General features: G+C 34.7%; 31 protein-coding genes (1 of these 31 running past the window's edge). 10 read left to right on the top strand and 21 right to left on the bottom strand.

Going from position 1 to position 41287, the window contains the following annotated elements; genetic code table 11:
* The 4 genes from H510_RS18510 to H510_RS0108280 form a co-directional block, all read right to left on the bottom strand.
* A protein-coding gene (locus H510_RS18510) for an FG-GAP-like repeat-containing protein (protein ID WP_036692329.1) crosses the window boundary here: on the bottom strand, nucleotides 1–769 show its beginning. It extends 7301 nt beyond the left edge of the window; only the first 769 of its 8070 coding nucleotides appear in the window; its start codon is at nucleotides 767–769; the stop codon falls past the left edge of the window.
* Nucleotides 770–861: 92 nt separating this feature from the next.
* Complete coding sequence (locus H510_RS19570) at nucleotides 862–4314, bottom strand: FG-GAP-like repeat-containing protein (protein WP_026903893.1); 3453 nt, start codon at nucleotides 4312–4314, stop codon at nucleotides 862–864.
* A 99-nt stretch (nucleotides 4315–4413) separates the two neighbouring features.
* A complete protein-coding gene (locus H510_RS20395) occupies nucleotides 4414–7794 on the bottom strand; it encodes a T9SS type A sorting domain-containing protein (protein WP_026903894.1) in 3381 nt (1126 codons plus the stop codon).
* 396 nt (nucleotides 7795–8190) lie between these two features.
* The gene (locus H510_RS0108280; protein WP_026903895.1) at nucleotides 8191–9249 is read right to left on the bottom strand and encodes a helix-turn-helix domain-containing protein; all 1059 of its coding nucleotides are present in this window, start codon (nucleotides 9247–9249) and stop codon (nucleotides 8191–8193) included.
* A gap of 300 nt (nucleotides 9250–9549) precedes the next feature.
* On the opposite strand from H510_RS0108280, the gene H510_RS0108285 reads away from it, so the two are divergent.
* The 3 genes from H510_RS0108285 (at nucleotide 9550) to H510_RS0108295 (ending at nucleotide 11132) form a co-directional block, all read left to right on the top strand.
* On the top strand, nucleotides 9550–9900 hold the full coding sequence (locus H510_RS0108285; RefSeq protein ID WP_026903896.1) for a helix-turn-helix domain-containing protein: 351 nt from the start codon (nucleotides 9550–9552) through the stop codon (nucleotides 9898–9900).
* Nucleotides 9884–10618, top strand: coding sequence for an ImmA/IrrE family metallo-endopeptidase (locus H510_RS18520; RefSeq protein ID WP_036692330.1), 735 nt, complete (start codon nucleotides 9884–9886; stop codon nucleotides 10616–10618). Before H510_RS0108285 ends, H510_RS18520 begins: the two co-directional genes overlap by 17 nt.
* Nucleotides 10619–10706: 88 nt before the next feature.
* Nucleotides 10707–11132 carry a hypothetical protein gene (locus H510_RS0108295; RefSeq protein ID WP_211226555.1) on the top strand — a complete coding sequence of 142 codons (426 nt, stop codon included), beginning with the start codon at nucleotides 10707–10709 and terminating at the stop codon, nucleotides 11130–11132.
* A gap of 11 nt (nucleotides 11133–11143) precedes the next feature.
* On the opposite strand, the gene H510_RS0108300 is transcribed toward H510_RS0108295, so the two are convergent.
* The 5 genes from H510_RS0108300 to H510_RS0108320 form a co-directional block, all read right to left on the bottom strand.
* The gene (locus H510_RS0108300) at nucleotides 11144–14590 is read right to left on the bottom strand and encodes a hypothetical protein (RefSeq protein ID WP_026903898.1); all 3447 of its coding nucleotides are present in this window, start codon (nucleotides 14588–14590) and stop codon (nucleotides 11144–11146) included.
* Nucleotides 14587–18288 carry a sensor histidine kinase gene (locus H510_RS0108305; protein ID WP_026903899.1) on the bottom strand — a complete coding sequence of 1234 codons (3702 nt, stop codon included), beginning with the start codon at nucleotides 18286–18288 and terminating at the stop codon, nucleotides 14587–14589. The genes H510_RS0108300 and H510_RS0108305 overlap by 4 nt, the downstream gene beginning before the upstream one ends.
* A 113-nt stretch (nucleotides 18289–18401) precedes the next feature.
* Nucleotides 18402–19283: an ACP S-malonyltransferase gene (gene fabD, locus H510_RS0108310; protein WP_026903900.1), complete on the bottom strand. Its 882-nt coding sequence runs from the start codon at nucleotides 19281–19283 to the stop codon at nucleotides 18402–18404.
* Nucleotides 19284–19377: 94 nt separating this feature from the next.
* Nucleotides 19378–20013: a GTP cyclohydrolase I FolE gene (gene folE, locus H510_RS0108315; RefSeq protein ID WP_026903901.1), complete on the bottom strand. Its 636-nt coding sequence runs from the start codon at nucleotides 20011–20013 to the stop codon at nucleotides 19378–19380.
* A gap of 9 nt (nucleotides 20014–20022) precedes the next feature.
* Nucleotides 20023–20436, bottom strand: coding sequence for a 6-pyruvoyl trahydropterin synthase family protein (locus H510_RS0108320; protein ID WP_026903902.1), 414 nt, complete (start codon nucleotides 20434–20436; stop codon nucleotides 20023–20025).
* Nucleotides 20437–20520: 84 nt separating this feature from the next.
* Here H510_RS0108320 and mqnB point away from each other — a divergent pair, with 84 nt between their 5' ends.
* The 3 genes from mqnB (at nucleotide 20521) to H510_RS20115 (ending at nucleotide 22269) form a co-directional block, all read left to right on the top strand.
* The gene (mqnB, locus tag H510_RS0108325; RefSeq protein WP_026903903.1) at nucleotides 20521–21162 is read left to right on the top strand and encodes a futalosine hydrolase; all 642 of its coding nucleotides are present in this window, start codon (nucleotides 20521–20523) and stop codon (nucleotides 21160–21162) included.
* Nucleotides 21163–21201: 39 nt separating this feature from the next.
* Nucleotides 21202–22044, top strand: coding sequence for a menaquinone biosynthesis family protein (locus H510_RS0108330; protein ID WP_026903904.1), 843 nt, complete (start codon nucleotides 21202–21204; stop codon nucleotides 22042–22044).
* 87 nt (nucleotides 22045–22131) lie between these two features.
* On the top strand, nucleotides 22132–22269 hold the full coding sequence (locus H510_RS20115; RefSeq protein ID WP_155977898.1) for a hypothetical protein: 138 nt from the start codon (nucleotides 22132–22134) through the stop codon (nucleotides 22267–22269).
* A 196-nt stretch (nucleotides 22270–22465) separates the two neighbouring features.
* On the opposite strand, the gene H510_RS0108340 is transcribed toward H510_RS20115, so the two are convergent.
* From H510_RS0108340 to H510_RS0108365, 6 genes are all read right to left on the bottom strand, one after another.
* Nucleotides 22466–23692: an FtsX-like permease family protein gene (locus tag H510_RS0108340; RefSeq protein ID WP_026903905.1), complete on the bottom strand. Its 1227-nt coding sequence runs from the start codon at nucleotides 23690–23692 to the stop codon at nucleotides 22466–22468.
* Nucleotides 23689–24330: an MBL fold metallo-hydrolase gene (locus H510_RS0108345; RefSeq protein ID WP_026903906.1), complete on the bottom strand. Its 642-nt coding sequence runs from the start codon at nucleotides 24328–24330 to the stop codon at nucleotides 23689–23691. Before H510_RS0108345 ends, H510_RS0108340 begins: the two co-directional genes overlap by 4 nt.
* Before the next feature lies 1 nt (nucleotide 24331).
* Nucleotides 24332–25642 carry an alpha/beta hydrolase gene (locus H510_RS0108350; RefSeq protein WP_026903907.1) on the bottom strand — a complete coding sequence of 437 codons (1311 nt, stop codon included), beginning with the start codon at nucleotides 25640–25642 and terminating at the stop codon, nucleotides 24332–24334.
* Nucleotides 25643–25666: 24 nt separating this feature from the next.
* Nucleotides 25667–27169, bottom strand: coding sequence for a rhomboid family intramembrane serine protease (locus H510_RS0108355; protein ID WP_026903908.1), 1503 nt, complete (start codon nucleotides 27167–27169; stop codon nucleotides 25667–25669).
* 138 nt (nucleotides 27170–27307) lie between these two features.
* Nucleotides 27308–29389, bottom strand: a complete 2082-nt coding sequence (locus tag H510_RS0108360) for a prolyl oligopeptidase family serine peptidase (RefSeq protein ID WP_245584808.1) — start codon at nucleotides 29387–29389, stop codon at nucleotides 27308–27310.
* Between the two features lie 190 nt (nucleotides 29390–29579).
* On the bottom strand, nucleotides 29580–30965 hold the full coding sequence (locus H510_RS0108365) for a DNA recombination protein RmuC (protein WP_026903910.1): 1386 nt from the start codon (nucleotides 30963–30965) through the stop codon (nucleotides 29580–29582).
* 178 nt (nucleotides 30966–31143) lie between these two features.
* Between H510_RS0108365 and H510_RS0108375 the strand changes: the two genes are divergently transcribed.
* Nucleotides 31144–31695 (top strand): DUF1003 domain-containing protein, encoded by a 552-nt coding sequence (locus tag H510_RS0108375; protein WP_026903911.1) that lies wholly within the window; start codon nucleotides 31144–31146, stop codon nucleotides 31693–31695.
* Nucleotides 31696–31764: 69 nt separating this feature from the next.
* Here H510_RS0108375 and H510_RS0108380 read toward each other — a convergent pair whose 3' ends face one another.
* The 5 genes from H510_RS0108380 to pafA form a co-directional block, all read right to left on the bottom strand.
* Complete coding sequence (locus H510_RS0108380) at nucleotides 31765–32451, bottom strand: zinc metallopeptidase (protein ID WP_026903912.1); 687 nt, start codon at nucleotides 32449–32451, stop codon at nucleotides 31765–31767.
* 155 nt (nucleotides 32452–32606) lie between these two features.
* Nucleotides 32607–33101, bottom strand: coding sequence for a GNAT family N-acetyltransferase (locus tag H510_RS0108385; protein ID WP_036692336.1), 495 nt, complete (start codon nucleotides 33099–33101; stop codon nucleotides 32607–32609).
* Nucleotides 33101–33673: a hypothetical protein gene (locus H510_RS0108390; protein WP_026903914.1), complete on the bottom strand. Its 573-nt coding sequence runs from the start codon at nucleotides 33671–33673 to the stop codon at nucleotides 33101–33103. The genes H510_RS0108385 and H510_RS0108390 overlap by 1 nt, the downstream gene beginning before the upstream one ends.
* 3 nt (nucleotides 33674–33676) lie before the next feature.
* Nucleotides 33677–34309 (bottom strand): thiamine phosphate synthase, encoded by a 633-nt coding sequence (locus H510_RS0108395; protein ID WP_026903915.1) that lies wholly within the window; start codon nucleotides 34307–34309, stop codon nucleotides 33677–33679.
* Between the two features lies 1 nt (nucleotide 34310).
* The gene (gene pafA, locus H510_RS0108400; protein ID WP_026903916.1) at nucleotides 34311–35957 is read right to left on the bottom strand and encodes an alkaline phosphatase PafA; all 1647 of its coding nucleotides are present in this window, start codon (nucleotides 35955–35957) and stop codon (nucleotides 34311–34313) included.
* Between the two features lie 350 nt (nucleotides 35958–36307).
* Between pafA and H510_RS19575 the strand changes: the two genes are divergently transcribed.
* From H510_RS19575 to H510_RS0108415, 3 genes are read left to right on the top strand one after another with little or no spacing between them, the layout of a single operon-like run.
* Nucleotides 36308–37771, top strand: coding sequence for a hypothetical protein (locus tag H510_RS19575; RefSeq protein ID WP_051291118.1), 1464 nt, complete (start codon nucleotides 36308–36310; stop codon nucleotides 37769–37771).
* A 20-nt stretch (nucleotides 37772–37791) separates the two neighbouring features.
* Complete coding sequence (locus H510_RS0108410; protein ID WP_026903918.1) at nucleotides 37792–39543, top strand: hypothetical protein; 1752 nt, start codon at nucleotides 37792–37794, stop codon at nucleotides 39541–39543.
* A gap of 3 nt (nucleotides 39544–39546) precedes the next feature.
* Complete coding sequence (locus tag H510_RS0108415) at nucleotides 39547–40590, top strand: T9SS type A sorting domain-containing protein (RefSeq protein ID WP_081659235.1); 1044 nt, start codon at nucleotides 39547–39549, stop codon at nucleotides 40588–40590.
* A gap of 313 nt (nucleotides 40591–40903) precedes the next feature.
* Here H510_RS0108415 and H510_RS0108420 read toward each other — a convergent pair whose 3' ends face one another.
* Nucleotides 40904–41275 carry a transposase gene (locus H510_RS0108420; protein WP_281168244.1) on the bottom strand — a complete coding sequence of 124 codons (372 nt, stop codon included), beginning with the start codon at nucleotides 41273–41275 and terminating at the stop codon, nucleotides 40904–40906.
* Between the last annotated feature and the right edge of the window lie 12 nt (nucleotides 41276–41287).

Genomic DNA, 41287 nt, shown 5'->3' on the forward strand with positions numbered 1-41287 from the left:
CCGAAATAGCATTTACAGTAACATCAACAGAACTTCCTGTAGTGGCACTTACACTACTGATATTCCCACTAGCAGTACCTGTTGAAGTAAGTATAAAGTCATCAACACTGATATTATTAGCGTTCTCATCAAAAGTTACACGATAAATTACAGAGCTAGCACTTTCTTGCGGTGAAGCTGGTAACGAAATACTTGTTACTTCGGGTGCCAATATGTCAATAGCAGGACCTACTGTAAAACCATTAAAAAGGGCTCTCATTCCGGGAGATGTAATCACCACCTTATCTACATTAGAAAAGATAGCATCGGGTAATTCATTTGGTCCATAAAGAATGGTTCCTAATGGAGTAAGGCCTAAGTTAACAAACCCAGTTAACCTTGAATTTCTAAAGGCTCGAACTGTAATTGATGCCCCAAAAGTAAACCCAACTTCAGCCACTCTAAAACCATTAAAATCAAAATTACCTGATGATGATGAAATGACTAAACCATCAAATCCAGTTTGATAATTACTGGGTCCCAATCCCTCAAAAACCCCAAAACTATTGAAAGAATAATAAAATATATCTCCACCTGTAGGAACGCCCAAACTATTACTGGCGAAAATGTTAAATGTAAATCCAGAAATATCAGTAGAACCTCCTTCGCCGTCTACAGCCTCTGTTCCAAGATTGGTACCACTTGCGACTGAGAAATTTAAAGTTCCAGTTTGCGCATATAGGCAATTGCTTGTGAGTATAATAAAAATGAAGAGTAGCAATTTTTTCATAAAATTATATTGAGGGTAAATTATTTAATTCTTATATCTTGTTTCTTTATGATTGCAAAGACTATCCTTTTGATAAAATTTGCTTTCAACTTTTACTGTTTAATAATTTGCTTAGTTGTTATTTTTCCTGTTCCAGTTAATCTGATATGGTAAAATCCTGTGCTAAGTTTATTGATATCTAAACTGATGCTGTTTTCTTGCTTTTGAATAGTTTGACTGATTAATATCTTACCAGTTAGGTCTATCACCTCTAATTTCTGGTAAACATCAGCCTCAAAACTTAAATTAATTAAACTGCTTGCTGGGTTAGGGTAAACTGTTAACTCTTTTGAACCAAGCGTTACATTTACAGCTCTTACACCTAAATCTGTTTGTTTACCATTATCATCATATTGTATTAATTGATAATAATTTGAACCACTGGAAGGTCTAGTGTCTGTATAATCATACTGTGTTTGTTGTGTTGAGTTTCCTGAACCGTTTACTTTAGCTATGGAACTAAAATTTTTACCATCTGTTGATTTTAAAATTTCAAAATGGCTGTTATTCGTTTCTGATGCTGTTAGCCAATGAAGTTGTACTGTACCGTTTGTGTTTAATTTGGCTGTGTAATTGATTAAAGTTACAGGAAGAACTATATCGGTATTTCTCAGTATGGAGATATTATTTACCGAATTATTAGCTACTGCTAAATCAGGTTTACCATCTCCATCTAGGTCACCGATAGCAACAGACTGTGGTCCTCCTCCTGTTATGAAGTCTATTTTAGGTGAAAAAGAACCTGAAGTTATACTACCTGTAGAACTAACATTGCGATATAATGAAACCGTATTTTGCCCTCCATTTACTACTGCCAAATCGGGTTTACCATCTCCATTTAAATCGCCAATGGCAATTGAACTTGATGTAGAGCCGGTGGTAAAATCTACTTTTGCAGCAAAAGAACCAGAGGTAATACTTCCAGTAGTACTAGTATTATGGAATACAGAAAAATCGTTAGAGTTGAAGTTGGTTACTACTAAATCAGATTTACCATCACCATCTAAATCACCTACGTTTAAAAACGCTGGTAAATCGCTTGTTATAAAATCTACTTTACTTGCAAACGAACTAGAGTTAATACTTCCAGTAGTACTGGTATTGCGTAAAACAGAGATATTGTTTGAACCAAAATTTGCTGTAGCTAAATCTAGTTTTCCATCTCCGTCTAAATCAGCAGCAACTATAGTATATGGGTTAAATCCTACAAAAAAATCTACTTTTGGAGCAAATGATGCAGAAGTTATATTTCCAGCTGTACTTGTATTACGTAATACGGATATGTTGTTTTGAGAGCCCGAAACATTAGATGTCGCAATATCAACTTTTCCATCTCCATCTAAATCTCCGATGGCAACAGATAAAGGAGTACTTGATCCCAAAGTAAAATCTACTCTTGCAGCAAAAGAACTAGAGCTAATACTTCCAGTAGTACTAGTATTTCTAAAGATGGAAATACTACTCGAATTTGAATTAGGCACTATTATATCAGGCTTACCATCTCCATCAATATCACTAATAGAAATAAAAAATGGATTAGATCCTGTTGCAAAATCTACTTTTGAAGTATACGACGCTGAATTAATACTTCCATTACTACTTGTATTGTGGTAAATAGAAATTGTATTCTCATTGTTGTTTGATACTATTAAATCTGGTTTCCCATCTCCGTCTAAATCTGCATGAACTACAGAAATTGGATTTGTGCCCGCTGTAAAGTCTTGCTTTGGCGAAAAGTCTGTTAAAGTAATATTGGTTTTAGCAGGTGCAAAAATTGGATTAAACTTTTTTAAGCTTTGTGTTGCTAAGCTAATTTCAGAATTTAAAAGAGTTATAAAATCGTAGGTGGCGCCAAGTGGTACAGTTACTGTTAAACTAGTAGCGCTAGCCGCTGTAACAGTTGCTTTGGTTGCTCCAAAAAACACCACATTGTTTGTTGCAGTGGTGTTAAAGTTTGTGCCTATTATGGTTACTGCATCTCCTGGTTTGGCGTTTAATGGGGAGAAACTGGTAATTGTAGGAGGGAGTACATCTGTATTACGAAATACAGAAACGTTATTTGAGCCCAAATTAGCCACTGCTAAATCTGGTTTACTATCTCCATCTAAATCTCCTATGGCTACTGAAAGTGGTGAGTCGCCTGTGGCAAAGTCTACTTTTGCAGCAAAAGAGCTTGTTGTTATAGAACCACTGGTGCTGGAATTACGAAATATAGAAATACTATTTGAGTTGAAATTTGCAACTGCCAAATCGGCTTTATTATCTCCGTCCAAATCGCCAATAGCAACAGAATATGGAAAATTTGAGGTTGCAAAATCTACTTTTTCAGCAAAAGAACTTGATGTAATAGCACCAATGTTACTAGTATTGTATAAAATTGAAACATTGTTTGATGCTCTATTTGCAACTGCCAAATCAGGCTTGCCATCTCCATCTAAATCCCCAATAGCAATAGATGTAGGGTTAGTTCCCGTGGTAAAATTTACTTTAGCAGCAAATGAGCTTGAAGTAATAGTACCACTAGTGCTAGTGTTGCGGAACAAAGAAACGTTGTTTGAGTTTTGGTTAGTTACCACAAAATCAGTTTTATCGTCTCCGTCTAAATCGCCTAAAGCAACTGAACTTGGATTAGCTTCTGTAGGAAAATCTACTTTACCAGCAAAAGATTGTATTGTTATACTTCCATTAGTACTAGTATTACGAAAGACAGAAACAATGTTTGAATTTTGACTAGTTACTAATAAATCAGGTTTACCATCTCCATCTAAATCGCCAATAGCTAAAGATGTAGGGCTTGCTTCGGTATTAAAATCTACTTTTGCGGCAAAAGAACTAGAGGTGATACTTCCACTTGTACTTGTATTACGCAGAATGGAAATACTATTTGAGCCTTGATTAACAACACTTAAATCGGGCTTGCCATCTCCGTCTAAATCGCCAATGGCAACAAAAACTGGAGAGAATCCTATTGCAAAATCTACTTTTGCTGCAAATGATGAAGAGTTTATAGCTCCACTACTACTAGTATTGTGAAATATAGATACATTGTTTGAGTTCAGATTTATTACTGCTAAATCTGACTTGCCATCGCCATCTAAATCGCCAATGGCAACAGAAAAAGGATTAGTTCCGGCTGTAAAAGATTGTACAGAAGAAAAGTCTGAGTTTGTAATATTTGCTTTTGCAGGGCTAAATATTGGGTTAAAATTACTTAAGCTTTGTGCGACTAAACTATTTGCAGTGTTTAATAAAGTTATGGGGGCATAAGTAGCACCACTAGGTACAGTTACCGTTAAACTTGTAGCATTAGCCGCTGTTACTGTTGCCTTAGTAGCCCCAAAGAATACCACATTGTTTGTAGTGGTGGTATTAAAGTTTGTTCCTGTTATCGTGACCGCATCACCCGGCTTGCCGTTTACTGGGCTAAAGGAAGTAATGGTGGGCATTTGTGCTAAGAGCGTTCTACTAAAAAATATTAACGTAAAAAAAAGTAGTGCTTTTTTCATATTTTAAAATATATATGGTGCTTGTTTATCGCTTTAATTTTTAAACATTCAAAAAAGCCTGTTAATAAAATAGTTTACTAACAGGCTTTTGAATTATTGCTATTGTTTAATCATTTGCTTAGTTATGAGCTTACCTTCTCCAAATAATCTGATATTGTAAATACCGCTTCCAAGATTGCTAATATCTAAACTGATGCTGTTTTCTTGCTTTTGAATAGTTTGACTCATTAATATCTTACCAGTTAGGTCTATAACCTCTAATTTTTGGTAAACATCAGCCTCAAAACTTAAATTAATTAAACTGCTTGCTGGGTTAGGATAAACTGTTAACTCTTTTGAACTAAATGTTACATTTACAGCTCTTACACCTAAATCTGTTTGTTTACCATTATCATCATATTGTATTAATTGATAATAATTTGAACCACTAGCAGGTCTAGTGTCTGTATAATCATACTGTGCTTGTTGTGTTGAGTTTCCTGAACCGTTTACTTTAGCTATGGAACTAAAATTTTTACCATCTGTTGATTTTAAAATTTCAAAATAGCTGTTATTCGTTTCTGATGCTGTTAGCCAATTTAACTGCACTGTTCCATTAGTTTGAAGTTTGGCTTGGTAACTTATTAATGATACTGGTAAAGGAACTATATCTGCATTCCTAATAACTGAAACATTATCAGAGAATTCATTTGCAACTATTAAGTCGGGTTTGGTGTCTCCATCTATATCACCTACAATGACGTTTCTAGTTACGAGACCCGCCGTAATTTGAACTACAGAACCGAAGTTAATGCTACCAATGCTAGAAGTGTTTGGAAAAACATTCACAAAGCTATTATTAGCAGTCAACAAATCTGGTTTTCCATCGCTATCTATATCGCCTAAAGCAAAAGAATCATGAGAACCTAATAAAAAATCAACCTTTGCGGCAAAGTTGATGTTTCCGGGTGTAGAGGTATTGAGAAAACATGAAAATCTTGAATCAAAACCATAAGTTACCGCCACATCAAGTTTTGTATCTCCATCCAAATCACCAATTACCATAGAAACATCATATTCTCTGGTACGAATAAAAACTCCATTTTCAAAACTTATCACCCCATTTATAGATGTATTACGATACACGGTAAATCCCGTATCTCCTCCTAATACCAAGTCTAATAGGTTATCTCCGTCTATATCTGCCGCGGTAATATTATAGGTGTAAAGCTGCCCAACAATAGTTATAGCGCTACTAAAACTTATGCTTCCGCTTGAGGATGAGTTAGGATATACCAAAATCTCCCCGTCTTTGGCAACTGCAATATCAGGTCTACCATCGCTATTAAAATCCCCAATGGTAAACCAAGAATAAAAGCTAGCGTTAACAACCAAAAATTCTTTTGCAGCAAAGCTAATGTTGCCGCTGGTTGATGTATTTCTAAATATTGAAATATTGGCACTAGCTGAATTAGATACAATTACATCGGGCTTCCCATCTCCATCTATATCGCTAATAATTACATTTATAGGAAGAACAGTGCTAAGATCAATTTTGTCAGCAAAACTGCTTGATGAAATACTTCCATTAGTTGCAGTGTTTCTTAGAACTGATATTGTATTGCCAACATAATTTGCAACCACCAAATCGGCTTTGCCGTCTCCATCTAAATCACCACTTGCCGTAAATATAGGGCTATCGCCAGCTGCAAAGTCTACTTTATCATCGGTAGTGAATACACCTGCTTTGCTAGGACTAAAAAGTGGATGGAATTTTTTTAAACTTTGGGCAGCTAAAGTTGTACTTGCATTTAAAACATTAAGATAATCGTAAGTTGCTCCCACTGGCACAGTAACCGTTAAACTAGTTGCTGTTGCCGCTGTAACAGTTGCTCTGGTAGCTCCAAAAAACACCACATTATTTGTAGTTGTGGTATTAAAGTTAGTGCCTGTTATGGTTACTGCATCTCCTGGTTTGGCGTTTAACGGGGAGAAACTGGTAATAGTTGGAGGTAGGTCCGTATTTCTCAATATAGAAATTGTATTACTCAGATAATGAGATGTAACCAAATCAGGTTTATGATCACCATCTAAATCTGCGATGACTACAGAATGAGGATTATTTCCAAGGCTCAAGCTTACCGAAGAGCTAAAACTTAACATTCCGCTACTACTGGTATTACGTAACAATGAAAATGTATTTGACCCCAAAACAGGCACTACAAAGTCAGGCTTACTGTCCCCGTCTAAATCACCTATAGAGAAATATTCATGAATATTACCAGTTGTAACATCAATTTTAGGATTAAGATTAAAGTTACCGTTACTGCTGGCATTAAGAAAGACAGAAATATTACTCGAGTTACGATTGAGTATTGCTAGATCAGACTTTCCGTCTCCATCAAAGTCATCAATAGCAACCGCAATTGGTCTAGTTCCGGCAGTAAAATCAACTTTTGGATTAAAGCTAACATTACCAATACTACTTGCGTTCAGGAATACAGAAAAATTATTGGAGCCAAAATTAGTAACAGCTAAATCAAGCTTTCCATCAATATTTAAGTCTCCAATAGCAATAAATCTTGGGGAAGATCCGGCAATAACATCTACTTTAGGTGCAAAACTAAGACTATCAGTAGTACTGGTGTTACGTAGTATGGAGATATCGCCAGATGATTCGTTAACAACTGCCAAATCAGGCTTTCCATCTCCATCTAAATCACCAATAGATGATATACGAGGACTACTGCCCGTTGTAAAATCTATTTTGTTATCAAATGAACCTGCATCTAGCAAACCAATTGTACTTATATTACGAAATACCGAAATACTAGATGAACCATAGTTGGTAACTACTAAATCAGGTTTACCATCTCCATCTAAATCTCTTATCGCTACTGCAAATGGTTCATTTTCTGTTGCAAAATCTACCTTAGTTGCAAAACTGACTGATGTGATATTTCCAATATTACTTATATTGTGATATACAGAAACCGTATTTGAATTCTTGTTAGCAACCGCCAAATCAGATTTTCCGTCTCCATCTAAATCGCCTACTGCTATAAGATGAGGGGCATCACCTGCCACTAAAACTTGCTCTGCCGCAAAATCTGTCGTTGTAATATTTGTTTTTTCAGGACTATAAATCGGATTAAAACTACCTAAGCTTTGTGTAGCTAAACTAGTGGCTGTATTTAATAAAGTTATGGGTGCAAAAGTTGCTCCACTGGGTACCGTTACTATTAAGCTCGTAGTAGTTGCCGCTGTTACAGCTGCCTTTGTTGCTCCAAAGAAAACCACGTTATTTGTAGTTGTGGTATTGAAATTTGTCCCAGTAATTGTAACTGCGTCGCCTGGTTTGGCGCTTAATGGATTAAACGAAGTAATACTAGGCACTTGTGCGCTAACATTAATAGAAGCAAATATTAAAGCGAAAAGTGAGATTAAAACTTTATTTACTTTGAATTTAAGTAAAGATTTACAAGTAAAAATTGTAATCATATAATGTTTATAAGTTAAAATAAGAGAGCTTAAAAAGCTTATTATACTTTATAGAAAACATATTAAACTTTTATGAGAGTAAAATTAGGCTTAGAATTTCAATTTATGTAGCCTAAAAAGACGCAGATATAGCCCAAAAGGACATAATTATAAATAATTGTGGAAATCAAGGCCCAGAAACATAACAAGAATTACGTTTTTGGGCAAAAAATGACACAATTTAGCTTTCAGATATTGATTTAAGTTAAGCGGAACTCTTTTTAACCGGAAAAATAGCCGTTTTATGATCTCTTATAAAAAGAAATCATATAAAATAGGTTAATTATCCAAAAAATTAGAGATTTTGATACTTATAACACCTTAAATCTATTAGGATTTGTTTTATATAACTTTATACTATACACTTGAAGGATTAGTATGATGATAGCTTTTAAAAGCTAAAGTAAATTTACTGGCATTGTTATACCCCATGGTAAAGGCTAAATCTTTAACTTTTATCTTATCTTCTTTCAATAATTTCATCGCTAAATCCATTTGTTTAGCCCTAAACCATTTTAAAGTACTTATTCTAAACCACTGCTTAAATAAGGTTTTAACTTTAGTGGGAGATGTATTGGTATAATTTGCCAAAAAATTAATCCCTGGAAAATCTTTCAACAAATTGTTCTCTAAATAATCGATGATTTTAATCATGATTAATTTATCTTCTTTAGAAAAATTAATATCTGTTAAATCTTTGGTTATACCATCAAAAAATTCTCCTAATAGACTTAATGATCTTGACTTAAATAAAAATTTAGCTGATTCTCCTTGACTGATGGACTTAATTCCTAAAAACAATTGTTCAATTTTATATTGGGCATCAACTACCGGATTTTTAATAAATGGGTTGTACTTTAATTCTGAACTAAATAAAACTTTAAGTGGATGGTTATCATGGAGTTTAGATATAGAAAAATTTCTCTCTAACCAATGTTCATCAAAAGAAAAGCAAATAATAAGATTACTAGAATCTTTATAATGATAAGCATTAAGTTGTTCGCCAGGATGATAAAGTGTCCAAATTTTATCCATCATCGTATGACCATTTAAATTTCCCTTTCTATCATTTTTATCACTGTAGCTGATGTATGATAAATTATAGAAGCCCTTGGTTACCACCTGATCTTTGTTGATGAAAGCCAAATTTGTTTTATAATGGCAATCAGAAATAACAACCCACAATCCTTCTTCAAATTCAAAATAATATAAAGCCCCCTTTAGAAAAAGTGTATTGGTTTTTAATACTTGCTCATTGGGGTAATGATGCATAAAAGGTAGAGATTTTACCGACTCTACCATTAATTTAGGGTGAGTAAATTGGTATGGAAACTCGAAAAAGCCATTATTATATTTAAATGCTTTAGCTAAAATTTTCTTTTTCCAATGATTTACAATTTCAAATATATTTTCCAAAATTTATTGAAATGAAATTAATTTCCTAAGATTAAATAAACGAATAAATGATTAAATCACAAAATTTCAAACTTCAAGTTTTTAAACTTTTCTTATTATCGTTTTTTAGAATTAATTTTTTCTTTTAAATCAATTAATAATTTTATATCGTTCATTATCGCATCAGAATTTGGAATTATTTTATTTGTTGCAGCTATTTTTAAAAAGTATAATAAGACGCAACATCAATTATTTGTTACATTATTAGGATAATAACTTATATATTTATAATTTTGTAACACAATTTACCACAACTTATTCATGAACCACGCATCCATTTTAAGCAAAAATATTGTTGCCTTTAGAAAACACATGGGGCTAACTCAAGATGCCTTAGCACAATTCCTTGGCATACATAGAGAGATGATTAGTTATTTTGAAAGTGACAGCAGAGAACCTTCTGCTGAGATATTGTTAAAATTAGCAGATCTTTTTGGTTGTGAGTTAGAAGACCTTCTAGAAGACAATCCAGAAGCTATTAATGCCTGCTTAGCTTTTGCATTTAGAGCAGAAGAATTAGCTGCAGAAGATTTAGCTACAATTGCAGAATTTAAAAAAATTGTAAAAAATTATTTAACTCTAAGCAACTTAAAACTTGGCAGCCATTCCTAATATCATTACAAAAAAAGCAGTTGAATTTAGACAAGAAAACGGTTTAAACAATACAGAACCCATCCTACTTAAAAGTATTTTATTAAGCAATAATGTTCTTACTGTTTACAAACCACTATCCGGAGTATTTTCTGGCATGGCCATTAAAGCAGCTGATAAAAAATTTATATTAATTAATTCTAATCATAGTTTAGGAAAGCAACACTTTACAATTGCTCACGAGCTTTATCACCTATTTAAGCAATCTGATTTTAAATTTCGTTCATGTATTACAGGTAAATTCGATAAATCTGATTTAGAAGAATACAATGCCGATTTATTTGCAGCAGAACTATTACTTCCAGAAGATGGTATTTACAAACAAATACCCGATAATGAATTAAAAAAAGATAAGATTCAGTTACCAACTATCCTTAAACTAGAACAATATTTCTATACTTCAAGAGCGGCCTTACTTTATCGATTAAAAACACTTGGTTTAATATCTATACCTAAATTTAACGAGTATAGTGTTGATATAAAAAGAGGTGCTATTAATCATGGTTTCGATACTCGTTTATATGAAAAAGGAAATGAAGGTCTTGTTATTGGTCAATATGGGCAATTAGCTAAAGAACTTTATGATGCTGATGTTATTTCTGAGAGTTTTTATATGTCTTTAATGATGGATATTGGAAAAGATATTTATGCCGACACCTTTGATGAGCCAGAGTCGTAAATACATTTTAGTTGATGCTGATCTACTCAGTCATTTCATGATATCCGGAAATATACTAATATTTCCTAAAATTTTTTCTAATCAAAAAGTGGTTTTAGAAATAGTTGCTGATGAGATTAGAAGGCATCCTAAGTTAAAAGTATACATCAATCAATTGATTCAGCTTAAGCAAATCACAGAAATTCCTTTACCACAAAAACCAGAAATTTTAAAAGAGTTTGCATTACTTAAAAAAACTAAAGGCCCCGGAGAGAGTGCTTGTATGGCTATGGCTCGTTTTTCTAAGAATATCATAGCCTCTAATAATTGGAAAGATATTAAAGCTTATTGTGAAATTCATCAAATTGAATACCTATCTACTATGGATTTCATTTATGAAGCATACCAAAGTAAAATTTTAAGTTTGGCAGAATGCGACTTGATGATATATAACCTTATCACTGCTAAACAACCAGCTAAGTTACCATGTAAAAATCTGGAAGAATACTGTAAAATGAATGGTTTAACGCTCTAGTTCCCTTAACCCTAAAAATAAGCCCTCACCTGCAAGCCTCCGGTATGAATAGTTCTTACTTCATTAGATTTTCTTCCTTCGTAGGTGAGATTAAGTTGTATGCCATTAGAAATGGTTCTTTGGAAACCTGCCGACCAGGTAAGGTTGCTACCGGGCTGTAAGCCATCTAATAATTCGTAAGCTACGGGTGTATTGTTATTGCCTTCAAACTTGTTGTTGATGAGATTGAGTTGCGCCGTAAAAGTTCCTTTTTTAAGTAGGTTATATCTTACCTCAGAACCCAAACGCAGGTTTAAAGTTTCTTCGCCACCAAAGGCACTACCGTTGCTTTGCTTTCTTAAGCCAGAGTTTATCGTGATTTTAAAATCGGTAGTAAACTGGTAGCCAAACTCCGGTTTAAACTCATAAAAACTAATGGCATAATTACGCTCTGCAAAAAGTTCTGATGTAAAATCTTTAGCTCCGTTTTTTAACTCTATACTAAAATTACTCTTTCTAATAAAGTTCCAACGCAGTCTTAAGCCTTGTTCTTGCTGGTTACGACTATCAAAACCATTGGTTAGCAAAATCTTACTGGCTGTGTTTTGGATATTGATATCGATACCCCAAACAGCATTTAAACGGTTATAAAACAAAGTGTTCCTGATGAAAGAGTTTAAAGAAACCAGGTCTTGCGCATCAATATTGGTTTGGAAAGGATTAAATAAAATATTACCATCGCCAGCTAAAACTTTCTTATCTATCCTTAATGCAGATATAGAAGAAAACTTAGCCATCAGTTTAGAAATACCTTCTTTTTTCTTAAAGATACTTGCAGGGTTAAGTCTTAAAGTTTGGTTGATGCTGGTAAAATTAGACCTGATAAACTCGTTATTAGGCCTAAAAATACGGATATAACGGGCTTGGTCTGGAAAGCGAGAAATCTCAAACTCGTTTAACTCTTTAATACCATTGCTGTTATAATCATTCCAAGCGTAAATACCCTGCCCGGGCTGCACTTCTAAATAAATAAATTCTCTTCGGGGCTCTTGCCCTGTACCTAGCTCGTAAAAAGTATTCAGGTTTAAAAAGCCTTTAAAAGCATTCAGATTATAATCTACCCTACCTAAAAGCGTTTCCTCGTCTCGGTTTAAGCTATCTAATTTCAGGTAATTAATGGTACGGTAGCTGGTGTTAATAGTTAAGGTTGATTTCCCTTTTTTATTGATTTCTAGCTTACCGGTAAAAGTATTGGCTTTACTAAAAGGCGTAAGTTGGCTACCATCGGGCATATCATCAAAACGGGTAATATAGCCTATTTGGAAGCCTGTTTTGCTATTGGCTAAAGAGCGAATAAAAAAATCGTACTCTCTAAAGTTGAAAGATTGTAAAGTTAATTGCTTACTAATGCTGTTATAGGTTTTGTTAAGCTCTTCTTCATACCGAGTACCTGTTTCAAAAGTTTTAAAAGCTTTGGTTAGGATGAGTTTTTGCTTAAAAAAATCGCCTTCATCTAAACCAACCTCAGACTGTAAAAGGCTGGCATCATAACTAAATTGATACTTTTTAAAAGCAAATCTGGAGTTGATAGCTTGCTGTATAGCGCTATAGTTTGCCCCTCTGGTAAAGCTAGAGATTTGATACTTCAACTGCTTGGCATCGGTTTTAAACAAACCTAAAGAAAGGGTTGTCCAATGCTCATTAGCTTGTTCTAAGTTGATGCCTCTAAAATTAAAATCGCGGTCAAATTCTACTGGGCGATATCTTTCTAAAGGTTTAAATTGCTGGTTCACATACTCGTAACTAATTTGGGTGTTTAACTTTAGTCCTGTAGAATCATTCCCTGCTAAACGGTTTTGCTGATTTAAAACTACTTTGTAAGCCAAACCTTTATTATCTGCATTTTGCAAATCAGAAAATAGGTTTACATCGTTATTACTCATCCCAACTTCGGTAAATAAACGCGTTTTTTTTGCGATTTGATAATCAGCGTTAAGCGTTAACAATTGCTGCTTTTTGGGTGTAATTAATAAGGTAACAGGTTCGTAATCTCCTTGCGGGATATTATTAATAGGTGCTACAAATACATAAACCCTACCGTTGGCAGTACTGGCAGCATCAACCCGATAGTTCCCTCGGTTTGCCCCTACAAAAGAAAAACCTACACGGTACTTTGCCAATTGCGGATTGGTGGAGTAAACATAAACCTGGTTAAAGCCCAATGTATCTACACGGCGGTATAAAATCTCATTCTCATTAAACGTAACCGAATCTATATTAGGAAATAATGCCTGATTGATATTATTACCAATACCACTTAAAAATTGCTGCTGCTCTTGACTTAAATCTTGTAAAAAGGGGCGATTAGGATTGTCTTGTTCTGAGTATAAGTTAAAGCCAATTTTTAATTTTTCTGATTTAAAATCCTGATTAACATAGTATAAACTTCTACCAAAAACCTTATCAGAATACTCAAACTCTACCACAATACGGGTAAAACGGGTAATTAACCTTTTAGTAGTAAAAGTAAGTTCTGAGGTATTATAATCAACAATATAATCATTATCCTGCCCTCTTAACAGCAATTGACCATCTATAAAAACACGCTCTGTACCCGATAGTACTACAATAAACTGCTCGCCATTATTACCGGTTAAACGATATGGCCCCTGGTTACCCTCTATACCATCAAACTGGTTACGGGCCGAGCGACCTTTGGCCACAGCACCAGCTACCTGCGTATTAAAAAGCTGTCCTTTTTTATTTTTATAGCTGTTTGATACATAAGCACCTTGCGTACGTTTAAAATAATTCATAAAATAACTATCTGGTTTACGCAACTCGTAATCTCCGGCAATTAAAGTAGTTTCTTTACGCTTTAGCTGGATAAAAACCCTGTCAAAATCATTAATCTGTTGAGTGTTTCCTTCTGGCTGTATAGGTAAATTATCATCAGAAATGGCGGCAGAAAACTCTATTTCGTTATTGATTTTACCAGCCAACTGCAATACCATATTAGAGTTTACAGATAAATCTTGATTATTACCAAAGCCAATACTTCTAGAAATACTTCCGCTTTTCTCTATTCCCTCAAAATTAAACAGCGTATTATCTTCTTGCTTTGGCCGATAGATAAAGGGATTATTATTGATAACTGCTTCCTCTATTAAACTAGGATTCTTCCGAAAGCTTTTTTGAGTGAGTAAAAGTGGAAAAGTACGATAACTAATAGTAACAGAATCTATAGCTGGTCTCTGCTTCCAAATGAGTAAAGCATTTGGATAATCTACACTATAAGTGCTGCTATCTACCAATTGCTCATGAAAAACCTTTAAGGTATTAGGTAAAATACTTAGCGTATCAATGGAAATAGTATCGGTTACTTCTATTTTTTTAGATTGGAAATTACTCTTGAATTGGGCAAAACTATGCTCAGCAGTTAAAAGCAGTACAAAGCCGATGAGTATTTTCTTGATCATTTATTTACCAGAGGCAAGATAATGAAGAAAGATGTTCCTGCATTAATTTGCGTAGTAAAATAGATATTTCCGCTAATATTCTCTATAGCTTGTTTCACAAATGCTAAACCTAAGCCCGTTCCAGAGCTTTTGGTAGTGAAATTTGGTGTAAAAATTTTGCTCCTTAAATCTTCTGGTATACCCGCACCATTATCTTGTACTTTAATTTCTACCTTTTCGGTATAAATCTGGCAGCTGATGTTGATGATACCTGCTTTATTCTCGGGCATCGCTTCAATAGCATTTTTTAGTAAATTATTGAAAGAGCGCAAAAGCTGGTCTCTATCGGCTTTAATATTTAGATTTTTAAAGTTTTCTTCTTCGTAAATGATATGGATGCCTTCCATTTGTTTATAAATGTGGATGGCTTTGTTTAAAACATCAACCAACTCAAAAACTTCTAGTTTTAAATCGGGCATTTTGGCGAAGTTAGAAAACTCCGATGCAATACTACTTAAACTGTCTATCTGTTCTAAAGACGATTTACTAAATTTCTCGAATTTAGCATCAAACTTCGGATCTTTTTCTTTCCAAGAACGCTCTAACATTTGTATACCCAAACGGAGTGGTGTTAGCGGATTTTTAATTTCATGTGCCACCTGCTTAGCCATCTCACGCCAAGCGGTTTCTCTTTCAGACTGTGCCAGCTTGTTAGCGCTTTCTTCTAGAGCTAAAATCATTTTATTATATTCAGAAATCAGGTTTCCTATCTCATCATTTCTGCGCCAAAATATGGGCTTATTTTTTCTGCCAATAACTGTTTTAGCCATACTTTCCTGTATCAGTGTAAGTGGCGATGTAATCTGATTGGCTACAACAAAAGCAAAGAAACCTATGGCTACAAAAACCAACACATAAATATTTATCAATAAGTTTAAGAAGTTTCCTATTCGTTGGTTAAACTCGTTCTGGTTAGAAAAGTAAGGTAATTGCAAATAGGCTATCACATTATTAATGGCATTTTTTACAGGCATATAGGCAGATTTATAATTTAAATTGCCAATTCGCTCATCTTGCAACAGTTCTGCCTTTTGCAATAAACGTAATTGTATTAAAGCATGTGCATCCATCCTTTTAGCCTGTATCCCTAAATTATAAATACGGGGTTGTGTAGAGTTGATAAGGATACCCTTAACATCATACAAATTTAAATCGGTATTGTACATTTTAGAAAACTCTGTGAAAGACATCATATCTTCCTCAATATTTAAAGTAGTATTTCTGTACTTTACCCTGCTTTCAAAGGCTTCTACGATAATTTTTATACGTTCTTTTATCAAATCATCTTGCTGTTCTTTGTATTGGATAGATATGTAAGAGAAAGTGATTAAACCCACGATAACCAAAGAGCTTACAACAGCCATCACTAAAGCTATCTGTATACGGGTTTTATACAACATTTTACCACTGTTGATAAAGAGCCGAAATTTTAGATTGCGGAAATTAAACCTGTGCGTAGTTACAAAAATCCATATCCATTTATAAGAGATAATGAGTAAGCCAAAAACCAAGAATAAGATAAAGAAGAAAGATAATGAGGCTATTTCTCTCCAAAAAGTATGATACTCCTTGCTAATCACAATATACTTATGTGGCCCAGGCTGATAAATCATGTGGCTATAATTATCTTTCCTGAGGATTACAAAATCTTTAAGCCTTCCACTAAAATCCTTATTTACAAGATCATATATAAAATTACCTGATTGATAAATCAATTTATTATTTGCATAATAAGCATAAGAATAATCAACATAATCTTCAATAGAAATAAGTTTCCCATCCTTAAATAACTGCGGAAAAGTACCAAACTCTCTAATATCTTTGGACCTTAACTCTATCACCATAGAACCTAACAAAGTGTCTTGTTCCTTTACAGGGATGATAGCAAAATAGTTTTGTAAGCCAAAAGTATTGCTGACTCTGTAAAAATTAGCAGAAACCTTAATGGCGCCACTTTCTACCAATGTTTTATAGGTGTTTAGCTCTTCCTCATTTTCTTCTAAAGCACTGCCATCGGGCTTAAAAGCAAAAAGCTTAAAATCATATTCGCCCAAATATCCGGTAAGGTAATAGTTTTGAAATCTGGAGTATAAGCGTTTCCTGTAAGCTTCCGGATTTTTGAAATAGAATGATAAAATATCATCTTTAAATATCTCTTCCTCAATTTCTGTAAACAGGATAAGGGCGTGTGGGTCATCCGCCGATTCTAATTTAGTAGCTAACCTTTTGCGGGTTTCCAGCTCTTTGATATTCTCGTATCGGTTTAATTTGATAGATACTATCGTAGCTAATATGAGCGTGATTAGCACCAAAGCAGGGAAAACTACCTGACCTTTATATTGGTAAACAACCCGGGCAATAACCAAGATTAGCAGAAATATCAGCAATAAAAAAACGGTATTCTCGTCAAAAAAAGATTGATATACGTTAAATCCTATTAAAACCAACACCATCATAGCCGCTTTAATCCTTAATTTGATATTGATAAAAGCAGAAAAAGTGATGAGGATAACAACTACCAAATAATAGGTAAGTAGGGTAACTAACAATAAACTGATACCTAAAATACTCCAACCGTCTAGGTTTACAATATTGGTAACCTTAAAATTAATATTAGAGTTAAATACTAACCCAAAAAATAAATCGGAAAGTAAGTTAGAAATTACCGCTATAAAAAAGGCCGAGTAAATGATAATAGGATAGCCAAACCATGGCTTGTTAATAGGTTTAAATATTTTTTCTTTGTAGCTGTACACAAAAATGGCAAACCATAAAGCCAATAAAATATTCAATCCATAATCTGCCAAAGATGGGAAGTAATAATTAGAAGCATATATTTTGGGGCTAAATAGCTCCAAATTGTATAAAGCATCCGGAAAATGATATTGTAGCCCTACAAAGCGCAATGCTATAAAAGCAAATAATAGCGCCAAAGAGGCTATGATAGGGTTACCCTCATCTGCATAATGCTTACAAATACTATTGATAAGCAGGCATAGGGTTAATAAACCAATGGCCCACATCAAAATTTCTATATTGGTATAGGGAATATTGGTAATACCCGCAGTACGTTTGATAGAAAATAAGTAACGGTCTTCCAGATTTCTAATATCTGCTACGTTCTTGTCATTGATATCTGCAATACCAATAGTAGGGTCTTTTATAATACTGTGACTACTCTTATTATTTAAAAACTGGTTTTTGTAAGGATATTTATCTTTAACAAGGATATAAAAAAGGACACTATAATTTTTATCTTCTTTCTTAACAACTTCGTACCAACCGTTCTGATATTCTACAAATGAGGCCCCTTGTTTAATATTTAAGGCATAGCTGGCGCTTACTTTATTATCAGACCAAAAAACCAGTTGGTTATCTTTAAATACCTGAAAATATATTTGGTTGGAGGTGAAATAATTAATGATATCTAGAGCCTCTGAGGCGTTTTTGTTAATACGTTCTAGATTTTTGAAACGTACAGAATCTGCCACATAATCATAAATAAAGAGCTCTTTCTCGCCTAGCTTATCAGCAATATCATGGGCTACGTCTTCTAGGTTTGAAGAACGTGTTGTTGCCCACCTAGCCGTTAATGAGGTTGCAAATAAACCAATGGTAACAATTAATAAAAGCCAGCGTATTTTAGTATTTGTCTTCAATTGGGTTTAAGCTAATTCATCTAATCTTTTAAAAAATATTACAAACTTAAAAATCAAGCCAAAAAACAACGGGAAAGTGTTTCTTCCCCCTTATTTATTATTTTTCCGCTTTTTTACGCGCTTGCGCTTGATGTACTTACGCTTCTGTCTACTTTTTTTACTAAACCTTGTAAAACATTACCCGGGCCAACTTCTATGAAATCAGTACCGCCGTCTTCCAACATTTTTTGTACCGTTTGCGTCCACTTTACAGAACCTGTAAGCTGTGCAATCAAATTAGCTTTAATAGCCTCTACCTCCGTATAAGGTTTAGCATCAATATTTTGATAAATTGGGCAAATAGGCTCGTTAAAATTTGTGGCTACAATAGCAGCTTCTAACTCTACTCTTGCTGCTTCCATTAATGGCGAGTGGAAAGCACCACCAACATTTAATTTTAAAGCTCTTTTAGCTCCGGCTGCCGTTAATAGCTCGCAAGCTTTATCAATACCTGCAATACTACCAGAAATTACCAATTGACCTGGACAGTTATAATTGGCTGGCACCACAACATCGCTTACACGTTGGCAAATATCTTCAACTGTAAAATCATCTAAACCCAAAATTGCCGCCATGGTAGATGGTTGTAACTCGCAAGCTTTTTGCATAGCATTGGCTCTGGCTGCTACCAGTCTTAAACCATCTTCAAAAGATAATGCTCCGGCTGATACTAAAGCAGAAAACTCGCCCAAAGAATGCCCAGCAACCATATCAGGTTTAAAATCATCACCTAAAACCTTTGCCAATATAACCGAGTGTAAAAAAATAGCAGGTTGTGTAACATTGGTTTGTTTTAAATCTTCATCGGTACCATTAAACATCACATCTGTGATTCTGAAACCTAAAATTTCATTTGCTTTTTCAAACAAGTCCTTCGCTTGCGCTGATGTTTCATAAAGGTCTTTACCCATCCCTACAAACTGCGCACCCTGACCAGGAAAAATATATGCTCTCATTGTGTTATTTGGTTTAAAATATAATTAGCATGTTTTAAAAAGGCTTCTACTCCGCTCAGCCAAACAAAACAGCGTACGTTTAAAATTTTACTACTTAAGATAAATTTGCAGCTATCAGCCTTAAAAACTCAGACCGTGTTTTTTCTATAATAAATTGCCCTGTAAAAGCCGATGTTGTAGTAACAGAATTTTGTTTTTGTATCCCACGCATACTCATACACATGTGTTTACACTCCATCACCACGGCAACACCTGCAGGTTTTAAGGTATCTTGTATACAATCTCTAATCTCGTTGGTTAACCTTTCTTGTACTTGTAACCTTCTGGCAAAAATATCTACCACTCTAGGTATTTTACTTAAACCAACAATATGCCCATTGGGGATGTAAGCAATATGCGCCTTACCAAAGAAAGGTAACATGTGGTGCTCACACATCGAGTATACTTCTATATCTTTTACGATAACCATTTGGCTATAATCTTCCTGAAACATGGCAGAGCGTAAAACTTCTGCTGCATCTAAATCATAACCATGGGTTAAAAACTGTAAAGCTTTAGCTACACGCTCTGGTGTTTTTAGCAAGCCTTCCCTTTCTGGGTTTTCGCCTATTTCAGAAAGTATTTCTGCATAGTTGGCTGCTATTTTATTGATTTTTTTACTGTTATAACGGTCTATCTTAGCATAGCCATTTTCTTCAGGAAAATCATCATGTTGGTTATCAAGACTCATAAGGATTTGTTAATCGCCAAAATACTCAACGTAATTATTGGCCGTTTCATAAAGTTTTATGCTATGCAATTGCGCTCCTCTGGCAGCAATATGAGATTCTAATTGTTTCCAGATTTCTATGGCTAAAACCTCTGTAGATGCCATTTTACCTTTCATAAAATCAACATCTAAATTTAGGTTTCTATGGTCTAGCTTATCAATAACATTTACTAAAATAATATCTTTTAGCTCTTTTAAATCAATCACAAAACCCGTATCAGGATTAATATTACCTTTTATGGTAACATATAAATCATAATTATGGCCATGCCAGTTAGCATTTGCGCATCTACCAAAAAGCTCTTCGTTTTTCTCTTTGCTCCAATCCTCACGGTAAAGTTTATGGGCAGCATTAAAATGCTCTTTTCTTGTAATGTAAATCATTTTTGCCTAAATAATGCCGCAAATATACGTAAAGCATTTACAAGGATAATAAACACTTTAAATCATTGTGTGTAAATTTGTTGAATGAAGATACTCATTGTAGTTGCAACCTATCAAGAAATAGCACCATTATTTAAAAAACTAGGCATCCCCGAAAAGGGTTTAAGCTTTACTTACCAAGCCCATGAGATTGATATTTTGGTTACTGGTGTAGGTATGGTTGCTACCGCTTATGCACTAGGCAAAGCGATAGAAAGCCAAAATTATGACATAGCCATAAATGCAGGTATAGCAGGTAGCTTTAGTAAGCGCTTAGCTATTGGTGAAGTAGTACAAGTTAAAAAAGATATTTTAGCCGAGCTTGGTGCCGAGGATGATGAAGAGTTTTTAAGCTTAGAGGAAATGCATTTGGGAGAGGTTGAGTTTTTAGAACAATTACATGATGTTTTCCAAACCGATTTAAAGAAAGTTACAGCCATTACCGTTAATAAAGTACATGGCAATGAAGATAGTATTGAGGATGTAAAAGAACGTTTATTCCCTCAAACAGAAAGTATGGAGGGCGCAGCTTTCTTTTACGCTTGCGAAGAAGCAGGTGTGGCTGGTATGCAGGTGAGAGCCATTTCTAATTATGTAGAAAAAAGAAATAAAGCAAACTGGAACATCCCTTTAGCTGTTAAGAATTTAAATGAATGGCTAAGTACATACTTAAAAGTGCTTAAATAATGCTTTTGATTTGACTAGCTTTAAAAAAATACCAAACACATGAAACTAAGCTTAGGCTTCTCGCCATGCCCCAATGATACTTTTATATTTGATGCCCTTATCCATAAAAAAATAGATACCGAAGGCTTAGATTTTGAGGTTTCTTATGATGATGTTGAAACATTAAACCAGAAAGCTTTTAACCAGCAGTTGGATATTACCAAGCTAAGCTACCATGCTTTTGCTTACGCTTTAGAAAATTACGTTTTGCTTGATGCTGGCAGTGCCCTAGGTTTTGGTGTAGGCCCTTTATTAATTGCTAACCAAGATTTTGATGAAAGCCTTATCCAACAAAAGCCAGATTTATTGAAAGTTGGTATCCCTGGAAAATATACTACGGCTAATTTTTTATTGGGTGTTGCTTATCCACAACTACAAAACAAACAAGAAATTGTATTCTCGCAAATAGAGCAAAAGCTATTAAATAGAGAAATAGATTTAGGCCTTATTATTCATGAAAACCGCTTTACTTATCATGAAAAAGGTTTAAAAAAAATCATGGATTTAGGCGATTATTGGGAGAAGACCACCCAATCAGCCATTCCTTTAGGTGGTATTGTGATTAAACGTTCTTTACCAGAGGAAGTAAAACTAAAGGTTAACCGTTTGATAAGAAAATCTGTAGAATTTGCTTTTGCAAATCCGAAATCTGGCTTGGATTATATACGCTCTCATGCCCAGGAAATGAGTGAGGAAGTCATGTATAAACACATCTCTTTATATGTAAACCAATTTTCGGTTGATTTAGGTGCAGAAGGTCGTAAAGCTATTCAGCAGCTTTTTCAAACGGCGCAGGATAAAAGAATCATTCCAAATTATAATAAGTCTATTTTTTTAACCTGATATAGATTTTGCTTATATCCTTATCATTATTATCGCTTTTTACTATAAAGTTATTATGACGAAATTTGATATACCAAAAAGGATATCATGCAGCAAGAACATCACATCAGCATAAAACATATTTCTTTAGCAAAAGAAGCCAAGGCTGATGAAATGGTAGAGAAAGAAATACAGGGTATTTGGCCTTTTTCTTTAATCTGGCAAATGCTTCGTGATAACTGGTAAAAAACAGAAAATTACTGTCAATAATTTAAGGGAGAAGTGCTTAAAGGATAGTGTTTATTCAGGTGCCGTGAGATTTGTTGTTGTGAGAATAGAGGTAGTAAAGAGAGAGATCATAAACACGAAAAGAGAATAATTATTGATGGTTATTGATAGGTGTTTACACCGAGAAGGGATGGTTTTAAAATCATCCCTTTTTTTATAAATCTTCTTTTAACTTCTCAAACCTTTTGATACTTAACCTTGAGCTGATAAAAGCTGCAATAAAAGAAATGGTAAACACAGTCATAAATACCAAAAAGAAGTCTGCTATTTTAAGCTTTACTGGATAAGCATCTATCAATAAATTGGCTTGCCCCATGCTAATTAAACCAAACTCCTGCTGTAGCAAACAAAACGCTAAACCTGCTAAAAGACCTAAAATACAACCCAACATGGCTATCATCAAACCTTCATAAAGAAATATTCTACTAATCATGGTTTTTGATGCGCCTAAACTATTTAAAATGGCAATATCTCTTCTTTTATCTATCACCAGCATGGTTAAAGAACCAATAATGTTAAAAATAGCGATAACCAGTATAAAAGTTAGGATGAGATAGATAGCCCATTTTTCTGAGTTTAAGATTTTATAAAGCAAGGCATTTTGTTGTATGCGATTTTTCACAATAAAAGCACTTCCTAAGTTCTTTTCCAGATACTTTTTAAAAGCCTCTACCTGTTCTTCATCTTTTAGAAAAATCTCTATAGCAGATACATTTTTTGCTTCTTGCAATAAAGTACGGGCAGTTTCCAAAGGCACAATTACCATATCGCTTTCTTCTTGTTGCGTTTGAAAAACACCTACGGGCTGTAAATAAGCTGCCACAAACTCATCGGCAGGGGTAAATGCACTTTGTGTGCCTTTTTTAGGCGAATATATTTCTAATCTCTTTAATGGGTTATTGATATTTACTCCTAAAACATATTGTACCGTAGCCCCAATAACCACTAACTGTTGAGAAGAATCTCCTAAAACAAATTCGCCCTGTACCAAAGAAGAATCCAGAAGGTTATTCTTTAAAAAATCTTTACTTACCCCTTTTACTTTGCCTATAAACTGTAAATCATCATACCTCAATAAAGCTTTTTCTTGTAAAACTTGGGTATAAGAAAAAATTTGAGCATTGCTTTCTAGCTGTATAAAAAAAGGTGTTTGCGGGTTGAAACTTTTACCTTTGGCAGCTTCTACTTTGAGGTGTGGCGAGTAGCTATCATACATAGATAAAACCAAGCCTTCAAAACCATTAAATACCGATAAAATGATGATTAAGGCTGCACTACCAATAAATACACCCAGCATAGAAATGCCAGATATCATATTGATAGCATTGGTAGATTTCTTTGAGAATAAATACCGCTTAGCTATGTAGAATGATGCATTCACCTATTAAAAAAAGGATTATACTGTTTCTCATAACCCACTGTAGTTTCAGGACCATGCCCCGGGTAAACTACAATATCATCTGGCAAAGTAAATACCTTATTTTGGATACTATTGATGAGGGTTTGATAATCTCCTCCGGGTAAATCTGTACGACCAATGCTTCCCCTAAACAAAACATCGCCACCTATCATAAATTTATCTGCTCGGCTTAAGAAGCAAAGGTGTGCCGGCGAGTGCCCAGGGGCAAAAACTAACTCTAAACTACTATTACCAAAGTTTATAAAGCCTGTTTCTGGTAAAAATACTTCTGGCTCTGGCGATAGCTCGTACCTAAAACCCTGTTGTGGGGCATAAGCAGGTACTGCCTGTAATACCGGAAGCTCTCCTTTATGAAATTGCGGCTTTAAACCATAATGATCAAAAATGAATTTATTGCCCAAAACATGGTCTATATGGCAATGGGTGTTGAGGAATAAAACTGGCTTTAAACCTTCTTCCTTGATAAAGTTTACCACCTCGTTTTGCTCTGCAGCGGTATACATGCCAGGGTCTAGAATCACACATTCTTTAGTTTCATCATAAAGAATGTAGCTATTTTCCTGATAAGGGTTGTTTACAAAAATCTGTATCTGAATCATATTATTGCTTTATCCAAGCTGCTACATCATTAATTAAAACGGCATCAACATTAGCCACTTGTTGGTATTGGCTGGCGGTACCTTTTTCAGAAACAAAACTAAATAAATGATTAAGCATGGGGTAAAATTTAAAGCTAACGTTTTTCTTATTTTTCAATGCCTTTTGCCATTCGTTATAGTCTGTAGTACTCACCTGAAAATCATTTCCACCTTGTATCACCAATACTTTGGTCTTCAATTTTTTTGCCGTTTCTACTTGATTTAGGTTATTGATATCTAGCCAATAAGAAACAGGTAGACCAAGCATCACCGAATCGGCAGGTAAAACCCCTGCTTTTAAGTTGGCTACTTGCTGTATATCTTTTAAAGCTTTATCTAAACTAGCTCTAGTAGCTTTTGTAGTATCCTTGCTTTGCTCAAACAAGTATTTATTTTGCTCGATAATAATATCGGTAAACTTTCTTGCTGGTGTTGCTGCTAAGATAATACCTTTTACATCTGGGTTTTGGGTAGCCAAACGTGGTGCTACCATACCGCCCAAACTATGCCCAAAAATGTAAAGCTGTGTTTTATCTATTTCTGGAAGAGTTTTAGCAAAGGTTAAAGCTGCCTCAGCATCTTCAATGGTTTCTTCTTTTAAGGTAAAAGATTTTGAAAATTCTTGTGGATATAAAGTGGTGCGTTTTACATACCTGATACTGGCTATCCCTTGTGAAGCCAAACCAAGCGCTAAATCTTTAAAAGGCTTTTGTGCGCCAACGCTTTCATCCATATCTGCCGGACCAGAACCATGCACCAATATCACCACAGGGAAATTTTCTCCTGTTTTTGGTTTTGTTAAGATACCGGGAAGCTCATGTGTGCCAGATTTAATGGTGATAAATTCTTCTTTATAGCTAGCAGTATCAGCGTAAGCGGGTAATTTATATGTTGGGATATTTGGCTTTGCAGCTATAAAAAACCCAATCAGTTTTTGATCTTTATTAAATACAAACTGAAAAGGCTGACTACCTTTTTCAAAAGAACAATTTAAAATTACAGATTGAAAATCATCCTGACTACGGTTTTCTGCGCCATCAATAGAAGTTAAATTACCCATACGGGCTGTAATTTGTTTCCAAACGGCGCTTAAGGTTGCTGGTGGAACTTTCGTTTTCAAACTATCGGCAAAAAAACCTTGAGCTTCTTCAAATTTGCGCTGATTTAGCTTATCAAAAAAATCGCTTGCATTGTTCATGTAGCCAATTAACCCTTGTGCAAAAGCACCTGTGCTACATAACAGCACTATTAATAATAATTTAAATCTTCCCATTGATGTTTTAATGTTTAATTTCTGCTATTCTTCCTCTTGCTTGTAAATTTCATCTGTGAGTTGTTGCATTTTCGTCCTGTATGCAGGATGATCTGTTTTATACTCTTTATACAATAACTCGTAAATTTTAAGCTTATTACCATAGTATTTGAAGAACTGTTTTGCATCTTTTTCTTCTTCTGATGGTAAAGGAGTATTCTTTAATTCCTTCAGCACAATTTCATTCTTTCTTATGACAGGAATCATCTTGGTTTCTAGTAAGACAATCCGCTCGGCTTTTGTGAGCGTATCATAATCAGAAGCGTAAAAGTAAGAAGAAATAAGGTTTAAGTCGACCATCATTTTATCTTTTGATTTTCTGAAGGCTTCCAAATCATATTTAGGCATAAAAAATACCCAAGATGATACTGCCAAAAGTATCAAAATATAACTCACTGTCCTTATAAAATAGCGTTTAGTGCGCTCTGCCTTAGTGTAAGCCCAATACGAGAAAATCCCGAAGATGTAACCAGAAATAAAACCTCCAAAATGGGCTGCATGGTCTATCCCTTCCCCGCTAGGCCATAAAGTAATGATGCTTATCAATACTGTACTTATCAAAAATGCGGTTCTAGCTTTAGTATCAAAAAAGTTGGTACTTAAATAAGCTAAAAAAACACCAAACATACCCATTATGGCTCCAGAAGCGCCTACTCCCATTTCCTCGTACCTAAAACCAATAGAGGTAATGCTTGCGCAGATGCCTGTCATGAGGTATAAGCCTAAAAAGTTCCATTTGCCAACCCTGCCTTCTATAATAGAACCGATGTAGGCCAAGAAAATCATGTTAAAGAAAATATAATTAACAGAGCCATGAGAGAAACAGGCAGTAAATAATCGCCAGTATTCTCCATTCAGAACCAAATTACGCTCTATACCGCCAAATACTATTTTCGAGAAAGCCGCACTTTTCTCTGGAATATCTTCGACTCCTTTTTTATTGAGCGAAAACACATAAGCAGAAAAAATAATACGCTGCAAAATGAAAACTAGGCAGTTAACAGCTATCAATACAGGTGTTACCTGATAATTTTTTCTAGGGATAAATATGGTGCCTAAATGGGTAAACTTATCTTTAGCTCCAAGCGGTGTATAAGACAAATTTATGCCCGGATGCTGGTAAAAACTATCCTTAAACCTTAGAATATTCCCTTCTATATCTGTTTGGATATGGAAAGCACAATACTCAATCTCGGTAATCAGTAAGTCTATATTTTTTTCGTTTTTACCGTAATCATACAAAAAGGCTTGATAACCTACGCATTCGCTTTTGAGATAAGCTACTTCATTTTCTATAACTACGGTAATCTGCTCTGAATAGGATTCCCATGAAATGGGTGTATAAGCTATTAATCCTTTATCATCGGCATAGCTTACCTTCCAATTTAAATTTTCAAAAGCATTAAAAACTATTGCTAAATACTTATCGGTTCCAAAACCATGCAATGGAACTTGTGCTGTTTTTTTAGGTGAAATGCCCCAGGCCATATCCTAAGATAGAAAGCTTCTGAAAATAAAAAAAGTATTGGCTATAATTAGTGTATTTTAATACAAAAAAGGCAATAAAAACAGCGTCTTTAAGAAAAAGACGCTGCTCATAAATATTTAGAAAATCAGCAATAACGCTTATTTAACAACCTGATAACTAAGCCCCATGTTTTGGAACATGAAAGCCCATTTATCTGCTTGTTCTTCTATAATTTTTGAAGTTGGTTTACCAGCGCCATGTCCGGCATTGGTCTCAATCCTAATTAAAACAGGTGCCGTACCCTTATGGTATTCTTGTAAACGAGCAGCAAACTTAAACGAGTGTGCGGGTACTACACGGTCATCATGGTCTGCAGTACTTACCATAGTTGCAGGGTAGGATGTTTCTGATTTTAATGCGCTGTAAGGAGAATATTTATTTAAATAATCAAACATCTCTTTAGAATCGTTTGCTGTACCATAATCATAAGCCCAACCAGCGCCAGCCGTAAATTGATGATAGCGTAACATATCTAAAACACCAACAGCCGGGAAAGCAACTTTAAACAAGTCTGGTCTTTGTGTCATGCAAGCCCCAACCAACAACCCGCCATTAGAGCCCCCAGAAATAGCTAAATAATCAGTTGAGGTGTATTTTTGATCTATCAGGTATTGGGCAGCAGCAATAAAATCATCAAATACATTTTGCTTTTGCATTTTAGTACCTGCAATGTGCCATTTCTCACCGTACTCGCCACCGCCACGTAAATTTGGTACTGCATAAATTCCACCTTGCTCTAATAAAATAATATTTGCGGTACTAAATGCCGGTGTTAGACTCACACTAAATCCGCCGTAACCGTACAAAAGCGTTGGGTTTTTGCCATTTAACTCTACACCTTTTTTGTAAGTGATAATCATAGGTACTTTGGTGCCATCTTTAGAAGTGTAAAAAACTTGTTTAGACTCGTATAAAGAAGGGTCAAATTTCACAGCAGATGCTTTATAAACTTCTGATTTACCACTTTTAATATGGTATTTAAATGTCGTTGGTGGATAGATGTAAGAAGTAAAAGTATAGTATAACTCATCCTCTGTTTCTTTAGCGCCAAAACCAGAAGCAGTACCTACACCAGGTAATTCTATTTCTTTCTCTTTCTTACCATCCATGCTAAATTGTACTACATAAGAAGTTGCGTCTTTAAGATAGTTAGCAAAAATTTTTCCGCCTCCTGTACCAGCACTCAATACATTTTGGGTTTCAGGAATCAAATCTTTCCAGTTTTTAGGACTTGCATTGGCAGCATTAACTGTTATTACTTTATAATTTGGAGCATTTAAATTGGTTTGGATGTATAAAACATCGCCTTTATTGCCAATTACTTGATGCTCATTGTCAAAATTATCAACCACCTTAACAATGGCGCTGTTAGGTTTGCTTAAGTCTTGTATATAAAGCTCGTTACCAGTGGTAGAGTTTGCAGCAGAAATGATTAAGAAGCGTTCATCTTCTGTAAGGTTTGCACCGATATATCTTCTTGGGGTTTGGTTACCGCCAAAAAGTAAAACATCTTCTTTTTGCGAAGTACCAAGTTTATGAAAATACAATTTATGGTATTGGGTTAAACCCGATAATTGACTTCCGGCTACAGGTTTATCATAACTGCTATAGTAGAAACCTTCATTTCCTTTCCATGCCAAGCCCGAGAATTTAACATCTATCAATGTATCACCAACAATCGCCTTATCTTGTGTTTTAAGAACTACAACTTTGCGCCAGTCTGAGCCACCTTCTGATATTTGGTAAGCCGCCAAACTACCATCTTTAGAAAAACTTATTCCTGCTAAAGAGCTAGTACCATCGGCAGAGAATTTATTAGGGTCTAGAAATACTTCAGGTTCTTTTCCATCAGCTTGACGGTATAATACAGCTTGATTTTGTAAGCCATCGTTTTTATAGAAATAAGTATAAACACCTTCTTTAAACGGGGCCGAGAATTTTTCGTAATTCCAAAGCTCTGATAAGCGATTTTTAATTTCTTCTCTGTATGGAATTTGGGCTAAATAGTTCTGTGTAACTTTATTTTGGGCTTGTACCCAGGCTTTAGTCTCGGCCGATACATCATCCTCTAACCAACGGTATGGGTCTTCTACGATGGTTCCAAAATAATCGTCTTTTACACTTTCTTTTTTAGTATCTGGATAAGCTAATTCATTTATTTTTTCTGCCGGGGCTATCATATCATGTTGTTTGGTACTGTTACATGCCGAAAGTACAACGGCTGTAATACTAAAAAATAGATTAATTTTTTTCATTTCTGTACAGTTAGTTAGTGTGTATGATAAATTTAGTACTTGTTCCTATACAGAAAGAAATTGCCATGTAATATGTTTGAGATATTTTTAGATGTTCTTTTACGTCATCTAAAAATTACTCTTCTATCAATTTATCATCCAATAATTTAGAAGTTTTGGCACCCAGTTTCCTCAGCTGTTCTGCCCGGGTAACCAAATTACCATTACCGGTGCTTAATTTTCCTAAAGCATCTTGATAAGCTTTTTGAGATTTATCTAAGCTATCGCCAATTTTCTGAATATCGCTTACAAAGCCTACAAATTTATCGTACAAAGCGCCTGCTTTTGTAGCAATATCTATGGCATTTTTGGTTTGTTGTTCTTGTTTCCAGATAGAAGCTACCGTTTTTAAAGTTGCCAATAGTGTTGATGGCGTTACAATAACCACTTTTTTCTTCCATGCAAAGTCAAACAACTCTTGATCGTACTGTACGGCAATAGCAAAAGAAGACTCTATAGGGATAAATAACAACACAAATTCTGGCGAGTTAATTTGATATAAATCCTGATAGTTTTTATTGCTTAAACCTTGGATATGGTTTTTTATAGCATTTACATGTAATTTGGTTAAAGCTTCACGTTCTGCTTCTTCATCGCAGTTTACCAGTTTTTCATAAGCCACTAAAGAAACTTTAGCATCTATAATGATATGCTTATTTTCTGGCAGATTTAATAAAATATCGGGCAGATAACGATTACCATCTTCGGCAATAAAACCCGCTTGTTTAGTATAATTAATGCCCTCTATTAAACCCGAGCCTTCTAAAAGTTTATCTAAAACCATCTCGCCCCAGTTACCTTGCTTTTTATGATCACCTTTTAAAGCTTTGGTGAGGTTATTGGCATCGTCTTGTATCAGTTTAGTTTGTTTAATGAGCTCATCTATGGTACCTTTCAGCGTGAAACGTTCGGTAGCCTCTACTTTATACGTTTGTTCTACTTTCTGTTCAAAAGCCTTAATATTCTCTTTTAGTGGATTTAATAAGATATCCAGATTGGATTTATTGACCTCTGTAAATTCTTTAGTTTTTTCTTTCAGGATTTGGTTGGCAACATTTTCAAACTCAGTTTTGAAACGCTGCTGCAACTCTGCCATATAGTGTTTTTGTTCTTCTAAACGCTGCTGCTGAGCTTTATAAGATTCTTCCAATGTTGCAATTTTCTTATGCTCGGCATTTAACATATCTTGAAGCTCTTTTTTATCATCTTCTAAGGCATTTATCCTACCTAAAAATTTAAACTCAGCATCCTGCTTTTCTTCTTTTAAGAGATTCATGACAGCAGTTTTTTCTTCTGCTAAGCTTATTTGTTGTTGCTGACATACCGCAAGGTTAATTTTTAACTGCTCGTTTTCTGTCTTAAACTCGTTCAATAAATGATCATGGGTATTTGATGACGGCTTTTTAAGGAAAAGAAAAACGGCTACGAGTAATATAATAACTGCTGTAATGATATATTCCATGTAAAAGAGATTTACCAAAAATACTAAAATGAACCCGAATGGTTTTAAACCATTAAGCGGCTTTTATTTACCTGATTTTCTTTTTCGCGATGGAGATGATATGCGTAATAGAAACCTCGTTAAATAAAAGCTTAGCTGAACTCGAAATCTTTACGTAATTTTCTACAAATCATTCATCATGAATCATAAAATTAATTACCGTACCATACTTGAAACTAGTAATGGTAATCTCGCTAAACTACATGATATTGTTTTAAAAGCTTTAGAAGAGGAAGAACTCATCTCGGAAAAATTAAAAAACAACCAGGATTTAAGTTTGGCAGAAAAAATGGCCGATCGTGTGGCTTCTTTTGGAGGTAGCTGGCGTTTTATCATCACCTTCTCTATCATTATCCTTATTTGGATAAGTACAAACGTTTTGTTACTTAAAAATCATGGTTTTGACCCTTATCCTTTTATTTTATTAAATCTGATGCTTTCTTGTATTGCGGCACTACAAGCCCCTATCATCATGATGAGCCAAAACAGAAAGGAAGAAAGAGATAGATTAAGAGCAGAACAAGATTATATGATCAATCTTAAAGCAGAAATTGAAATCAGAACATTACATGATAAAATAGATTTATTGATTACCGAGCAAATGAAGAATTTATTCGACATTCAAAAAGTACAAATGGATAGTATAGATAAACTCAGGAAAACCCTGCATGAGCATCTTAAACCCGGTTAAACTCTTTAAAAACAAAGAGGAGCATCTTATAAAAAATGCTCCTCTTAAATTATCCTTTTAAGGGAAATGTTAGTCTCTTCTACCAAATAGCATCATAGCATAATACATTAAAGTAGCTAATGATGATAATGCTGCAACAACATAAGTCATAGCTGCCCACCATAAAGCGTTTTTAGCTTGGTCATGCTCTACACTGGTTTGCATAATACCTTTGTTACTTTGTAGCCATACCAATGCCCTTTTGCTAGCATCAAACTCTACAGGTAAAGTAACAAAACTAAATACCGTTAAAATAGCTAGTGCACCAACTCCAACGGCTAAAACAATTGGATTATTACCAAAAGCCATCAGCATCACACCAATTAATAATATCCATTGTACCAAATTAGAAGCTACGCTTACTACAGGCACCATAGCAGATCTAAATTGTAACCAGCTGTAAGCTCTGGCATGCTGTACAGCGTGACCGCACTCATGTGCTGCTACTGCTGCTGCTGCAATGCTTCTACCGTGGTAAACATCCGGAGAAAGGTTTACCGTTCTATCTGCCGGGTTATAATGGTCTGTTAACTGGCCGTCAACAGATATAATTTCTACATCGTTTATACCGTGGTCTGCAAGCATTTTCCTAGCTATCTCGGCTCCGCTTAAGGCAGAACTCAAAGCAATTTCTGAGTATTGTTTAAACTTGCTTTTAAATCTCCATTGTACTATAAAACTTATAATAGCAATGCCTATAAAAAGTATTAATCCCATTTTCTATATATTTTGGTTTAAATTAATCAAATTGTATTCCTAAACAACATTAGAAATGTTTTTATTACAAAACGCTGAAATTTTGTATTTGTTCTGCACAAAAGAACGCCAAAATTGCTTTATTTATTAATATAAGCAAAAAAACACCTGCCACATTAACAGTCGGCGTCTTCTATATGCCTTTCCATGATATAATCATTCAAGATAAACTCGTGGTAAGGAATATCTACTTCTTCAGCAATATGAAAGCCTAGTCTTTGGTAAAAATGTAAAGCTGGATTGTTTCTATTTACGTTTAAACGTAATAAAGTAGCACCATGCACAAAAGCCTCTGCGCCAATATAATTCATGATTTGCTTACCAGCTCCCATCCCCTGCAAATCGGGTAAAATGTACAGTTTATGAATATTACAAACTGTCTGAGAAAAAGAATAACTGCTAAATCCTACTGCTTTTTCATCCTGATAAAGGAGAATAAAAGAATGCCCTTCGGCCATTTGAGCTTTTAAAGCATCCAGATGATAAATCTGCGTAAGCATAAAGCTTATTTGCGCTTCACTGATATAAGCCTCATAAGTTGGCCACCAAATTTCTTGAGCCAGCTGTTGTATGAGAGGTAAATCATGCAAAGCTGCTTTTCTTATTTCCATTATAAATCTTCAGCTATAAAAATAAAAGGTTGTTGAAAAGACAAACTATAAAAGCCATCTTTCTCTGTTTGATAATGGTTGTTTGCTATCAAATTTAAACCTTTTACACTTAATTGAACAGCTTCTTGCAAAATGTAAATATTTTCTTGAGCTGGTTTCCACTTACTAAACTCGGGTTTCACGGGAAACATTTTTTTACCATCAGCAAAAACTACCAAGTCTAAATAATCAACAAACAACAAATAGTCTTTAGCCAAAAAAGTATCGGTAATGATGTTTACCGATGGATATTCATGCGCAACCAGATATTTTAATACAGCTGTAGTTACATCATCATCGCCGCAAGGAATAATTTTTATATGCTCTTGAAGCGCAAAAGAAACATCTTCTTTGCTTACCACAACATCTATTTTAATGCCTAAAGAAACAACATGGTCATAAATAGCAGCATGTACAATAACGGTTGGAGACCATTCTAACAACTGCCCTAAGTATTCCTCATCAAAGCCACTCATGTTTAAAATAAACAAGGCTGGTTCTTGCTTTTCGCGGATGATATGATGAGAAGACATAAATTAATGTAAGAGGTTGTAAAATTGCTTAAAGGCTTCTGCCGGATGTTCGGCTTTGTTAACTGCTGCTGATACTGCTACACCTTTAATGCCAGTTTTTAGCAAATCTGCTACATCATTTAAACCAACACCACCTGCTGCAATCAGTGGGAAATCAATTCCTGCTTGCTTTAAAGCAGTTACAGCCTCTGCATAACCTTGGATACCCCAATGTTGGCAATTATTGGGTTTTGTTTCGGTATGGCCAAAAGGTCCGCAACCTATATAGTCAGCCCCGTTTTGGATGTGTTTGAGGATGGTTGCTAAATCATTGGCAGATGCACCTAAGGTTTTATCATCACCAATTTGTGCTCTTACCAAAGAAACATCAGCATCCATATCTTCTATATGAACACCCTGTATATCTGCCTGATGCACTAAGTGTATATGGTTGGTAACAATTAAAGTTGTGCCCCAATCATCACAAATACTAGCTATTTGATGGATTTCTGCTAGCATCTCCTCATCAGATTTAGATAAGCAACGGTATTGCACCCATTTTGCGCCTTGCGAACAGGCCATTTCTACCTGTGCTATATGACTGATATGAGGTAAATCTTGTGTGAGGTAATGTAAGGTATCAACAAATTTCTTCATGTTATTTTAAAGCTTCGGTAACTACATCGCCAATATTACCATTAGGTTCTTGTATGCGTAATAAAGCAGAAATGGTAGGCGCAATATCACTCATAGAAACGGTTCTGTTGCTGATGCCTTGTTTAATTCCCCATCCCATAAATACCATCGGGATATGCGTATCGTAAGGATTCCAAACTCCATGCGATGTTCCGGTTATGCCATAACCTTGAAACCATGCCGGGTCTAATACAATTTGTAGCTCGCCACTTCTTTTTATATGATAAGCGTTGATGATTTTCTCTCTCAACTTAGCAGGTACAGCACCTTCGTTCACATTGGCTAAATCAACCACAAAAGATACTCCTTCTTGCTTTTTAAGAAAATGGATACAGTCTTTTTTTAAGTCATCTATATCAATTTTGCTAGCTTCAATAGCCTGATAGTTGAAATTTACCTGATAATTGGTAATAGCTCTTATTAAACCTTTAACTTGGTATTTAGTAAATAAAAGCTCGTTTAATTGTTTAGAGATGGTTCTGGTGTTGAAATAGCCAGCATTAATCTTGTTATCAATTAAAAAATTAGGGTTATGCGCTGCGCCATGATCAGCACTTAAGAAAAAAGTATAATTTCCCTTGCCTACGGTATTATCCAAATAAGTTAAAAATACTTCTAAGTCTTTATCCAACCTTAAATAAGTATCTTCTATCTCTATCGAGTTTGGACCAAACTGATGACCAATATAATCTGTACTGGATAAGCTTACGGCTAATAAATCTGTAATATCATCGACGCCAAGCTTTTCTTCTTTTACGGTAGCTTTTGCAAAATCTAAAGTTAGGGTATTGGCAAAAGGTGTATTTCTGATGGTATTAAAATCAGACCCTTTTATTTGAGGTATTTTATGGGGGAAAACCGGTTTTGCTTCGCCTTTAAATTTTCCTTCATACTTATTGTCATCTACGCTGCTTTGCACATAAGTGTTGATTGGATAAAGGGTATTCCAATCTTGTGTTAAATATTTATCTACCAATTTTTGGTTGTTAAAAGTTTTTACCCATGTTGGTAAATCTTGCATATAATAGGTAGAACTTATCCAAGAGCCCGTTAAATCATCAAACCAGTAAGCTGCGTTGGCACTATGACCGGCCGGAAGTATTCCCCCTCTATCCTTTAAAGCGATGCCAATAACTTTAGCTCTGAAATTGGTAGCTAGTTTTAATTCATCGCCAATGGTAGAACTTAACAGATTTTTAGGCGACATTCTACCAGCGTCTGATGTACTACCTACCGTATTTACCGTGGTATCTTCTGTACAATACATATCATAACCGCTATTTTGCTCTATCCAATTGTTAGCCGTTATACCGTTAATGGCGGGTACAGAGCCTGTATAAATGCTGGCATGGCCACAAGCTGTTTGCGTAGTTGCATATCCAATATGGGCGTTCTCGCAAGAAAAACCTTCTTTTAATAATCTTTTAAAACCTCCTTCTCCGTAACGGGATGCGTAACGATAAAGGTAATCCCATCTCATTTGGTCTACCACTAAGCCAACCACCAGTTTTGGGCGGGCAGGGGTGCTGGCTTTTGGAGGTTGGGGTTTTTGTTGTGCAAATAAAAGAATGGGTACTAGCAAGCAAATAAGCAAATAAGAGGCTCTCATTGGATATAAATTAAACCGATAAAGTTAAAAAATAATATCCTCAAAACTGCCTGCTATTGTAAAGATGATGCTAAGTTTTTATGAATAATTAATCCTAGCTATTAAAGCTTGAAAGGTGTTTTCTGAACCTTAGCATTTTGTGAAGCTTAGAAGGCTAAATTCAAAGAAGATAGTTATAACAGCTATTTTATGGTTGTAGCTTAACCCTAAAATAGCCTAAAAAACTTATTAAACACCTATAAAACAAGTAATATATAAAAATTTAAAAAATAATTAAGAAAAGTGTTAGGGTTTTTACCTATCAGAAACGTTACACGAATATTATTAATAAAATCTAAAAAATTATGTCAATGAAAATTACAAAACTCAAATTATTTCTGATGACTATCGGTTTAGGTATCATTAGCCAAACACAAATTAACGCACAAACTATTGATGCTACAGGGACAACGAACCAGTTTTTTGAAATCAACAAAAACGGAGGAAGCACAACCTCTTTTATGAGAATTAGAAGTGCTACTACATCTCCTTATTGGAATTTCATTAATACGAATGGTGCTTTTAAAATAAATAATAACCTTACAGATAATATTTTTAATATTCTGTCTGATGGCAAAATTGGTATTGGCACTATAGCTCCTGCATCAAAACTTGATATATCAGATGGTGATATACGGTTTACTATGCCTAATGGTGCAGGTAGAAAAGGTTCAAAAATTGAGTGGTATGAAAATGCTTATGGAAACGAGAAAATCGAGCTAACTTATGTAGGTCAAAATCTATCATTACCATTCAGAGGATTAGATCGTTTAGTATTTGCAAATGGGGCTTGGGATTGGAATAGTATATCAGAATCAGCCAATACAAACCAAGAGCACACCAATGTAATTATGGCAATGGAACCAGGTAGTAAAGCTGTTGGTATTGGAACTCTAAACCCGAAATGGCGTTTAGATGTAACAGGCGCAATAAATGCCACAGAATATAGGCTAAATGGAGAAGTGGTAAGTTTTGGTGGAGGCGGAGGTACCAGCCCATGGACTTTAAGTGGTTCTGATATAAATTATTTAGGAGGAAATGTTGGTGTTGGAATAGCTAATCCAGAAAGAAAATTACACATGAGAGGAGATGTTCTACGTATAGATAGAGATCACCAAACGTCTGGAGTAATTATAGCAAGATTTAATAGTGGTTATTCAAGTGTGAATAAGTCCTTTTTAATTGGAGTTGATGGGGATGACGGAATTGAAGGTGAGTTTTCAATTGCTGATTATGGAAATGGATTGGATCTTACCGGGGCAGGAAATAAAAGATTTATTATCCAGAATGATGGAAATGTAGAAATAGTGAAAAGCCTTTCAGTTGGGTCTCCAAATATAATACCCGGTACAGTAGCTCATTTTGACGGCCGGGTTTACATTTCAGAAAATGATGGTACTGAGCAAGGTTTTACAAGCCTTGTTGATTCTAATTATACAGACTATTTACTTTGGGTAGAAGAAGGAATTGTGAGTAAAGACTTTGCTATTGCAAACACTACAGATTGGCCAGATTATGTATTTCACAAAGACTATAAATTACCAAGCCTTACTACAATAGAACAATCTATTAAAGAAAATGGCCATTTACCTACCATGCCATCTGCTAAAGAAATAGAAGATAATGGTTTTACAGTTACAGACATGACTAAACGTATGGTAAAAACTATTGAGGAGCTAACTTTACATACCATAGATCAGAAAAAACAAATTGATAATCAAAATAAATTAGTTGCCGAGTTAATGCAACGTTTAGAAATATTAGAAAAGAAATAATTCACTTTTAAAATTTTATTATGAAACAATTAATAAAATGTTGGTTAGCACTTTGCTTTGTAATAGCTCTATTTTTCCAAAGTACATTTGCACAAACCACCACCTATCAAATAAAAAGAAAGTATAATCTTAAAGATGCTTATCATTTTAAGGCAGACCATGGATTTGTAGTTTTTACAACTGATAAAACATCAAGTACTAAATTTTCTGTTTCTGTCGAAACAGCAGAATCATTTTATATCCAAATACCACTTATATGCGGAGGTGCACAGAACCGTAGATGGACTATTTACAAATCTTTTGTAACTGAACAAGACATCCAAGATGGCACTTTACAACATTCCGGAGAAGAAGCTTATTTTTATTATAAATCATTCAGAGGAGATTACTACTGTGGTATAGCATCAACTGATAATAGAAACTTTTATCAAAATATGGCCTATATCGCTGAAGAGCGTATTGTAGGTGCTTGGTGGACATGGGGTAAACCCATTGATGTAATCATTACACTTACGTTAGAAGGAAATGCCAAATTATCTGACATTAGGATGGTAAAAACACCCGGTACAGAAGCGCTTTATGCTAAAGACTTTATTAACGGTACAACTTATACTATCAACCATGACTGTTATAATAGTAACACAGGTGTTTGTAATGAGCTTAATAAGGTGAGGAGTATTCCTGATGTTACCAAAACAGATGTTGTGATACAAGCACATCGTGGGGTTTGGGGCAAACCTAATACCAATCAAGAGAATACTAAAGGAGCAATGATAGCAGCAAACAGCCTAGGCATAAAAGTTTTAGAAAGTGATATTATGCCCGTTAATGTGCGAGATGGTGGTACGTATGTAGATAGTCTATCGGGTAAACCTGAAGATTTAGCTTGTTTCCATGATTTTATTTTAACCAGATATACAAATGAAAATAATAACGCTAATAGGATTTATAATAAGACAAAAAGTTATTTAGAAGGGCTAAATCTTAAAAAGCCAAGGAGTATAGACGATGGTTTAGAAAAAATTATGTTTTTTGAGGAATTGATTAATTACGCTGCTGATAATAATTTAATTGTTTGCGTAGATATGAAAAATCTAGAACCTAAAGGCTCAGGTGGATCATGTACAGAACTTTGTGGCTGGCAAGATGATTCTAAGAAAAAACAATCCTTATATCATAACTTAAAATTTGCTATAAATAGTACAGACATAACAAAGCTAAAAAATATGGCTATTAAAACTTATGCTACTTATAATGAACTGAAAGCTAATCTTACTACAGGCGATAACCTTGTTCCTGTTGAAAGGTTTAATAAAGTGTTGTGGGCACCTATTATTGCCGCAAGTAATCAATGGAAGAGGGAAGGTGATATTTCTGGCGCTTATGATCCACTGAAAATTCAGAAGTTTTTAGATGATTGGTTTGCACATAATGAAACCGTACTATATTATGAAACTAATTTTTTTAACGATTTTGATGGTAAAACATCTGTTATGCTAAGCAATTCATTTTCATTTGCGGATGGTAGTATGGTACCCCAAGGCTATAATGTGATGGAGTATATTTATCGTATGACAGGTAGAAGAGCAGGTATTTTCTCGGAAGAACCTGTAGGTGGTAAAGGAACAGTAAACAGGTGGGGCTCTTGGGGTATTAAAAATCCTGTTAACGACAGAAGAGGAGACCATTTATGGCTACTTAAAAAACCATTTTTTAAACATGCAGTCATTACTACAGACCGCCCAGACCAGTGGATTCCTTTAAACGATTAAATCATGACAAATATAAAACATATAATAAAAAGACGAATCCTGATTATAGGGTTGGTTATTTTTTCGTCTATTTTGGGGCTTAAAGCCCAGAGTAACTTAACTAAAGCATTGGGTATAACAGAGGCTGATTTTTTAGCCTCACCGGCAAGTCCAGCTGGCTTTGGTACCGTACGTAATCGATTGACCCCACATCAAGGTAATTGCTTTATAATAACTGCGGATTTTAATGCACAAGATTTCTCTGATTTCAATAGTGAAAGCAAGGTATTTTCTTTCAGATTAAGGACAAGTTTACTTTCTGAGATATTAATATTTGAAATTTTAGTGAAAAATATTGGAGGAAAGAAGCGTTGGTATATAAGAAGACCTCTTGAGGTTGCAGGTGCAAATATGGGAAAAAATTTTAACTTGGATTATGAAATTTATGAAGACTTAGGACTGGATGGTAAATTCACTTTTATATTTGGACATCATTTCACTGCTATTGCGGTAGATGCTAATGATACTCTTAATTACAAAATGGCCCCAGTATTTTTTGGTATGGATTCAAATCTAGGGTCATTTAATAGTCATATGGGTGAGTTTACCGGAGAAACTGGGATTTATTATGGAAGAGAAGTTTACTTAAAAAAAAAATCAAGAGTCTACAAAATGCCTGGGGATGCTAAAATAGCTACACTAATAAATGCGTTAAAACCTTCAATAACTAATAACAACATCATTAACGCTATTAAGCCTAAAGGTACTAATGATGTAGTATTGATATCAGACCTAACAGAAACTAGCCAAGCTAGCAATTTACAACTTTACCCTAACCCATCAGACGGTAAGTTTAATGTAGATTTTTCTTTAAAAGAAGGTGGTCCGGTTAGCTTTAAAATCTATGATCTTAAAGGGCAAAAAGTTTACGAGCAAAATGATATACGTTTTGTTAAAGGCAAGCATACTTATACTATAGATGTCTCCTCTAAATTACCAGCAGGAGTTTATATATTAAAAGTATCCTCTGCCGAGATTAATCAATCTGTTAAAATGATTGTTCAATAGATAGGTAAAACTATTTATGAAAACAGTTTAAGGGGTGTACGAAAATACACCCCTTTTTTATTTTGTACGGCCTATGAACATTTAGAAGAGAAAGCTATAACCTATCCACCCCCGGCATGCTGACGAAGGAAGCATCCCACATGCAAATTTTTTCGCTTAATAAGCTTGGATAATTGTCTGAATCAGGATTTGCTTGATTTGAGGATGAACAGGATTTTGATTTACTTATACTTAAAAAATTAGGGTAATAGAACCCATGGCTTATATGATGGGACCTTTCACATTCGTTACCATTGACGTTTTTTGTAACATATTAATTTTCAATCAATTGCAAATTCAGCTCATTTGCTTTTTTAATAACAAAGTTCAACTGTTGCCGCTTTAGTTTTTCTTCATACTTCTTTACTCCCTGCTCTACATAATCCATTCCCTGATCAAACATCCTATAGTATAGTTCCGCTATTTTTCTAGCTGTGGCTTTAATTGCAATACCTGAACCTTTCCGGGATTTAAGCCTTCTTGCAAAAGCTCCTAAACCGGGCTGTTTACTAATCAAAAGACTTTGAGCTGCTTGTTTGAAAATCTGCCCAGCTCTTGTTATTGGTTTTTTCTTGCTTCTTTTATTCATTTTACCCGATTGATGTTTACCAGGAGCTAATCCTAACCAAGATATAAATTGTTTAATTGTAGGCCATTG

Source organism: Pedobacter glucosidilyticus DSM 23534 (genome assembly GCF_000425145.1).
GTDB classification, from domain to species: domain Bacteria; phylum Bacteroidota; class Bacteroidia; order Sphingobacteriales; family Sphingobacteriaceae; genus Pseudopedobacter; species Pseudopedobacter glucosidilyticus.

Coding starts and splice junctions, on each gene's coding strand:
- H510_RS0108350 (WP_026903907.1), bottom strand. CDS start 25,642: ATGGGAAGATTTAAATTATTATTAATAGTGCTGTTATGTAGCACAGGT.
- H510_RS0108415 (WP_081659235.1), top strand. CDS start 39,547: ATGACAAATATAAAACATATAATAAAAAGACGAATCCTGATTATAGGG.
- H510_RS0108390 (WP_026903914.1), bottom strand. CDS start 33,673: ATGTCTTCTCATCATATCATCCGCGAAAAGCAAGAACCAGCCTTGTTT.
- fabD (WP_026903900.1), bottom strand. CDS start 19,283: ATGAGAGCATATATTTTTCCTGGTCAGGGTGCGCAGTTTGTAGGGATG.
- H510_RS0108345 (WP_026903906.1), bottom strand. CDS start 24,330: ATGATTCAGATACAGATTTTTGTAAACAACCCTTATCAGGAAAATAGC.
- H510_RS0108330 (WP_026903904.1), top strand. CDS start 21,202: ATGAAACTAAGCTTAGGCTTCTCGCCATGCCCCAATGATACTTTTATA.
- H510_RS19575 (WP_051291118.1), top strand. CDS start 36,308: ATGAAAATTACAAAACTCAAATTATTTCTGATGACTATCGGTTTAGGT.
- H510_RS0108375 (WP_026903911.1), top strand. CDS start 31,144: ATGAATCATAAAATTAATTACCGTACCATACTTGAAACTAGTAATGGT.
- H510_RS0108380 (WP_026903912.1), bottom strand. CDS start 32,451: ATGGGATTAATACTTTTTATAGGCATTGCTATTATAAGTTTTATAGTA.
- H510_RS0108410 (WP_026903918.1), top strand. CDS start 37,792: ATGAAACAATTAATAAAATGTTGGTTAGCACTTTGCTTTGTAATAGCT.
- H510_RS0108395 (WP_026903915.1), bottom strand. CDS start 34,309: ATGAAGAAATTTGTTGATACCTTACATTACCTCACACAAGATTTACCT.
- H510_RS0108285 (WP_026903896.1), top strand. CDS start 9,550: ATGAACCACGCATCCATTTTAAGCAAAAATATTGTTGCCTTTAGAAAA.
- H510_RS0108300 (WP_026903898.1), bottom strand. CDS start 14,590: ATGATCAAGAAAATACTCATCGGCTTTGTACTGCTTTTAACTGCTGAG.
- folE (WP_026903901.1), bottom strand. CDS start 20,013: ATGAGTCTTGATAACCAACATGATGATTTTCCTGAAGAAAATGGCTAT.
- mqnB (WP_026903903.1), top strand. CDS start 20,521: ATGAAGATACTCATTGTAGTTGCAACCTATCAAGAAATAGCACCATTA.
- H510_RS20395 (WP_026903894.1), bottom strand. CDS start 7,794: ATGATTACAATTTTTACTTGTAAATCTTTACTTAAATTCAAAGTAAAT.
- H510_RS0108320 (WP_026903902.1), bottom strand. CDS start 20,436: ATGATTTACATTACAAGAAAAGAGCATTTTAATGCTGCCCATAAACTT.
- H510_RS0108360 (WP_245584808.1), bottom strand. CDS start 29,389: ATGATAGCCCCGGCAGAAAAAATAAATGAATTAGCTTATCCAGATACT.
- H510_RS0108365 (WP_026903910.1), bottom strand. CDS start 30,965: ATGGAATATATCATTACAGCAGTTATTATATTACTCGTAGCCGTTTTT.
- H510_RS0108355 (WP_026903908.1), bottom strand. CDS start 27,169: ATGGCCTGGGGCATTTCACCTAAAAAAACAGCACAAGTTCCATTGCAT.
- H510_RS19570 (WP_026903893.1), bottom strand. CDS start 4,314: ATGAAAAAAGCACTACTTTTTTTTACGTTAATATTTTTTAGTAGAACG.
- pafA (WP_026903916.1), bottom strand. CDS start 35,957: ATGAGAGCCTCTTATTTGCTTATTTGCTTGCTAGTACCCATTCTTTTA.
- H510_RS0108385 (WP_036692336.1), bottom strand. CDS start 33,101: ATGGAAATAAGAAAAGCAGCTTTGCATGATTTACCTCTCATACAACAG.
- H510_RS20115 (WP_155977898.1), top strand. CDS start 22,132: ATGCAGCAAGAACATCACATCAGCATAAAACATATTTCTTTAGCAAAA.